The sequence below is a fragment of the Burkholderia seminalis DSM 23518 genome, from assembly GCF_902832885.1.
In the GTDB taxonomy this organism is placed as follows: domain Bacteria; phylum Pseudomonadota; class Gammaproteobacteria; order Burkholderiales; family Burkholderiaceae; genus Burkholderia; species Burkholderia seminalis.
On the sequence record NZ_CADFDK010000006.1, the window covers coordinates 398,829 to 456,499 of the forward strand.

Consider the following 57,671-nt stretch of genomic DNA (forward strand, 5'->3'; position numbering starts at 1 on the left):
GCGCGCGCTGCGGGCGAAGGCGCGTTGCGCGCGCCGCACCGGCCGATTCTTCGGAACCCGATCACCGGGTCGCCGTGCAGTATCGCTCCAGGCGCTTCGCGACTTCGTCGATCACCTTGACGGGGGCGACTTCCAGCTGCAAATCATGCGTTGTCAGCACCCTCGCGAACAGATGGAATGCGTCGCCGTCGAAATGGAAATGCCCTTGGCAACCCGAGGAAAACGCGTGGTTCGCGATCTTTTCCAGGTCCTTGTACGAAGCGTCCTCGACATCCCCGTAGCCGTATTCGCACAGGATGCCCGTGGCGATCACGGTCCTCATCAGGACCTGAAGCGCGACAAGCGACCCCACCCCGGCATGCAGCGCTTCGAGCTGAAGGTGATACTCCAGCGACAAGGCATCGCGTATCGGCCTCGGCAAGGGCAGCAGTTCCGTTTTCGCCTCGCGTTGCGTGCGGCTGGACTGACTGAGACGATGAGCCCATTTATTCACGTTCCATTCCACCGGCAATGCGCCGCCTCGACGGCCATGACTATGCGGTGCCTCCGACGGTCATTTCATCCACCCTCACGGTCGGTTGGCCCACGCCCACCGGGATCGACTGCCCCGCCTTGCTGCACGTCGCCCTGCCGGGATCGCAGGCGAGATCGTTGCCGACCAGGCTGATGTTCCGGATGGTATCGGGGCCGTGGCCCGCGATCGTCGCGCCCTTGACCGGCGCGGTGATCCTGCCGTTTTCGATCAGGTAGGCCTCGGATGCCTCGAAGACGAACTGACCGCTCGTGATGTCGACCTGCCCGCCCTCGAGACCCGACACGTAGATACCGTTGCGTACCGACTCGATGATTTCCTGCGGCTCGTGGTCCCCGTTCAGCATGAACGTGTTCGTCATGCGCGGCATGGGCGGCGACGCGTAACCCTCGCGGCGGCCGTTTCCGGTCGGCTCCATTCCCATCAACCTCGCGCTCAGCGCATCCTGCATGTACGCGCGCAGCACGCCGTTCTCGATCAAGGTCGTGCGCCGCGTCGCGCACCCTTCGTCGTCGATATTCAAGGAACCGCGGCCCCCCTGGAGCGTTCCGTCGTCGACGATGGTCACGTTCCCGGACGCCACCTTTTCGCCGAGGCGTCCCGCGAAGGCGGACGTCCCGCGGCGCACGCCGTCGGCTTCCAGTCCATGGCCGACCGCTTCGTGCAGCAAGACGCCATTCCAGCCCGGGCCGACCACCACCGTCATTTTTCCGGCCGGCGCCGGCCGCGCCTGCAGCTTCGTGAGGGCGGCCGTCACACGCTCCCGCACGAAGGTACGAAGTTCGTCGTCATCCCACGTCCGGATGCCATAGCGCCCGCCGATCCCTCCGCTCGCGCTCTCCACGCGCGCGCCGGACCTGACGCGCACGTTGATCCACAAGGCCAGTTGCGGACGCACGTCGCCGCCACTCAGGCCGTCGCATCGCGCGATCCAGATCGTTTCATGCACGGCGCTCAGCACGGCATGCACTTCGATCACGCGCGGGTCGGCGGCCCGGGCGATCTCGTCGAGCGTCTTCAGCAGCGCGATCTTGTCCGCTCCCTCCGTCGTCCGCAACGGATGAGCCGGGTCGTAGAACGATCGTGCCGTTGCAACCGGCCTGCGCTGCATCGCTGCCGAGCCGTCACGCGACATGCCGCTTCCGGTTTCGCTAAGTCGCGACGCAACATGCCGGAGCGCCATCGCGTCGATGCGTTGCGAACTCGCCAGCGTCGCCTGCTCTCCCTTCAACACGCGCAGTCCGAAGCCGCTATCGCAACGATACGAACTCGCGCGCACGGCCCCGCCTTCCAGCGACCAGGATTCCGCGGTCGTTTCCTTGAGGAAGACATCCGCAAAGTCCCATCGCTGGCCGAGGGCGATGCCCATCGCGGAAAAAAGCGCCGTTTCGTCGATGCCATGCCGGTCCAGCAGCGCGTGCCGCGCCAGCGTGCGGATCTCCTCGCGGGCAGGCCGCAATACCTGCCGCTGCTTCATGTCACTCATGTTTCAAGCTCCCCCGATCTTCATTGCATCGATCAGCCACGATCCGGAGGTCGCCCATCCCCTCGTCAACGCGTCGCTGCCGATCGCCTGTAGTCCGCCGAACATCCGGCGGAGATTCGACGCTATCGTGATACCGCTCACCGGGAAGCGGATCTCGCCGTCTTCCACCCAGAACCCCTTGGCGCCGCGGGAGAAATCGCCGGTCAGGCGGTTCACGCCGCCGCCGACCATCTCCGTGACCAGAAGTCCGCGATGCAGCTTCCTCAGCATCGCGGCGAAGTCGTCGCCGGGCTGGGTCCGTGTACTGCGCATGTCGAGGTTGTGAGGCCCGTAGCCGTTGCCGGTGGGCGTCAGGTTCAAGCGGCGCGCCGCATAAAGTCCGAGAAACAGCCCGCGCAGGCGGCCGTCCTCCACCACCTTGCGGCGCCCGCCCGGAATGCCGTCGCTGTCGAAGCAGCGGCTGGCCATCCCGCGCCTGACGAATGGATCCTCGTCAAGCTGGACATGCGGCGGAAACAACGGCGCGTCGATGTCATCCTTCAGGAACGATCCGCTCCGGTACAGCGCATCCCCCGATGCCGAGGACACCAGTTCGGCCAGCAGCCCCAGCGACGCCGACGGCTCGAACAAAACCGGGCATTGCTGCGTGGGGACTTGCGTCGCGCCGAGCGCGTCGATGGCTCGCCTGGCGGCCAGCGCCCCGACCTCCTCCGGTTTCGCGAGATCGTCGAATGCGCGACTTGCATGGCCCCAGAAACCGATCTGCTTCTCGCCGGTGCCGAACGCGACGGGCGCACATGCGATCGAATGGACGGACCACGGCGCCGTCGCATGGAACCCCGCCGACGTGGCCAGCAACGACGTGCCCGACATCGTTCTCACCGTCACGCCCTTCGACGCCTTGATCGACGGGTCATGTGCGAACGCCGCATCCTCGGCGCGTTGCGCATGGGCACCGATATCGTCGAGCGACCAATCCAGCGGGTGATGGAGATCGAGATCGGGAAAGTCCCTGGCCAACTGGCTCGAATCGGCGAATCCGGCCGCGGGATCGGGCTCGGTTGCGGCGGTACTCTCGATCGCCGCGCGAACGATCTTTTTCAGCCCGTCGTCCGACAGGTCCGACGATTTCGCGAAAGCGCGTTTTCCGTCGCGCAATACCGTCACCGTCATCTCCAGGGTGCCGCAAAAACTGCGTTCCGTCTGTACCCGGTTCGTCACGGTCACGGCGCTCGATTCGGCGGCCTCGATCTCCACGCGCGTCCCCTCGGCACCCGCCTGCCGCGCGAACGCGATCACACGCTCCGCCGAACTCGCCAGTTCAGCGGCAACGGTTTGCAACTGCGTACTGCTCGATTGCATCAGCCTGCTCCTCCGCCATGCGGCATCGTGTCGTCGAATGCGTCAGGCGGTCTGCCCGGTGAGCGCGATCAGCATGTCGCCGATCGCGCTGCCCCGCTCGGCCGCGGCAAGATGGCCGTCCTCGTAATAGGACAGGAAACGCCCCACGAGTTGAGGATCGACCTCCGCCGCCCGCTCCATCAGCGCGCTGCCCCGCGGCGGCTCGACACCGGCGTCGATTGCCTGCTTGAAGACACCTTCCGCCAATTGATTCAAGCGCGCATCGTCCTGCGCGCCCCAGTTGCATTTGACCTGAAGCCATTTCCGCACGGAGCTGCAAAGTGAAAAGACGAATTCCTTCAAGACGTCCGGATTCCGGGCCAACGACGACGAAGCGGCCTCCAGCACCTCGGCGGCCACGGCAGCACTCCCGTCGCCGAGTTCGGCCGCCGCCGCCCTGGATGCCTGTCGGACGTCCGCCCAGTTCGCGTCCGCCACAGGAGCGCCGTCCGTTTCCGCCGCGTGCAGCGAAACCAGCTCGTCACGAATCGCCAGCAACCTCGATTCTCCCTCCAGCGTGTCCGAGACGATCCGGCTCGACAGGATCGACACCAGCAGCCGGCCGGGCAGCGTCGAGAGATTCGCGCCGACCGGCACCCTTTCCAGCCAGTCCGCCACGAACAGCGCCGCCTTGAAATGGGTGCCTCGATAGCTCGACAGGACCGTCACTGCCTCGACCACATCGGTCGGCATGCCCAACACGGATGCGCACTCGTCCGGATCATGCGAGTCGGCGACGAATTCCAGTGCGCCGCTGATCTTGTCCGGCCACATGGGGGTGTCCAGAGCGGCTTGCTTGTGATCCAGATAATCGCGCAACCGTGCGATGCGCGCCGCTTTCACCTGCGGATCACCGCCGAACGCGCGAAGCGTCACTTCGGGCCTGGCCAGCTGCGTGACGGTTCCCAGGTGCGCATCGAGATAACTCGCCAGTTGCGTGGCCGACCGGGGGCCCACGATGCGGCCCGCCTCGTGGCCGCCGTTCATGAGCACCAGGGCGGGAATGCCACGCACACCGAAACGCTCGCGCAAGGACGGATGCTCGTCGACGTTGACCTTGACGATGTCGACCTTGCCGTCGAAGTTCCGCGCCACCTTCTCGAGCGTCGGCGCCAGCGCCTTGCACGGCCCGCACCATTCGGCCCAGAAGTCGACCAGCACCGGACGGCTGTTCATCATCACGTCGGCCTCGAAGCTCGCGGCGGTCACACTTTTCAAATCGCTCATTTCACGTTCCTGTCCATCAGTTCGGTTTTGTCGGAGCTTGCCCCCGGTGAGGTGCAAGCGTCCTGACGGGATCACGGTGTCATGCCGGGCAGGCAGACGAAGCCGGGCCGGTCAGGCCGGCCGCGACCGCGGATGCCCGTTCCGGCGAAAAGTCGAGGGTCTGCTGATGAAAGGCCAGCAACGCCTGTCGATGCGCGACGCTGAGGATCGTGGCCTGAGGTAGCCGGTCGATCAGCAGTTGGTAGAGCGTTCGCTCGCTCTCGGTGTCGAGCGCCGACGTGCATTCATCGAGAAATATCGTGGTCGGGCGGGCCAGCAACACGCGTGCGAACGCCACCCGCTGCTGCTCTCCGCCGGAAAGCCGGTCGCTCCAGCGATCGGCGTCCAGCATCGATGCAACGTGCGCATCGAGGCCGCATGCGCGCAGGACGTCCGCGCATTGGCCGTCGGTGTACGTCGATTCCTCGTGCGGATACGCGATCGCCGCCTTCAACGTGCCGACGGGAATGTAGCTGCGCTGCGGAACGAACATCGTTCCTTCGGCACCGCAGGTGACGATTCCCTCGCCGTAGGGCCAGAGGCCCGCGAGCGCTCTGAGCAGCGTGCTTTTCCCGCTTCCGGAGCGCCCGCGGATCAGACAGCGCGAACCGGGTGCGAGCGAGAAGTCGGGCACGCGGGCAATCTCCGCGCCGGCTGCGTCGCGCAGAACCAACCCGTGGGCGCCTACGGCTCCGCGCTCGCCGGCGGTCAACACGACGTTTCCCCGCGAATCCAGCGCGTTCACGTAGAGAAATTCCCGAAGCCGGTTCGCTTCGGCGCGCCACGCGGTGAATCCCAGATAGGCCTGCGGAAAGAACGCCAGGGAACTGGACACGGAACTGAATGCTGCGTTCGATTGCATCAGCCCACCCAGCGTCAGCCCCCCCGTTATCAGTTGCGGCAATACCAGCAACGTGGGCACCACGGGCACCACCGAGCTGAATTGCCCGACGATGTTGGTAAACAGCGAGACCCGCGTGTTGACCCAAAGCAGCGCATAAAGATTCGAAACGACCTGGCGAAAAGCCCCGTTCAATCGCTTGCCTTCCGCGCCGCTTCCATCGAAGAAGGCGATCTGCTCGGCGAATTCGCGCACCCGCACCGTCAGCACGCGGAAGTCGCCCTCCACGCGGTTCTGCTTGGCATTGAGGGTGATCAAGCGTCGGCCGAGCAGGTGCGTGGCCCAGAAAAACAGGCCTTGATAGAGAAAGACGGCATAGACCAGGTATCCGTGGATGCTGTACGTGTGTCCACCGATATCGAGATCCAGGGAATGGCCGATCGACCACAGGATCACGCTGAAGCTCACGATGCTCACCGGCACCTGAAGCACGCCCATCGACAGCTGCAAGGTGTCCTTGACGAACTGCTTCGCATCCTCCGCGATACGCTGATCGATGTTCTCGAGCGCGCGGTCGCGCTCGATGCGGTAGTAGGTATGGCGGGCCAGCCACTGATCGGCCAGCCAGGTCGTCAGCCATCGCCGCCAGCGAATCTCGACGATCGATTGCATCACCACCGTGGACACCGTCAGCGCGGCGGCGGCCATGGACACCAGCAGGAACTGCAACAGCAGGTTCGGCAGCGCCTGAAACCTCCCGGATCCCACGGCGTCGTAGAACGTGCCGGTCCATCGGTTGAGCCACACGGCGATATAGGTGTGGCTCCAGCCCGCCCCAAGCACGTAGGCGAGCATCAATGCCGACAGCATGCCCTCCCTGGTGGTCCAGTACGGCGTGATCAACTTCCAGACGGAAGGAAAGTGACGTCTGGCATCCCGATCCTCTGCGCGATCCGTCGGGAATGCCCGATTCCTGATCATTGCTGTCCCTTGTCCGGTTGCATGACGAAATTGATCTTGTTCAGCCCGCCGCCCTGCAACGCCGCGAGTATCGTGGCGACCTTCCCGTATTCGACGTGCTCGTCGGCATTGATGTTGACGGCCGGTGGATCGCCCTGCTTCGACGCCGCCTCGACACGCAGCTTCAGCGCCGCATCGTCGACTACATCCTTGTTCCACAGCACGGTCTTGTCAGCCGTGATCGACAGGTCGATGTCCTGCGTTTTCGACTGGGCGGGTTGGGCCGCGGCCTTGGGCAGATCGACCTTCACCGCCTTGTTGATGACCGGCAGCGTCACGATGAAAATGATCAGCAGAACCAACATGACGTCGATCAATGGCGTCATGTTGATGTCGTTCATCACGCCTTCGTCGTTGTTGCCATCCATGAGAATCGACACGATAGGCTCCCGGTCAGGCGGCGGCGTTGACGCGCTTGCTCGTCGCCGGCGCCGCGGGCACCGGGCGAACGTCGCAGCGGGCCTTGGCGCCCGTCACGAAGTACACGTGCAACTCGTGCACGAACCGGTTCAGCCGATGGCTCACCCGCTTGTTGCCTCGATTGACGTAGTTGAATCCGAGCACGGCGGGGATCGCCACGAACAGGCCGATCGCCGTCATGATCAGCGACTCGCCGACCGGGCCCGCGACATGATCGAGGCTGGCCTGTCCCGACACGCCGATGGCCATCAGTGCGTGATAGATGCCCCACACGGTCCCGAACAGGCCGACGAACGGCGCGGTACTGCCGATCGACCCGAGAATGGCCAGGCCGTTCTGCAGGCGGGCAACCTCGTCGTCGAACGCGTTGCGCAGGCCGCGCGCCACCCATTCGCTGCTGCTGAGGCTGCCTTGCAGCGACGCGTCGCCGCCGGCCTGCTGGTCGTTCGCCTCGCGGCCGGCAAGGGCCACGGCACGATACGGATTGTCGGTGCCGTCGCCCAGCGCCTCGATGCCGTCATCGAGCGACGGCGTGGACCAGAAGCGCGTCTGCGCACGCTTGCCCATGACCTCGAGACGTCGATTCGCCAGGCCCTTGGTCACGATGACGAACCACGACACGATCGACATGCCGAGAAGAAAGACGAAGATGAACCGGGTGATGAAGTCGCCCTGCTGCCAGACGTTGGCGATGCCGTACTGTTCCATTTTTTGCTCCGTAGATTCCAGGTCAATCATTCAGGTTGAAGGCGATCGGCTGCTCGGCCTCTACGGCACGGGCAATACCGGCGGTCGTGTAGGGCTGGCAATGGCCGGCTTCGATCGCCGCCAGCGCGGCCGCATCCAGCAGCGGGTAGCCGCTGCTTTGCGCAACCCGCGCCGTCTTCACCACACCGTCCACGCCGATGTTCAGCCTCACCACCACCGTGCCTTGCTGCTCCAGCCGCCGGGCCTTCGGCGGATAGTCCGGCCGCGGGATACGGCAACCGAGCTGCTTGAGCTCCGCGCTGCTGATCTGCTTCGGGCTATCGAGCAGTTGGGGGCCCGGCGCGGGTGCGGGCGGTGTCGCTGCGGAGGGCGCGACCGCGCTGGGCACCGGTACCGGCGGCGCCGGCGGCGCCGGCTCGACCGGTTTGACGGGCTCGGTCTTGGCTGGCGCGACGGTCCGGGCAGCAGGAGCCTCCGAGGAAAGCAAGGGTGCCGTCTTCCGCACCACGGTCTTTTCGACGGGCTTGGGTTCCGGCTTCCGCTGAGGCTCCTGCTTGGGCTTCGGTTCCGGCCGCGCGACGGGCTCGGGTGTCGGCGCGGCAACGAGCCTGACCTGAACCGACGCACCGGAGGCCCGGTCGGCCTCCAGCCTGATCAGGTCCACGCTGCGATGAACGATCAGATACAGCCCCAGTGCGTGCGCCAGCACGACCGCGCCCCCGATCGCCGCGCGCCGCCATCGCGCCCGCGAATGAGTGATGCGCTCAGGATTCGACATGCCGCCGCTCCACGGCCGAGTCTCGAGGGTGTCAGAAATCATAGGTACCGGTGAGCATGACGGTCCGCTCCGGTCCCATCGGGATCAAGGAGGGCGTCGTGCTGCTGTAGTAGAGCTTGCGATTGAATACGTTCTTGACCGAAAGATTCAGGCCGTAACCCTTCTTCCGATAGAACACGCCGAGATCCGTCTCCACCTGGCTGGGGATGCGATACGCCGAGCCCGTGCCGATGTACTGCCCACTCGCGAAGAACAACCCCGCGCCGACACCGAAACCCTGGAGCTTCTCGGAGCGGAAGTTGTAGGTCGCCCACAGGCTGGCGCTGTTCTTGGGCAGGTTCACCGCCAGCTTGCTGTTCGGCGGCTGCACGAAGTCGTTGTACGTGTAGCTACCGATCAGGTTGACGCCGGGAAGCGGCTGGCCGCTGATCTCCGCTTCGAATCCGCGACTCACTGCGCCGCCGGCGGGAAGATAGAAGCCGCGATGGGCCGGGTCGGCAACGTTGTAATTGCTGAACGAGGTGCGGTAAGCCGAGGTCGTGATGGCCAGCTTGTCGTCCAGCAGGTTGAACTTCATGCCCACTTCGACCTGCTGGCTGGTTTGCGGGGGGAGCACGCCGCCGCCGAATTCAAGCGCCGTGCCCGGCTGAAAGCCACGGTTGTAGCTGGCGTAGGCGGCAACCTCGGACGTCAGTTCGTAGAGCAGGCCGAGGCTCGGGCTATACGCATTCTGATGGTTTCCCGGGGGTGGGTTACCGGCGTAGGTCGCATGTGTCAGATAGGTATCCCGGCGCACGGACGCGAGTGCATGGAAATTCTTGTAGGAGAACTGATCTTGTAGATACAAGCCGGTTTGGGTGAAGTAGGTAGTCCCATTCGGCATCAGGTTTCCCGTGTCGGAAGACGGAAGCGTAAATGAGCCGAAGACATTCGGAATGGAAATGAATTTCGATGTCGTGGTGTCAAACTGATGCTGGCTGTAGCGAAGAACGTCCCAGCCAGCAATCACCGTATTTTTCGCAGCGCCGACATTGAACTTGGCGCGCAGGTAGTTCTGGAAGCTCCAACTGTAGAAATCCGAGAGCGAATCGAAATTGTGGAACAACACGCCGTTGGTCGCCGAGAGCGGCGTGGCCGTAGTCCAGGCTTGCTGCGTTTGTTGGGTCCGCGTATAGGAACCCTTGCTCACGAAGGTCAGCGCCGAGCCGAGCTTTTGTTCGAGATGAATGAAAATATTGTCCGTTTGCGCGCCGAAATGGTCGGACGGCGTGCCAAGCGGCTTGTCGATATAGTTTCGATAGATATCGCCGGCAGCATGGCCGAGCGTGAACTGGGGAACCGGCTCGCGGTAGACCGTGCGCTCATAGCCGACCGTCACATCCGTGGTCGAGTCCTTCCATTGCACAGTCGGCGCAAAGTAGAAATTTCTCTTGCCGTCATATCCCATCGAATTCTGGCCGACCCGTTCACCCGAGATGATGAAGCGATACCGGAGTTTCTTGTCGGCGGTGATCGCGCCCGTGCTGTCCAGCGCGATCTGGGTGTCGCCGTACGATCCGTAGCCCACCTGGATTTCATGAAACGGATCGGCCTGCGGCGTCTTCTTGACGAGATTGATGACGCCTCCCGGCGGACTGTTGCCATTCACGATGGCCGAGGGTCCCTTGACCACTTCCACGCTCGAGATGGCGATCGTCGGCGTAACGTTAGGGGCCGTCCCGACAGTCGACAATCCATCCGACGTGAGGTTTTGCGCTACAAACCCGCGAATCGTGTAACTCGGCACGCCCAGCGGCCCCGGCCGCGTGACGACACCGGAAGCATTCCTCAGCACATCGGAGAGCGACTGAGCACCCTGGCTCTGGATCACCGCGGCATTGATGACGCTGACCGATTTCGGCGTCTCGCTCAGCGGCACATCCGAGCGCGCATAGGTGGAGGACGATTCCGCGACGAAGCCGGTACCGCCTGAATCCCGGCTGGCCGCCACGCTGATGAGGGGCAAGGTGGTGTCCACCTGCGCCGTGGTCGCCGCGGCTGCGGCTGCGGCAGCGGCCGGCGCCGACGAAACCCCCTTGGCATCCGCCTTGACGTGAGCCAGCGTGTAACCGCCGTTCGCCGTCGGAACCAGGTCGAGGCCCGTGCCCTGCAACGCCTTGCGGATCGCGGCCTCGGCCGAATACGTGCCGTCCACCGGCGCCGATTTGAGCGACTGCACCAATGACGCGTCATAGCTCAACGGAAGCTGCGCGACCCGGGCGATCTCCACCAACGTGCGATCCAGCGGACCGCTCGGCAGATGATAGGTGTGTTGTTCCGCCTGCTGCGCATACGCCGCGGACACCATGAAAGTCTGGGCAACCGCCATTGCGATCGCCATTGCCGCAACGTTGCGGGCCATACCCTTGCCGTCGAACTTGATCCCCACGATGCACCCATCCCTAGTCGGTTGTATTTCGGCAAAACGCCTGTCTTGTCCCACACGATCGAGAAGTCGGGAAGCAGCGGCCAACCGCAACGGCATGCCTTCCCCCTTCACTCCCGGCTTCGCTCGAGGCCGCCGGCCCCGGCAGGCTTGCCGGCTCCTCATCCACATGAAAAAGTCTAGCGATCCTGCCCGGAATACTTTTTTGAAAGAATTCGTCGTTCGCGCCATTTCCGGTTTTTTATTCCCACCGACCGCGCCGTCCTTGAAAATTCAATCCAGCAGGCGGAATCCGCAGACAAGAAAATCAGCAAACGTAATCGAGGGGCAACCTCGTCGTATGCTTGATGGTCTCCATCGAGAAACTCGAACTCACATCGAAAATTTCCAGCTCGCTGATCAAGCGCTTGTACACGCCGTCATACCCGGCAATGTGCGGAACGACCACCTTCAGCAGGTAGTCGATATGACCGCTCATGCGGTACACCTCGATCACCTCGGGGATGTCGGCGACCACGTCGCAGAAGCGTTTGAGCCAGGCCGCGGTATGCTGCGCAGTCCTGATTTCGACGAGCACGGTCACGCCGACATTGAGCTTGTCGGCGTCGAGCAGAGCAACCCGGCGGGCGATGACGCCGTCCTGCTCGAGCTTCTGTATGCGGCGCCAGCAAGGCGTCGTCGACAAATGCACGCGATCGGCGATTTCCGCCACTGAAAGCGTGCTGTCCTCTTGCAGGACTGTCAGGATGGCCTTGTCGATATGGTCGATCACAGTTCCCCCCTTCGGGACAAGGTAAGCGTCGCAGGCATTCGGACGCCTTCATTCACCTTGTGCAACGAAGCGGGAAAAGTGACACCGGGAAAGAAAAATTTTTTTCGCGCCCCGGCTGAACGGGGCGCGGCGTCAAGCCTCGGAGGCGACGGCCAGAACCTTGCCATACACGGCCAGGGAGAGTCCCAGGCCGTTGGCGAGCTGGTGCAGCGCCGCCTCGGCGTCGTTGAGCGGGAACACGCCGCTGACCCGGCGAGCGAGCGCGGTCTGCGGAAACCGGATATAGCCGCCGTAGTAGCGGCCCAGCGTCTCGAGGATGTCAGGCAGCGGCCGATCCAGGACGACGAGCGTGCCGCGGCTCCAGGCGAAGATGTCGGCGGCCGTCTCCGGCATGCGGGCAATGCGCCCCGGCGATAGCGACCAGACCGAACCATCGGCGATGCGGACGCTACCGCCGCGCGGCGTCGCAAGGGTTGCATCGCCGCCCTGCACCGCGACCACGGTGTGATAACGCAATGCATCGACGCTCAGGCGGGCGCGGCTCGTGATTGCCGTCCCGTCCCGCGTCCTCACGGCGAACGGCGAGCGGTTCGTCGTGGCGGGACTCGACAGGATCTGGCCGGACGCAAGATAGACGTCGCCGCGCGCGCCGTCCCGCGTCCAATAAACACGCGCCGATGCCCCGAGGACGATCGGCGTTCCGTCTTTCAGCGCCACGGCCTGCGGCGTCAGATCGCCATTGTGATAATCGGCGTCGAGCGAATAGGCCCGGACCAGTTCTCGCGTCCCGATCGCGGCCAGCGCCAGCGCGCCCACCCCGGCGCCCGCCTTCAACATGCGGCGCCGCGCACGGGACGGCTCGTTCAGCGCGCTTCGCACCGCCGTGCCGGGTGCGTTCCGCAGCGACGCAAACCGTGCCAGCCCTTCCTGGAGCCGTATCCACGCCGCTTCGTGCGCGGGATCGGCGCGGCGCCATGCCTCGAAGCCATCGCGATCCTGCTGCGTGGCGTCCTCGGCACGCAACCGGACCTCCCACTGAATGGCTTCCTCCGCGCACGAATCGACCGTGCCGGCGCCGCGCGCGGCATTCAACTGATCAGAAAGCATCGGGTAAGCGCCTGGGCGATGTATTTGCGAACCATGCTTGTCGAGACGCCGAGTCGAGCGGCAATCTCGGAATAAGTGAGGCCGTCGATCTGGCTGTAGATAAAGGCACTTCTCGCTTTCGGAGGCAATCCATCGAGCGCCTGATCGATCAGGAACAATGCCTGGGAAATCTCGACGATCGATTCGGCGGACGGCGCGAGGGGTTCCTCGGCATTGAGGAGCGCCTCATGATACGCGCGCTCGAGATCCCGGCGGCGCCACATCTCGAAGGCGAGACGCTGGGCGATGACGGTCAGCCACGCTCGAGGCTCGCGAATACCCGGCGGGTCATCGACGCCGGCAAGCGCCTCGAACGACGACGACGCCAGATCCTCGGCATCGGCCGGCGATCCGACACGCCGCAGCAGCTTCGCCTTCAGCCATCCGTAGCTGGCCCGAAACTCGTTGGCAAGCCAAACCGAGCGGGAACGAGCCGACTCGTCGTCGCTCCTTTCCAGTTTGTCGAGAGGCTGTGCTGCCGGGCCAGTGCTCATGTACCAATTTCCAAAGCGATGGCGCGATGGGCGTGCACTGCAGGATGCCAATCATCTGCCGAAATGCAACGTCATGCCCCGCTAGATCGGTGTCGTAGTATGCCATTTCAAAATCGCCGCGTGCCGGCGCGATATCAATCCAGAACCCTGATGTCCGGGGCAGTCGTCCTCGACGCCGGGACGGCAAGGGCGCCCCGATCACGTCGCCGAGCCGCAGGCCGCCCCGAATCATGCGCGCTCAACCGGCTGCGAGATATCGCTGCGGCGATTCGCCCGTGGATCCGTCGGAACATGACGACGCGCGCGCTGGCGCCGCGATACCCGAGATCCATCGTCACCGGCTCGCCTGTGTCAAATGCCGCCCACTGCCCGGTCCATGTCGAGTCGGCAGCGAAATCGAAGCGGCCGGGCGCAATAACGCCCGGCCGCTGCCGTCACCGACGAACTCAGTTCGCGCGGGCCGTCAGTTTCGCCACGAGGACGTCGCCGAATTCCGGCGCCGACATCGGCTGCTGCCCCGTGATCAGCTCGCGATCGACGACGACATTGCCGTGCCAGTTCGCCACCGTGTCGACGTGGGCGCCGGCTTCTGCCAACGCGTTCACCGGATAGAACGGCACGTTGCCGCCAAGCCCGTTCGGCCCCTCGAGCTGCTGCTCCTCGCCCGTCGAGAAGACCGTCATCCGGTAACCGGCATACGGCCAGCCGGCCGCGAAGGCATTCGCCTTGCCGTCGTTGGCGGTCATCGATGCAACGAAGGCATCCGGATCGTGCAGCGTCGACAACAACACAATCGGCCCGTGACAGATGATCCCGGTGGGACGGCCGCTGTCATGGAAGCTGACCAGGATCTTGCCGAGATTCCGGTCCTTGAGCAGGTCGACCATCGGCGCATGGCCGCCGGGGATAAACAGGCCGACATAACCGTCGGTCCCCTCGGAGACGACGGACGCGAGCGTCTTCGGATGCTTCAGTTGCGCGATACCTTGCGCATATTTCAGTGCATCCGCGCGCGCGGCATCGTCTCCGCCGAAAAACAGCTTGTTGTTCGAGTTCGCGTCCATCACCGGCATGTCGCCATTCGGATTGGCGATCACCGGCTCGTAGCCCGCCTCGACGAGCTTGCGGTACGGCACGACGAATTCGTTGAGGTAATAACCGGTCGAATATGTCTTGCCGTCGCGCAGATCGAGCGCGTGAGCGCTCGACATGACAACCAGCACCTTGCCGCGCGACTGCGCCGACGCGCCCACCGGCAATGCAAACGCGGCCGACGTGGCGAGTACGGCAGCACCGATCTTGAGGATGTTCATCATCAAACCCTTCCGAAAAAATGAGTGAGCCGGTTCAAGCGCCGGCCTTGGCATCCGCCGCGTAGCGCGGAGCGGCCTTGGCGTTCGCGAATTTCGGCGTAAGCGCGCGGCGGGCCGCTTCCCATTGCGTCCAGCCGTCGCCGTCGTGCAGCGTCGGGATCGTCACGAGCTCGCCCTGATCGAGGCCCGCGAGCGCGGCATCCACCAGGTCGTCGGCCGTCATCGTGCTGGCGGCTTCCTTCTGTTTCGCATAGCCCGCCACCTCCCAGAACTCGGTCGCCGTCGCTGCGGGCAGCACGGTCTGCACGCGCACGCCCTTGTCCGCCAGGTCGCGCTGAAGGGCGTGGCCGAAGCTCAGCACGTACGACTTCGACGCGCTGTACACGCCGTTGAGCAGTTCGACCGCAATGCCAACGACGGAGCCGATGTTGACGATGGTGCCCGTGCCCTTGCCGGCGAACACCGGGGCGACGGCGTAAGTCAGGCGGGTGAGCGCGGTGATGTTCAGATTGATCATCGACTCCATCGTGTCGACGTCGCCGTTGAGAATCGACGCGACCGAGCCAATTCCCGCGTTGTTCACCAGCATCGTGATGCTGCTGTCCTCGCGCAGAATGCCTTCGATCTTCGCGAGCGCGGCCTTGTCGTTCAGATCGGCGGCAACGGTCTCGACCGAGCGGCCGGTTTCGGCCGTAAGGCGACCCGCCAGCGTATTCAGACGATCCTGATTACGCGCCACCAGAATGAGGTCGTAGCCGCGTTTGGCGAGGCGGTCCGCGTAAATGGCGCCGATGCCGGCCGATGCGCCGGTGATCAGCGCGGTGCCTTTCGTAGAAGTGCTCATGTCTTTTCCTTTCCGTGGATTGAGCCGACCGGGTGTCGGTTCGTGGAATGAATTCTGGTTTCGACCACGCTCTTCCTCAATGTCATAGATGCAATGATTTCTGCCATCCGTGTATTGACCGGAAACCTTGCGGATTCGTCCTTTGCAAGTGACGCCCGGTTACTCAAAATCGGCCCTGCAGGGGGTGCCGCGCGGCGCCTTGCCTCCTCCGAAGACGGCCGACAGGACGACCCTGGAAAAAGACAGCGGAAAAACCGGTGAAGATAGGCATCCTGATTGAATCAAGGCCACACGAAACGCGCGTCGCGCGATGCCCGAAACGGTCGCGCAATCCGTTGCGCCACGCCATCGGGCGGCGCCTCGACGACATCGACGGGCATGCCGGCGAAAGCGCGGCAGCCCCGGATCCGGCCGCGCACAAGGGCATGAGTGAAGCGCCACCGCAGCCCGCGGCGATGTCCGTTTTATGCTAGATTCAATTAATCAGGCCATCCACCTGGCGGACATCATGCACACCGTAGGACTCGTTGTTTACCCAAATTTCCAGTCGCTCGCGCTCGCGGTGGCGAGCGTGTTCGAGTACGCGAATCTGCTCCGCGGCGAGGCGGTGTACCAGTTCCGGATCGTGTCCGAGCACGGCGGAGCGGTCGTGTCGTCGCAGGGGTTTTCGGTCAACACCGAGCCACTGGCCAACGACGGCTATGACACGCTGATCGTCGCCGGCGACAACGAATGCCGGCTTCCGTCGGCGAGGCTGGTGGACTTCCTGCGTCGCGCGCCCTTCCACTCGCGGCGCATTGCGTCGATATGCACGGGCGCCTTCGTCCTCGCGGCCGCCGGCCTCCTCGACGGGAAACGGGCCACGACGCACTGGTATCACGCGCGGGATTTCAGGAAACAATATCCGGACGTGCAGCTCGACGAAGACCGCATCTTCGTCGTGGACGGCCAGGTCTGGACTTCGGCCGGAATGAGCGCCGGGGTGGATCTCGCGCTCGCGATCGTCGAAAGCGACTTCGGGCTGGAAACGGCGCGCATGGTCGCGCGCAAGCTCGTGCTGTACCAACGGCGCGGCGGCGGGCAGTCGCAATTCTCGACGTTGCTGGAACTGGACGCGCGATCGGACCGCGTGCGAATGGCGCTGACCTATGCGAGCGAAAACCTGGCGAGCGATCTGTCGGTGGAACGACTGGCGGAGGCGGCACGTTTGAGCCCGCGCCAATTCAGCCGCGTGTTCCGGGAGGAGACGGGGCAATCCCCCGCCAAGGCGGTCGAGCGGCTGCGCGTCGAAGCCGCGCGCCTGATGATGGAAACGACGCGCCACCCGATCGAAATCATTGCGAGAGAAACCGGCTTCGGCGACCGCGAGCGCATGCGCCAGGCGTTTCTGCGCGCGTTCGGGCAACCCCCGCAGACCATCCAGCGAGCCTCGGGAGTCGCGCCGCTCGTGAACTAGGACTTGTTGAACCAAAAGGCGAGGTTTGCGCGGTCTTGCCTGCCCAAACCCCGAGCGCCCGACCACCGGCAGGTCTGCAGGCAGCGAGCCGTGCAAGCGGACGATCTATTGCTCGCCGGGGCCCCACTCCGGGCTGTAACCGCCCAGCGCCGGGTGGTACATCTCGTCGCCGGAATGCTGCGTGAATTCGACATTGAGCCGGCCCTCACGCAGGCCGAGAATCTCCACGCAGTGCGCGCAAAGCGCCTGCGCCACTTCCATGCGCTGCTCGGGCGGGCGCCCCCGCCGGATATCCAGCATCATCACGGCGACCGGGACCGGCGCTTTGCCCGCCTCGGCAATGCGCCAGACACCGCCTTGCCCCAGTTCCCGGATCGCGACGCTGATACGCCGAATATCGACCGACATCATCCGCGCATAGGTCTCGCTCATTCTGGCGGCGAGCAATTGCTTGGCTTCCACCGAATAGTGGTCGTTCACGTCCAGTTGCAGATAGGGCATGGTGGTCAGGATTCCAGGTGATTGATCGAACTCGTGCGGCATCGGCCTGTGCGTAGGCTGCCAGCCGATTCTGGCACCCGGCTCGCCGCCCTCGCCATGTCGGATAAGCAATGATTCCGGACACAGCGCGTCGCTACTGCCCAATGGCCTGTTGCTCGAAGGAGGCCGCCACCGACTCCGCGAGCACGTCGACCGCGCGCCGCAGATTGCCTAGCGCGCGCGGAAACACGAGCCACACGTCCAGCGCCAGCGCAAAGCCGCCGACCTCGACGACGCTGAGCTGCGAACGCCACGGGCTCGCGCGCAACACGTCCGTCGGCACGAGGCCAAGCCCGAGCCCGCTGGCCACGAGCCTGAGTTGCATGTCGGTTCCATAGGTGTCGATGCTCAATCGAAAGCGCTGCCCCCGATTGGCCATCGCACGCTCGAGCGCGGCGCGATAGCCGCAGCCGTCAGGGTTGAGTATCCACCCGTGGGCGGACAGCGCTTCCACCGTCGCGCGAGCATCCACGACCGGCTTCGACGCGCTCTGCACCACCTTCACATCGAATCTCGTGACGAGGCTGCAGCCGAAGTCCTCCGGCAGCGAAGCCCCCGCCGGCAACATCAGCAACGCGACGTCGAGCGATCCGTTTTCGACCATGCGCTGCAAACCGACGCTCCAGTCGGTAAGCAACCTCACGTCCAGCGCAGGAAACCGCGCCTTCATGGTCATGACGGCGTCGAACAGCACGATATCCGCGACGGCCTGCGGCAAGCCGAAGCGCAGCGTCCCCGACGGCGGAGAATCTTCCCGGGCAATGTCGTGAAGCTGGTTCAACGCGCGCAGAACCGGCACGGCCTGTTCGTAGACCCGGCTGGCAAGCGCCGTCGGCCGCGGCGGCTTGGCGTTTCTGTCGAACAACGTGGCGCCCAGCCCCTCCTCGAGCCGCTGTATGCGCTTCGATATCGTCGATTGCGACACGCACAGCTGATCGGCCGCGCGGGTCAGCGAAGCCGCGTCGACTACCGCGATGAACGATTTCAGTTCTTCAATCATCATTCCGATTCGTCAACATTTCAATGAAAAACATTCGTTTGTGGAAACTTTTGCACTAGCCTACTCTCAACCGCAATCGCACACCAGTCCACGGAGAATGAAATGCCCCTCGTCCGAATCAATCTGTCGAAAGACGCATCGCCCGAAGTCGTCAAGGCTGTCAGCGACACGGTCTACGAAGCGATGACCACGATCGCCAACGTCCCGGAGAACGACAAGTTCCAGATCATTTCGCGCCATGCGCCGGACGAGCTCGTCTATCCGGCCGACGGTTATCTGGGCGTGACTTACACGTCCGGCATCGTGTTTATCCAGGTCACCTGGAACGCGGGGCGCACGATCGACGTGAAGAAGGCCTTCTACCGCGCCGTTGCGGACGGCATCCACGCGAAGGCCGGCGTGCGCAAGGAAGATGTGTGGATCAGCCTCGTTGACGTCGCGCGCGAAGACTGGTCGTTCGGCAACGGCGAGATGCAATACGCGCCGAAGGCGTAACTCCGCCGCCCCAACTCCTGCGTCACTCGCGCCATCGGACGGTCGGTCACGATGCGCTTTGCCGACATCACGCCGAGCGGCCAGCCGACCGTGTCGCCGGTATCGGCGGCGAGACGGCCTACTGGCCGGAGCACGACCGGGTGTGCCGGGGATAGGGTCGAACCGGGCGTGATCACCGGCAACGCCAGCGCGATGGTTTCGCCGTTCCCTCCTCGATCGAGACGAACCCAATTCCCGGCCATCGAATCGAAACGTCATCCCCGAAAGCGAATCCAACCCGTTTCAGGGTCAGTCAAGCAACTTGGCGGCACAAATTTGACTCAACGTTCTGTTGGCTGCGCCGCAAAGTACTGCGATTGAACTTACAAGAACAGGAGGCCAGAACAGTTTTTGAAACGTAAGGATCGCCATTTCCCCGTCTATTCTCAAGAATTGTTAGTATCTGCCGTTATTGCAGGTTTGTCGGCAACCTCTTCCTCGTCGTGGCGGCGACGTGCTTTATAACGACGATGAAAGTCGATCTTGCTACCCTCTACCTTTTAGCGATCGGAACCTTGTTGGCCAGTTCCGCCATGACATATTGGGAGCACGTATCGCATCCCAAGCGCAGCAACGAACTGCGAATGCTGGCGGCCGGCTATGCGACGCTAGGGGTCGGTTGCGCGGTGGCTGCGTTTCGGCTTGAACTGCTGGGCTCCGCTGGCGCTGCTATAAGCAATCTCGTGATTCTGGGCGGCTATCTCCCGGTTTTGCACGCTGTGGCAATGTTCAACGGCCGGCGGCATCTCGCAAGCTCGATCGGTCTGCTTCTCCTGATGGGGCTTACATGGGCGGCGGCCGGTGCGCGCTGGCAGGCCGCAGTATGGCTCTATGCCAGCGCGATACCCATCGCGCTCGTTTCCGCAATGACAACCCTCGAACTGACACGACGTGACGCGATGCCGGCCGTTCAATCTCGACGCGTCGCTGTGGCGGTGACGGGAATCCATGCATTGTTCTACGCTGCCAGAGCCATTGTCCTGCCATGGCTGGTCTCGATTTTTGGGACGCAAGCATTGTCAATTTCGAGCAAAATCACGATGTACGAGGGTGTCCTCTATTCCGTCATTTTGCCGATGACGCTACTCCGGCTCACCCGGGAGGAAGTTCATGGCGAACTCCTGCAAGAGTCCCGTACGGATTACTTGACCCGCCTGGGAAATCGCAGGCTGTTTTTTGAAGAGGGAGAGCGAGTGATCGACGATTGCGCAATACGTCGACGCCCCGTCACGCTCCTTGCGTTTGATCTCGACCACTTCAAGAGAATTAACGATCGCTATGGTCACAAGGCCGGCGACGAGGTATTGAGGTCGTTCGCGAGCGTGGTTCGCGCCAGTACCGACGCGAATACGATTCTGGCGCGCATCGGCGGTGAAGAATTTGCTGCCCTGCTGCCTGACCACGATAGCCATCGCGCGAAAACAGTCGGAGAAATCATTGCGAGCCAGTTTGCCAGGATGGTTCACAGCGCCGACGGTCATCGAATTCAAGCAACCGTCAGCATTGGCCTGGCGACATCGAATTCGGAGATGATTGCACTCACCGATCTGCTCGCAGCTGCAGATCAAGCACTATATCTGGCCAAGTCCCAAGGTGGCAGTCAGCTGGTTCATCACGCCCGAGAACAAGAGCGCGACGAGACCGCACGTGCGTAGCATCGCGAATAAGTCAACTGTGAGCGATCGATAAACGACGCCCCTCGGTCATCAAACGCGCAAGAACGCTCTAATAGCTTTCGCCTCTCATTCTGGCTGACCAGGAGCAGTGACATGCGTTGGATAGTGCCTCTCGTACTGGCGATCGTATGTACGCGTTCCGCGCTGGCTGATTCGGCCGCTTTTAACGCAGGGGTAATCCGGCTCTGCCGCTTTCAATCCGGTGATCTTTTACCCTTACGCGTGAGCGTGAGGTTCCGTGGCAAGCGGGCCCGGTCACCGTTGAGGCGACGCGCGATGCTTCGCCGGTACCGGATGGCCGCTTCCCCGTTGTATTGATTTCACATGGGCGAGGCGGCGGTCCCCTCAGCCTCCGTGAATGAGCCAAGGCAACGGAATCGGCCGTGGCGACTAGTCGACTTTGAAGATAGACACTGCCGCTTTCAGGCTTTCCGCTTGGTCGGCCATCGACCACGCCGCGTTGCTTCCCTGGAGCAGGTCAGCTCAGTCTGGATGACTTATAGATTTGCGCGTAGGAACTCCACGACCTCATGGTCGATCTGGCGATGAATCTCCACACGATCGATCCCGGGCGCATCCTGACAGATCAGTGCCGCACTGGCGGCGACCGAGGCCGGACAAGGATCAATGAAAACGAAGTGGTTGCCTGGCACGATGTGGACTGCGGGCGGTGTGGGCAAGCCTGACACAACTCCAAGAGCGTTTCTCGCAGAACCAAGATAGCTGTCGTCCCGCGGTCGATAGAGCATCGTCGGTACGCGCACGGCGGACAAGCCAGATGCCTCAAACATCATCGCCAGCGGATCCATCAGCACCAAGGCCTTCAGGCGGCGATCAACGGGCGGTTGCCAAGCTACCAGGTCAGCGGGTACGGCCGCTTTGCCTTGGGTGCCGTGCGCACCATTGCTGGTTGCTGGACGCGGACACGATCCCGGATCATCGTGATCTGCGCAGTACGCACCGGCATACGCAAAATCGGGTTTCGCTCCGGCCAGAATCAGCGCAGTGTAGCCACCGGCTGAGTATCCGATCATGCCAATTCGGCCGACATCGGCGCTCGCGGAAAACCGTGGATCCGCGAGGACTGCATTGAGCGCGGCCTCTGCCTGCCGGGGGCGATCAATCAGAATCTGGGCTTGGGACTGCGCTCGGGGATAGCCTGAAGCGTCCCCAACGTGCGTCGGCAAGACGACGATAAATCCGGCGCGAGCCAGAGTTGTGGCCAATTCACGGTGGCTGAAGGGACCGCCGCCTCGTCCATGTGAAATCAATACAACGGGGAAACGGCCATCCGGTACAGGCAAAGCATCGCGCGTCGCCTCAACAGTGAACGGGCCCGCTTGCCACGGAACCTCGCGCTCACGCGTAGGGTAAAAGATCACCGTGTTGAAAGGGGCAGCTTCGTTCACCCCCGTGAGCCGGATTATCCCTGCGTTAAAAGCGGCCGGATCAGCCAGCGCGGAACACGGACATACGATCGCCAGTACGAGAGGCACTATCCAACGCATGTCACTACTCCCCTGGTCAGCCAGAATGAGAGGCGAAGGATATCAGAGCGTTCTTACACGTTTGATGACCGAGGGGCGTCGTTTATCGATCGCTTGCGATCGGACGATCTCCTCCATTGTCGCTCCAGCGTTCGAAACCGGATTTGAACCCGCAGCGACGTGAGATACCGATGTTCCGATGAGCTCGTTGATTTCCTTCGCCGCTACCGCACTTCGTTGTGCCAAGGTTCGGACTTCACCTGCGACAACCGCGACGCCTCGTCCCTGCTCATCCGCACGCGCCGCGTCGACCGCTGCGTTGAGCGCAAGGAATGCGGTCGGCTTCCTGTGCCATATCTTGCTGGGCAGTGAGCAACGCCAGATTCCGGATGGCGATTGCGCGATCCTGTATTGATGAGCATAGTGGGTTCGCCAACCGTGCTTCCGTATTGCTTACTCGCGTAATAGCGTCAAGTTGATGGTTCAATTGCCACAGTCCGTAAAACGCGGTCACGGCTATTGCCACCGGTAGGACCGTCAATAACCCGAATCCGATAGTCAGGCGGCTAGATCCTTACCTATTTCTCATAGAGGTTCCCGAGGCGATGATGAATGGTCCATACAAGTTGTTTACGACAAAATGCAAACTTGCGGAAGGGAACTCGTGATCGACGGCATTGGGAACCCCGTGCTCCATCGCGTGGGACCGTCATCGTCGATCTGCGTGCGGCTCCGGACGCGCGATTCCGATGCCGCGGGGCGCACAGCAGAAAATGCCGGAGCCCCCTCTACAAACGCCGCGCGCGTACTTTTAGGAGGGGAACTTGAAGGCGCATGCAGGATTCTCGCCCTGTAACATCCTCAGTTGCCTGACGATCGTCGGTTGCAGCGCGGCGCGCGACGACAATCGGTGTATCGAGCGTATCAGCCGCTTGCGCGTCAGACTAGGTCTTGCGCAATTGACGCATTGCGGCGAGTGCGACGAGCGCACCCGCCGTGGAGGTGACAATGTCGAGAAACACGCTGTTGGCTACCGATAAATCTAGGACATGAGCAATACCTGAGACCACGCATGCGCCCATGACGCCCAGAACGATATCGCGAATGATCTGGTACGGGCGTCCACGCCAGACCACCCCGGCAAAGCAGCCTGACGCACCGCCGATGAGAATCCACGTTAGCAGGCTATGGGAGGTATCGCTCACGATGGTTTATCCGCGGGTGGCCGGCACGGCATTAATATCGAGTTGATCGAAGCGCTGGCTGTCCTGCACGTGGTGCAGGACGACACCTGCTTCGTAATACTTGCCCGCGTTCAGCAGTGCCGACGCCTGATCGATACGCTCGGCGGTTTGGTCGAGTGGAACGACGTCGACGGTATAGGCGACATTGACGTCAGCAAGTTTCAGCGCCTTGATCGCCCCTTCGCGGTCCCCCTTCTTCAAGGCCGCGTTGGCGTTGGCGACTGCCTTGGCCTTGACCGGCTGGGCGGTAAAGTCATCCAGTACGGTCATGTCACCGCCGACCGGCAGCCATGCCGTAGCCTGATTGCTCGTAGCCGTGTTGGCGTGTGCACCGGCGGCGTCGCTCAGCGTCGATTCGGCCTTCATGAAGGCCGAGTTGTCGGACTTCGCCGCCTGCATGGCCGTCTTGGCGTCGGCCAGCAGATGGGTGGCCGCCTCAGGATGGCCGTCGAAGAGCGCAGATCGGGCAATCATGACGTCAATCATGGCCCGATTCCCGGCATGCGACAGTTTCGTGAAATCCTGGTTGACGGCCTTTGCCTGGGTGACGGCCGCGACCGCATAGCCGGCAGGCACAGTGCCGCAGACCAGCAATGCGACCGACATCACGCAGAAGGCTACTTTCTTTCTGTTCAGGGTGGACATGTCGAATTCTCCTTCTCTGATCGTTGTTGTTCCCGTAGGGCGGACTGGACCTCACGCAGTTGCATCATTCACGCGCCCTGAACACAAGATACGAAGGCGGACTTAAAAGAAACTTAACCCTGGCGGTCAACACGAGATTTCACCACCCCATCTGGCGCGCAGTGGGAAGCCTCTCGATGGAAATCAACACATGAGTTGATTCGGATTCCGCAGAATGGAGGGCGTCATGTCCCGGTGGATGCGCGGAGCATGTTCCATCCTGACGAGATCTTTACCGAGGCCGGCCTGAAAAAATGGAACCGACAGACTCCCTCGTCCCATTAACGTTGCGCTCCACGGCCTTCAGCCGTTCGCGTTCGTCAGTGGTCACGCCATCACGCTCGCCATGATCAACCTGGTTTGCCCAATGCGAGCGGCGTCTGCGCCGTACAGCCCATCATCGGCGCCATTGACTCGACCGCCGCTCGCGTCGACGAATGTTCGCTACGCTGCTCGCGCAAACTTGCCGAGGTGGAACTTCCACACGCGCGGCGTGCCGGTGCGGACGCGGGACCGCATTGCTTTTTATTGATCGCGCACATACGCAAACGATTGCGCACAGGACGAAAATAAAACGTTTCTGTACCATTCAGATAATAAGGATCACTTCCGGATACGACCGCGAACCGGCCTGACACATTGATTTCACAGCCGGAACGTGTCGCATTTCAGAAGCTGTTGTCTGACAAAACCTGCCAATCGAGCGATGCGAGTGCGTGCGTACCGCATACATCGCATGCTTCAAACAAGAATGGCCCGCCACATCGTCCCCACGGCCACCCCATTATTCTCGACCGAACGTCGACGCAGACGCGAACGCGATTGCCCTGCATTGTGCAGACCATTTCCATGAGCACCGACGTAGCACCGTTCCACGCAAGACCATGCCGCTAGTCAGACCGAGGTTTTCAACGCAATTGTCGCTACTCAGGGCACTTGCCGCGGCGTTGTGCGCATCGCTGGTCGCAATCGTCTGGTTAATGGCCAGTTGCACCGAAGGCCACCGGATCGCATCCGCCAGGCAGCGCGCGAGCGACGCGTGCGACGCGATTGCTTCCCACTACACGCTGTCGTTACCTCACGCGACGGAGCCGAGCGTTCAACTGTTGCGCGACGTACTCAACGCGGCCCTTGCCGCATCCGCGGGTATCGAAGGGGGCTTCTGGCACGCTGGCGCGTTGCATTCCGCGCCGTCGGCGAATGCGCCCGAGCGTGCCGGTGGATTTCTGGCTTACGCGTTTCCGTCGTACCCCGGCAGCGGCATCAAGCGCGACATTCCGGAAGCGGAAACCCCGCTGATCCTGAGCGCGCTCTCGGCAGCGTCCACCGGCGTGCGCTCCGCCGCCGAAATAGCGGGAAGGCACCACGACGCAGTCGTCGCGATCGCGTGCCCCGTGAACGGACATGCCGGGCTCTATGCATGGACCCTTGTGCGCGCGCAATCGATGTTGGTCCGTCAGGGCGACGCCATCGTAGCAACGTTTGCCGTCGTTCTGGCGCTTCTGTTCGCCGTTTCCCTGTATCTCGCCTTCGCACTGCGCGCATGGCGCGACAAACTCGTGCGGCTCGACACGGCGCTCTCGAACGACGACGCCGATTCCGCCGGCAGCATCCCCTGCCCGGGCGAGCCGGAACTGGATCGGATCGCGCATGCATTCAACCGCTGTACTGCGCGTACCCGCAATGCTCGCGAACAAGCGAGCGAACTGGAAATACGCCTCGCGCAAGCACATCGTGTCGCGCTGCTCGGCACACTGGCCGCCGAGGTTGCGCATGAAATTCGCAATCCGGCTGGCGCGATGCGATTGAAAGCCGAGAACGCGCTGGCCGGCGATGCCTGCCGGCAGCAATCGGCGCTGCGCTCGATACTCGGCCAGATCGAGCGCATCGAAATCCAGGTGTCCAGGCTCCTGGCGCTCACCCAGCCCGTTACGCCGCGCCTGGAGCCGGTCGATCCGGCCACGTGGCTTTCGGAAAGCGTGCAGACACACGACGAGCTCGCGCGCGGCAAGAATGTCGCGCTGACGGTGGCCTGCAATATGCCGACGGCCTCCGCCAGCGACACGACCGATCGCCCCGTATTCGACCCTGCCCAGATGCGTCGTGCGCTCGACAATCTGATCGTCAATTCGCTGGCGCACGTTCGCCCGGGCGGCAAGGTTCACGTCGAGGCCAGCCGCCGCGCTTCACCATGCGGCGCACGCTTCGTGCTCGAAGTCGCCGACGACGGCCCCGGCGTTGCCGAAGCCGAGCGCGCGCGCATCTTCGAGCCCTTCGTCAGCGCGCGGCCCGGCGGCTGCGGGCTCGGTCTCACCCTGGTTCGAGAGATCGCAGCGTCGCACGGCGGCAACGCCTGTCACGCCGCCACCCCTACTACTTGCTTTGTCATCGATATCCCATGGCGACCATCCTGCTGATCGACGACGACGATGCCTTCTGCGAAGGATTGTCTGAAACGCTGACCGATCTGGGTCACGAAACCCTATGCGCCGGCACGGGCGAGCACGCGCTCGCCCGCGTCGACCGAGGTCTGCAACCCGCCTGCATATTCCTCGACATCCGGTTGCCCGACATGGACGGCATTGCCGTGCTCGCGAAACTGCGGCGCGTCCCTCGACTCGCGACGGTCCCCGTCGTGGTACTGACCGCCTATGCCCGTAGCGGCAACACGATCGCCGCCATGCGCCTCGGCGCATTCGACCACCTGACGAAGCCGGTCGGCCGCGACGATATCGCGAGCCTGCTCGAGCGGATCTTCGCGGCCCATCCTCTGTCCGATGCCGCTCCCCATGCGCAGGCGAACGTCGACGCGTTCGACGAACCTGTCGGTGCGGAGCCGCGCTTGCTCGGCATCAGCGCGGCGATGCGCGAAGTACAGAAATGTATCGGCCGCGCGGCAGCGTCGGACGCGACCGTTCTCATCACCGGGGAAACGGGAACCGGCAAGGAAGTCGCGGCCAGGGTGCTCCACGTCGAGTCGTCGCGTAGCGCCGGCCCGTTCGTTGCCGTGAATTGCGCGGCGATTCCTCATGAGCTGCTCGAAAGCGAGCTTTTCGGCCATTGCAAAGGTGCCTTCACGGGCGCCACGGCCGCCCGGACCGGCCGAATCGTCGAAGCCGATGGCGGCACGCTTTTTCTGGATGAGGTCGGCGACATGGCGACCTCCATGCAAGCCAAGCTGCTGCGGGTGCTGCAGGAACAGCAAGTCACCCCACTCGGCGTCAACCGGTCCATTTCGGTGAACGTCCGCGTGATTGCGGCAACCCATCGGGACCTGCGGACCATGGTCGCGAACGGAACGTTTCGCGAAGACCTGCTTTACCGACTCAACGTCATCCCCATTCATCTGCCGCCGCTGCGCGAGCGGCTGGCCGACATCCTGCCGCTCGCCGTCCATTTTCTCGACACGACGTCGGCCTCGACTACGACGAAGCGGCTGTCCGTGCAGGCGGAGCGCCGCCTGATCGCGTATGCGTGGCCGGGCAACGTACGCGAACTGCGCAACGCGATCGCGCGCGTGAATGCGCTCGCGCCCGGCGCCGTCGTCACCGGATGCGATCTCGCGTTCCTCGACGAACCGGGTGTTCCTTCGCGCGACGCGCTGCTGCCTGCCGCGATGCTCAATCGTCCGCTGTCGGAAGCACTCGCCGCCGTCGAGCGCGAGATGATCCTGCGCACGCTCGGACTCACCGGCGACAATCGCGCGGAAGCAGCGAAGCGGCTCGGCATCAGCCGCCAGTCGCTGTACACGCGCATGGCAAACCTCGACATCGGCTAGCGTCGGATTGCCGGACACGCGTGTCCGGATGCGTTGACAGTCTCGCTGCCGCGCTGCCCGCAAAGCCTTGTCCGACAGTCCCCTTTATGTGGCACACCGCTTGCATGTATTGCCCGGAGCGATCTCGCGGATCGCACCGGGCAGGCGGCGCTCATCCTTCGCGAAACAGCACGCGAAGACATCGAAGCCGGTACCGGTCCCTGCGTGATCGTGATTTCAACGACGGGACGCGGATGAGCGTCGACGCATGTCGATGCCTTCCCGACCCGACGTTCATAACAAGCACAACGACAACCGCTCGACCAGGGCAAACGACAGGGGAAGACTAAACATGAGCTTCGGACAATTGACCGTGCGAGCGAAACTCGCGCTGACCTTCGGCATGATGGCCGCGCTGGTGGTTCTGGTTTCGGTGATCGCACTCGGTGCGCTCGGGGATGCGAACGACAGTTTCGCCAACTACGTCGACGGTGCGCGTGCGCGCGCGGAGTTGACCGAAAAAGTTCGTGCGGCGGTACTTCGTCGCGCGGTCGCCGTCCGTAATCTGGTGCTCGTGACGAAGCCCGACGATATCGAAGCCGAACGCGTTGCGATGACGCAGGCGCACGACGAAGTGCAGGCACGGCTTCGCCAGCTGAACGAAGCCATCGCCACCAACCCCGACGTGACGGCGAAAGGCCGCGCGCTGGTGGCCGAGATCAACCGCATCGAGTCGCGATACGGCCCGGTGGCCGTCGCGATCGGCGACGCCGCGTTGCACGGCCAGCGAGACCAGGCGATCGCGATGATCGACGATCAATGCCGGCCGCTACTGAAGGAACTCGTCGCAGCAGCCGACACCTACGCCGGCTTCGCAAGCAATCGGGCGGCCGAAAGCAAGCAGGCGTCCGCGCAACAGTACGACAGACACCGCGCGCTGCTGATCGGCATCTGTCTCGCCGCCGTCGCCGCCGCCGTCGTTGCTGCGCTCCTGATCACGCGCAGCATCACGCGCGCACTCGGCGCGGAACCCGGCGCCCTGAGCGACATCACACGCCGCGTCGCGGCGGGCGACCTCGGCACCGTGGACGGCGCCGCGGTCGCGCCGCAGGGAAGCGTGCTGGCATCGATGGGCGAGATGCAGGCGAGCCTCGTCCGGCTGATCGGGCAAGTCCGTACCGCCGCGGACAGCATCGCGACGGGATCCAGCCAGATCGCGTCCGGCAACCAGGACCTGTCGTCCCGCACGGAGCAACAGGCGGCGTCGCTGCAGGAGACGGCATCGAGCATGGAACAGCTCACCGCTACCGTGCGTCAGAACGCGGAGAGCGCGCAACAGGCGAGCGCCCTGGCCAACGGTGCGTCGGACGTCGCGCACAAAGGCAGCGCGGTGGTGAGCCAGGTCGTGGAAACCATGACCGACATCAGCGACAGCTCGTCGAAGATAGCCGAGATCACCGGGATCATCGAGGGCATCGCGTTCCAGACCAACATTCTCGCGCTGAACGCCGCCGTGGAAGCTGCCCGCGCGGGCGAACAGGGTCGCGGCTTCGCCGTCGTGGCGAGCGAAGTGAGAAGCCTCGCGCAGCGTTCATCGAGTGCAGCCAAGGAAATCAAGGCGTTGATCGGCGCATCCGTCCAGAAGATTCGGGACGGCTCGCGTTTTGCCGACGATGCGGGCCATACGATGGCCGACGTGACGAAGGCCGTGGCACGCGTGACAGACATCATGGGTGAAATCGCCGCGGCGTCCTCCGAACAAAGTCGCGGGATCGAACAGGTCAACATCGCGATCACACAGATGGACGAAGTTACGCAACAGAACGCGGCACTGGTGGAAGAAGCGGCGGCCGCGTCGAAGTCGCTCGAAGATCAGGGCCATCGATTGACCGAGGCCGTCTCGTTCTTCCGTGTCGGGTCCGTGGATAGCCATGCCTACGATCAGCCGGCGACGCGCCGGGGTGCGGCCACCACGGCGGCCGTGTCACGGCCGGTGCGACCGGGCCGCACGCCCGTGACGGAGGCAAGCGCGCCGTCACCCCGTGCCGCGATGGACGCGGCAGCAGACTGGACCGCCTTTTGATACGGCACGAACCATCCATTTTCTGGAGCATGACATGACGGAAGCAGTTGAAATCGCGGAGAGCATACCCGTACGCGAAAGCGCCGGCGACGCGACCAAGCAGGTATTTGTCGCTTTCGTGCTCGGCGACGACGAATACGGTATCGATATCATGAGTGTCCGCGAAATTCGCCCCTATGTAGAACCGACGCCCGCCGCCGATGCGCCGCCGTTCGTCAAAGGCACGATCAACCTGCGCGGCCTCGTCATGCCGATCGTCGACCTGCACATGACGTTCTCGCTGGACCCGATCAGCGACACCGTACCGACCGCCATCATCGTACTCGACGGTGCGGAACAGGCGATCGGTTTGATCGTCGACTCGGTGAGCGGCGTGGTCGATATCGATCTCTCCGCTCGCCGCCCCGCGCCGGAGGTCGGGACCGCGATGCAAACGGAATGCGTCACGGGCCTCGCCATCCATGAAGGGGACGACGGCGAACAAATGCTGACCCTGCTCGACATCGATCGACTGATGGAAACGATCGATGTCGGCGCGCGCTGGAACCGGCCGAGCGAAGCTTGATCGACATTCAACCGATGACGAAAGACACGCAACGGCCGCCGGTATGGCGGCCCATCGAGTTTTTGCCGATCCTGTTTTATCTGGTCGACATTCAAGTGGACGAAGCGAGGGCGACCTTCGACAAATTGACCCGGCACACGACGGAAGGACGCATGGCCGATCCTGCGATGCGCGAGCGAGTCACGCATTACTACATCGGGCAACGGAAGCTGTTGCCGATTCAATACGAGCAATTCATGCGCTGGCAATGGGAAGCCACGACTACGGAGCAACGGGAAATGCTCAGGCGGATCGGCGAGCGCGCCGACCACCTCGCCGCGCTGTACGATTCGATCATCGCGTGGCTCGACGAATCGTCCCGGGCAACATCCGGCGTCAAGCAGCCGAACGATTCGTCGACGTTCGCCCGACCTCGATTCGAGCCGGCGCCATGAGCCTATGCGCACTGGCTTTGCGAAAACCCGCCGTGCGAATGAACGGTATCGGCGATGTAACCGGCATCGCCTCCCTTTCCAAACTATTTCGGTTGATTGACGACAATAAAACAATACCCACATCAACCTCGATCGGCGTCTAATTCGTTGACGCCGGTGTATCGATTGCTTGACACATCTGATTGTTCGCTGTTGGCAGTGCCTTTGTCCGGCATAGGCCTTGACGTGGCACGTCGCTTGCATATTTCGCGCGAACAGGAAGCGGCCCGTGCAACGGTGGACGTAGTCGAAAGCGGACCGGATAGCGCGGCATGCTAGCCTGGCCGTCACGCTGCTCCTATGCGCGGCGACATACCGTATGGTCTCCAAACAGGTGCCAAGGATGAACATGCTACCGATCGAGAGCACGCTGCCCGTTTTGACGGATGCGGGCACGCTGCAATTTTCCGCTTATGGATTCGGTTGGGGATATCGCTCGTTTTCGTTATTGCGCGAGACGGTCCGCACCTGCCTCGGCGCCCGGGATACGAGCGAACAGCAGATTCGGTTGGCCTTCGAACTGAATCGGCATCGGATCCTTCGCGCGGTCGGACCGTTCTCGGCGATACCGTATCAAGGCGAGACGATTCCCGTTCCGGTCGAGAACCTGTAGAAAGCTTGCGCAGACATTCATCCACGCTTGAAGAGGGGCGAAACGACATGCGGGCATGACGCGGTCGCCACACGGAAGCGCGATACGGCCGGCGCTCGGTTCACCGGACATCCTGCGACAAACTGCCTCGATCCATGAAAGCATCGCCATGCGAGCGACTCGGCGCCTCGCGCATCGACTTCGAGTGGAGCACCGGGATTCGGGGGGCGTCAGTGCGCGAGCGCGCGACCGATCCTGAATACCCCGACCACCTCGCGCAGCGTGGTCGCCTGCTGCGCCATCGCCTGCGCGGCCGCCGATGCCTGCTCCACGAGCGCCGCGTTCTGCTGCGTGACCGAGTCCATCTGGCCCACGGCGACGTTGACCTGCTCGATACCCGTTCCCTGTTCGTCCGACGCCGATGCAATTTCATTCATGATGTCGGTCACTCGCCGCACGGACTGCACGATCTCCGACATGGTGGCGCCCGCGCGTTCGACCTGCTGCGACCCTTGGGCCACGCTTTCCACCGAACCCGTGATGAGATCCTTGACTTCCTTGGCCGCGTTCGCGCTGCGTTGCGCCAACGTGCGCACTTCGCCGGCCACCACCGCAAATCCGCGCCCCTGCTCGCCCGCACGCGCGGCCTCGACTGCCGCATTCAGCGCGAGGATGTTCGTCTGGAACGCAATCCCCTCGATCACGGTGATGATTTCGGCAACCTTGCCCGAACTGCTCGAAATGGCGCGCATGGAGTCGACCACCTGGTTCACCACTTCGCCGCCGCGCATCGCGACCTCGCACGCGCTGCCCGCGAGCGCATTCGCCTGCCGGGCGTTTTCCGTATTCTGACGAACCGTCGCGGTCAACTGCTCCATGCTGGCCGCCGTTTCCTCAAGCGAAGCCGCCTGCTCCTCCGTTCGCTGCGAGAGATCCAGGTTACCTTGCGCGATTTCGCCAGCCGAAGTCGTGATCGATTCCGCGGTCGACTGGATTTCCGACACGATGCCGCTCAGTTGCCGCCGCATCGATTCGAGCGACGCCATCAGGCTGCCGCGATCGTTCGGCGCGACCGGCACAGGTGCTTCGAGATTGCCTTCGGCAATACGCCCGGCCACGACCGCGGCGTCGGCGGGCTCGCCCCCCCAGCGACCGCATGATTCCGCGCGTGATGACGGTTCCCAGCACGATCGAGAGGACGACGGTGATGACGCCTGCTGCCGCCAGCGTCAACTTGGTCAACGCAGTCAAGCTAGCCACTTCCCCTGAGCGCTGATCGAGCAGCGACTGCTCGGCCTCGTTCAGCTCGGCGGCCACGGCTCGATAGCGATCCATGAACTGCTTGTCGTTGCCCTGCTTGAAGTAGTCGATCAGCACGTTGGCCGGCTGCGTACCGGCATTGACGTCACGCCGCATCGCGATCAGCTTGTCATCGATCTCCGCCACCTTCCGATGCATGTCGCGCAGTGTCTCGAGACGACGCTGCTGCGCCGCGTTGTCCGCGGTGAGGCCGCGAACGACATCGAGCGACGCGGCGAACTGCTTGACGCCTGCCTTGTAGGGCTCCAGAAACCGGTCATCCCCCGAGGCCACGTAGCCGCGCACGCCCGTCTCCATGTTGACCATGCTGGTCAGCATGTCGTCGTTCGCTCGCAAGACCTGGTAACTATGAACGTTCCAGCCGTTCGCCTGATTCAGCTTCAGAAAATTGACGATCGAGATCGCGCTGCCGATCAACGATATAAGTACGACGATACCGAATGCAACGCCCAGCTTCCTGCCGACTGTCATGGAGCCCATGCTTGCTTCCCCCCGTGTGTTGTTGTTCGTTATGTCGGCACGCAAGCAAACTTCCTGTAACTCATGCATTCCTCGCCTGAGGAAACCTTTCGCGAGATGGTCGGATATATCGGTCGGCTTGCCCTGACACGCTTGCGCCTCAGGTGACTATCCGTCCTCGCAAACGATCACGGGCGTATTATCTTTTTATCGATTGCCGCGAAAAACGTCGCGTCGGCCGTGATGAAAATGCAGGACGCCCTCGTCACTGGGGAAACGGGAAACGGGAAACGGCAGCGCGGTCGCATCGTCGCGTACCGCGACGAGTACGGATTTCCATACATCGGTGTCACGAACCGTTGACACATGGGTTTCAGCCCTGCCGGCCAACCCTTGCCTGATCGAGCGGACCCGATGGCATACCGATTGCATGTATTGCGCGGTCGATGTCCAGCCAGTGGCTCAATACCGGCGCGCGCAGCGTGGGGGACTCTCGACACAGATCGACAAAACAGTCATCCCGGCGGATTTCCAACGATGAACGACACCACGCGACAAGCGCCGGCATGGCGACCGATCCGGTTTTTGCCGACCTTCCTTTATTTGTTCGACGCTCAACTGGACGAAGCGCGTGGGATACAGGTCAAACTGACCACGCACAAAATGGAGCCGCACGTGCTGGACGGCGCGATGCTTGGACGAATCCGGCATTACTACGCCCGGCAACGAAAAACGTTACCGATTCAAGACGAGCAGTTCATGCGCTGGCAAGCAGAGGCCGCGACCGCCGAGCAGCGAGAAATGCTTGCTCGCGTCAGTGTGCACGCAGACGAACTCTCCGGGCTGTTCAATTCGATCATTGCGGCAATCGACGCGCTGTCTCGAGATACGCTCGACAGCAGTAGGCAGAATGCGTCAATCTCCGCCGAACCTCGCGTCGCGGCATCGCCATGATGCCGTCGCATCGGGGCCCGTGCCGACGGTGCGCAACGCTCCGTCCGTCACATACGGAATGAGACCCGTCGCGCGAATCTTCGCGGCGATCGTGTCGCGGCACGCCGCGTCTTCCGGCGGGCAATAGTCGATCGAGACCACCGGTAGCGCGTAGCGCGCTTCAATCGCCTTTGCTTGCGCGAGCAACCAGTCGCGATCCGCCGCGGGGACGGCGCCGTAACGCCGGTTGCGCTGATCCCAGTTGCCGAACAGCGATTCGAATGCAACCGCGGCGATCGCGTCATGCACCTTCGGCAAGATCTCGAAGCCGCGGTTCAGGATCAGTTGCGCGGCCGGATAGCGCGATTTCACGGCGTGGATCACGGCGACCAGGCCAGCCTCCTGCTTCGCGCGCGCCGCTTCCGTCTTCGCGACGAGCTGGTACGAATCCAGCGTGTCGAAAAAGAAGCCTCGGTACCCACGCGCCCACAGCGGCGCGATCACCTGTTCGACGAAAAACGACGGCCACCCCTGCGCCGACTGATCGACGACCGCCGACGCCCATGTCGTATTACGCCCGAACAACCACCGTTTCGGCATCCTGCGCGCATAGTCGCGCTCCTGCGTGACTTCGCCGACGCTCACATAGGCGAACCACGCGGGGCGTTGCATGTCTTGCGCACGTGGATCGAAGCCGCTGTCAGGTTCGACGACAACGACATCGAACTTCTCCAGCTGGCGAACCGGCACGTCGTTGCCGTAGAAGAACGCGACGGAATGCGCACGCATCGCATCGGCCGGATCGCACGCGTCAGGCGACGATACGGACGGCGCGGGTTGCGCATAGCCTGCCCGCCCGCACAGCGCACCCAAGATGACGACTGCGACGGCGGCCGCGGCCGGCGCCAGCGCCATCATCGGCCGCCCGTGCGGCCGACGGATTCGGAATGAAAACATATCTCCTCAATGACGCAACATATAGGTTTCGTATTCGAGGCGGCCGAACTTGCGGTCGAGCAGCAGGACCGCCGCGACATCGAGAACGAGCAGCGCAAGCGCGAAGCCATAGCCGTATGCATCCGGCGTCATCCATAGCGTGATGCCGGTCAGCACGCCGTTGAGCGCGACGAACGCCGTCGACAGCGCCACGACCAGCCGGCGCGCGTCGAGATAGAAGAATACGTTCAGCAAACCCAGCAGCAGCACCTGCAGACTCGCGGCGATCACGTCGACGAGCAGAAGCGGAAGGTACAGCGTCGAGATATGCAGGGCCGCCAGCAACCAGTGACCGAATGCGACGATCAGCACCAACACGGCGGCCTGCACCTTGATGATTTCATACAGCCCGGCGCGCACGCTGCCGACCATCATGTCGCGCATGTCGTTGATGTGCCGCAGCGTCGCACCGCTGCGCACGGCTTCGTAGAACGCATCGTAATACTCGACGAAGTCCGCCTCGATGCGTACCAGGAACGTCGCCATCCCGGGCATCACGCAGACGTACGCAATGAACACGGGTATGTCGTAGATCACCGATGCACGCAACGGCCCGATCACCTGCGCACCCGTGCCCGGTGCATACCAGAACATGAACTTGTCGAGCCATACGCCGAGATTGAACAGCAGTCCGACAAGCGCGAGCGTCGGATACGCGAAGCGCCGGTCGAGCATCTCGAACGAGACGAAGCGATCGCTGCGGTAGTTTCGGTAGATCAACCCCGAAAGCCCGGTAAGCAAGACGAGATGCCCGGCGACGAAACCGCCGAGCAGGCCGCAAATGCCCTGCCGGTTCAGCATCAGCGCGAACGCGACCGTGCAGCCGTATCCGACCAGGAATACCGCAAGAATCTGCCGGTACTGTTTCACGCTGGACAAAAAGATCACCGCGATCCAGATATTGCTGACGATGACGAATCCCGCGACCATCAGCAGCCGATACAGCAGCGGCTCGCCGCGAAATCCCGACGCCACCGCGATGAAGCCGGCACATCCCGATGCCGCCGTGGCAATCAGCGCCACACCGTTATAGTTCGACAGCACGAGATCGTCGCGCTTCTCGAACAGCCGGTCGGAGATGAAGCGCGTGAACGACAATTGCAGCGGCCCGGTCAGAATCAGACTGCACGCGATCAGGTAAGTCACCGACACCTGAAACTGGACGATCGCATATTTGGGTATCACGAACGCGACGCTCATCACGCCGATGATCAGAATTCCGAATATCGACAGAATCAGCGGCCCGGAGCTGATCAGCCCCGCATACGCGTATGCGCGTGCGACGCCGAAGAGCGTCTGTTGCCGCAGGATCTTGCGCAACTCGAAGCCGATGCCGGCCATCAGCGGCCCTCCTTGCTCGAGCCGGATGCAACCACGCCCGCACCTGCATGGTGCACCGGGCAGCCGGCTTCGAACGGCCGCCCGCGGCGCATCCGGTCGGGGGCGATCGCGAGCGCATCGTACAACGCCCGATACCGGTCGATCATCTGTGCACGCGTGTAGAAGCGTCGGACGCGGGAGAGGCCGGCTTGCTGCGCGGCCTGCCAGCGCTGCGCGTCGCCGAGCAGGTCGAGCGCCGCCTGCGCGAACGCGGCCGGATTCGCGATCGGCACGACCGCGCCGGCGGGCCCGAACGCGCGGTCATCCTCTCCGAGCCCTTCGATCAGTTGCCGGCACGACCCGACGTCCGTGGTAATCGACGGCACGCCGGCCGCGAAGCCTTCGAGCACGACGAGCGGGAGCGCCTCGCTGATCGAGGTCAGCGCGATCACGTCGACTTTCGGCAAAATGTCGTGCATCCGCTGGAAGCCGAGAAAGCGCACCGTCGTCGCGAGCCCGAGGCTCTGCGCGAGCGCCCGGCATTCCAGCGCGTACGCGGGATCCTCTTCTTCCGGCCCGACGATCCAGCCTTCGATTTCCGGCATCGTCCGCGATGCGATGAACATCGCGCGGACGAACGTCTTGATGTCCTTGATCGGCACCACGCGGCCGATCAGCGCGACGACGTGGCGCGGGCCGCCGTCCCGCTTGTCCAGCAGCGGCGCGAAGCCGTCCACGTCGACGCCGTTCGGAATGTTGCGCGTCCGGGCGGCATCGGCGCCGTCGGCGATCTGACGGTGCCGATTGGCCTCGTAGAGCGAGACGATCTCGTCGGCCGCGTCGTAGGCGAGCTTGCCGAGTGCTTCGAAGAAACGCACCCACAGCGCGCGAAAATAGCTGATCGCCGATACGTCCCGCTCGAACGCGCCCCGGTTGTCGCGGATCCACTCGCTTTGCAGCAGATCGATCTTGCGTTCCTTGGTATAGATACCGTGCTCGGAAACGAGTAGCGGCCGGCCCGTGCGGTAATGCAACAGCGCACCGAGAAAGCCCGCATAACCCGTCGATACGGTGTGATAGACGCGCGCCGGCGGCAGTCCGCGTGCGATCCGCGCAAGCTGCCACAGCGGCTTGTGCATGATCCGTACCGTCCAGAAGTAGTCGGTGAAGGACGGGTCCGTGCAGTAGCGGCGATAACGCTCGACGATGAAGTCCCACGCCGCGCGGCTGGTGGAAAACTGCCGCTCGTTCAGCGGTCCGTCGTCGTCGATCAGTTGGACCAGGTCAGCCATCAGCGCAGCCGGATTCGCCACGACGCCGTCCGCATCCCGCCCGCGCCACGCATCGTGCAGCGCAGCCGAACGCCTGAACGCTTCGGCGTCGCCGGGAATCTCCCGTGCGCTGCCCGTATCGGCGGGCACGTCGCCATACAGATAATGGGACTCGAAGTGGACGACGTTGTCGGGCAATGCGTACGCGGCGCCATGATAGTCGTCTTCCCGGCTGCCGATGAACACGATCGCGAAGTGCTTGTGCGGGTAGGCACGAATCATCTCGTTGACCCAGCTCGATACGCCGCCTCGCACATACGGGAACGTGCCCTCGAGCAGCAGGCAAACGTCGATCGCGGTCGACGGACCGGCACGGCGGTGAATGGACGGTTTCATGACGACCAGTAACGAACGACGGGATTGAGAACGGGCAGCGCGGCCGCGTTGCCGAGCGACGCGAGCAGTTCGGCCGTGCGCGGATACTCGCCACGCAGGAATGCAGCCTCGGCAAGCCACGGCACGAGACGCTCGCGCGGAAAGCCCCATTCGAGCGCACGGCTCATGTATTGCACGGCCGCGTCCGCGTCGCCGGTCGCGAGTGCGAGGCGGCCGCGAATGAGCCACATCGCCGCGTCGCCTGCGTCGATCGCGAGCGCGGCCTGCGCGTGGCGGTCGGCCTGTTCGCGCGTGTGCCCGTGCACCGCACCGAGCACGAGATTCTGATAGACCAGCTCGAAGTACAGCTCGGCAAGCCGGCGATGATTCGCCTGGCGCGTTGCATCGTCGTCGGCGGCATCGAGCGTCTACTGCGCACGGAAGATGTTCTGCGCGATCTCGTTCTCGGCGCGGTCGAGCGTGCCGTATGCGATGAGCCGCACGTCTTCGAGAGGATCGGCGAGCAGATCGCGCAGCAGCGTGCCGGTCGTGCGCGTCGGCATGCTCTGGATCGCAACCAGCGCGGAGAGCCGATCCGACGCGGCCACCCGCGTATTCACGAGACGCGCCTGCAGACGCGCACCGCCGCCGTGCGAGACGCGCGACACGAGATAGGTGACGAACTCGGGCAAAGGCACGTCGGCGTATGCGTCGTCGCCCTGCTTCGCGGGCCAGCAAGCCGCCCACGCACAGCTGGCCAGCACGACGAGGCCGCCGCCGACAGGCACGAACGTACAGGCGAGCCAGAGCGCCGCGAGCGTCCCGTTGCGTTGGGTTCGGTAACGTTGCGGCAGCAACTGCCGGTACAGCACCGCCTGCGCCGCGCCGCCTGCCACCATCGCCCCGAACACGGGCCACAGGGGGTCAACCGACGGTGCCAGGACGGTCATCGCCGCCCCCACCTGGGCGGACCCGCCGAACTGCACGAGCACGGCATACTGCAGCGCCGCGACGATCGCAATGCCGACGCACGACGCGAGTGCGGCCAGCATCGACGCCGGCGGCACGCGCAACGCGTGCCGCTCGAGACCGGGCGCCCGCGAACCGGATCGCGGCCTAGACATGAACGCCGCATCCCTTCAGCAGGCGCTGCAACGCCGCCCCCGGTTCGAGGCTGCCCAGATGCAGCGTATGCACGCCGATCCGCGCGCCTTCGAGATCGAGACCGAACTGCGCCGCGAAGCTCGCCTCGATGCGCGCGAGATAACCGTCGACGCCGGCCGTATCGGTCGCCGGCATCAGGTTCACGAGCACCGATTGCGTCGGCGTCTTCAGCGGCCATATGAGATCGAGCGAACGGCGCCCGCGCATCACGTGCTCGAACAGCGAATCGTCCGCCTCGTCGTGCTGGAACACGAGCGCGACCAGCGACGACGCGATCCCCGACTCGCGCTGCAGGCGCGTCAGACGCGCGATGTCGAGCGCGAATTCGTACGGGCATGCCGGTACTGCCGCCACCACGTCGCGCACGCACGCCGCATGCTCGACGCCGTCCGCGTAAAAGCCGAGCAGCACCAGCAGCAGTTGCAGATTATCGAAGTTCAGCGACAGAAACGGCATGCGCTTGATCGCGAGCAACGCGATCAGGCGACCGTCGGCGCACACGACCGGCGCGGCGACCAGCAGCGCCGTATTCGGCGCCACGTCGCCGCCGCTCTTCGGATGGGCGATGCATTTCGTCTCGAGCATGCGGGCCACGAGGCCGTCGCGCGGATCGAAATCGAATGCATCGCCGAGCCGCGCAACCGGTTCGCACACGATTCTGGGCGACTGCGTCGCGCCTTCGACCGGATACAGCGCCGCCACCTCGATCTGACATGCCTGCGCGACGAATTCGAGCAGCGCGTGCGCACCGGGTAGCCGCACCGTGCTCGCCACACCCTGCGGAGGCGCATCGAATCCGTGCGCGAGCGACAGACGGCGCAGTTCGGTGATCGAATCCCGCAGCGTGGTCGGCTTCGACAGCAAATCCTTTTCCAGCCGCTCGTGCGACAGACGCATCAGGTAGTGGCTCTTCGTGATCGCGACGAGCCGGTCGTTCAGATAGTCGTTGAGCGCGTTCGCCCGAGTTGCGCGAGCGCCCCACGTGTCGCCGAAATGGCCGACGACGATCGTCTGCAGCAAGCCGCCGGCGAAGCGCTGCAGCGGCCACACTTCGCCGGCCGCGGCAGGATGCAGGTGGGCGACGCATTGCCATGCGCCGATCATCAACGCGTTCGCGAGCAACCCGAGCAGCGTCCCGTAACGCAGCGCGACGATGAGCGGGCCGAACCACAGCCATGGAAAATCCGCATGCAGCAGCAGCGGATCGCTTCGGTCGAAGTGCCACGCAAGCGCGAGCACGATCAGCATGAACACGATCGTTTCCACGACCGAAATCGGCCGCGCAACGGCCGGCGCGACGAGACGGCGTATCCGACTCAGGTGCCCGAACGGATTCGTCTGGCGCGATCGAGGCGACGCCGATGCAGGGCCGCTCCCGCCGTGAGGGTTATCGGTAGCGTTCGCGGAGCTCATGGTCGTCTTCCGGTGCAGTCGTGTCGAGCACGCATCACGAGCGCGGACGCAACGGCGCGAGCAGGCGGCCGACCAGCGCATTCGCGACGCTCGACAGGCTCGAACGGCTCCAGCCGCTGCGCGTACCCGCGGCGCTCCAGACGACCCGGCCCGACTCGACGTCGACGAGTTCGAAGGTCAGGCCGGCGACCGGCTCGCCGTCGACGCCCACCTTGTAGCGCCACTCCTCGACGGCGCCGGCCAGCACGTACTTCACGTGATGCTCGCGCGCCCACGCGAGCCGACGCTCGCCCGTGTCGCGCTGCGCGGTGTCGAACATCGCGTTGCCGTCTCCGTCGGCCGGCGCGAGACGCACGTCGGCCAGCCCGTTCGCGCGCAACACGGTCGCCGCGAGCGCCGCGGCGCTCCCGCCCGCCGCGGGCGTTTCGGTGAAGTTCGCAATCGGCGCGATCGCCACCGCATCGCTGGCCGCGAGCGTCGGCGCCGCAGTCTGGCGCATCGAGCCGCAGCCCGCGAGCACCGCCGCCGACATCGCGATCGCCGCGCCCCAACGGACGAGCCGGGCTGCCTCCGCGCAGCGCAACCATCCGGACCGTACAGCCGCTTCGTTCATCTCGTTCATCGAACCACTCCCTACTCACTTCGTTGTATGCATCATCGTGTGCGTCGTTCCGTTCGCGCCGCGCAACGACGGAAACCGGAATCAATAAAACCAGCGGTATTGCGCGCCGACCACCGTCACAGGGGTACCGAGGCGTGACACACGCTGGTGCTGGATGAACAATGCCGCGTGGTCCCCGCCGAACACCGAGCCCGCCATGCCGGCATCGATGGCCGCTCCGCCGCCCTGAATCGAATCGTGCACGACGCCGACCTCGAGAAACGGCCGCCACCGATGCGTGTACCGTTCGCGCAGATCGGTCCCGAACCCCGCGAACAATCCGTATTGCGTGTACGTGGCCGGCATGAAGTTTCCGGCGGAGGCCGACCGGCTCGCGGCAGGCAGAAGCGACGAAATCAGCGTGTCCGCCCGCCCCCCGCACCGTAAGCACCGTGCGTGCCGACGACGCGGATCGTATAGTCCGGGTACGCCGTACGAATTCGGTAGCTCACCTGCGCGGTCGACAGCACGCCGCTACCGAGATAGGTACGCGCCTGGCTGTAGAAGCGGTCCATCTCGACACTGCCGGACACCGTCACGCATTCGTTCGCCTGCCAGTTTCCATCGGCGATCGGGTTGTCCTTCATCCCGCCGATGCGCAACGCCGGCAGCTCGTCGGCGACCTGATCGCGACCCGCACGTATGCCGAACCGCAGCGGTCCGTCGCGTCCGAATTCCGCTCCGAGTCCGATCGTATAGAAGGTGTCGAGTCCTTCGCGGCGGCCCGCACTCACCGTGAACGCATCGTCGCGCGTCTGCCGACGGGCATGGACCACCAGCGAGCGGTCCGCCGACGGCACGTTGACCAGTTGCGACGCGTCCGTCGATCGCTGGAGGTCCAGCGTGGCGGTCATGCCGATCAGGTAATGCCCGGCGATCTTGCGGCTTGCCGCGATCGTCTGCTCGCTGTAATCGAGCGGACGTTCGGCGTAGGTCGTCATGCTCGCGTCGAGCGACTGCGGCCACGCGAGCGCGGTTTCGACGAAACGCCGATGCATTTCGCTGTCGTCGGGCGCGCCATCGAGGCCATCGAACGTGAGCGTTTGTGCTTGCGCCGGCCGGTCGACGGCTTCGGCCGCATCGATACGGTCGTAGCGCGGCAGGTGTACGCCCTGATCGAGCAGACGCTCCATCGTCCCGATGTCGCCGTCGGCTAGCGCGACGGTCAATTGCGCGGACGCCGGCCGCGCGAACAGGTTCGCCGCCTGCAACGCGAGCCACCGCTTCGCAAGCGGATTCGCCTCGTGCGACAGCGCCCAGCTAATCGCCACCTCCTGCGCGACCGCGGCGTACGCACGGCGGTCTTTTTCCAGCATGTCCCGTGTCGATTTCGTGCTGCCCCGCGCCGACGATTCGAGCGGCGAAAGACCGCGTGCATCGCCGAGCAAGGTACGGCGTTTGCTGATGAAATCGGCAGCCGCCGAGCCGTCCTTCAGCAGTTCGTCGAGCAGCGCGACCGCGTGGTCGGCATTCGAATATTGCGCAGCCAGATCGACGCCGCGGCTGCGCAGCTCCAGGTGCGTCTCGATGTCCTGCGACGTACGTGCCGGAACACCGCGTTGGATGGGTTGCGACGCTTGCCGCTCCTGCGTCGTCCGCCGCGGCGGCGAGGACCGTGCGTCCCGTTCCCGCGGCGTCTGCCAGGCCTCTTTCCGGCCGAATGCGCCGATCTGCAGCCACACCTTGCGACGAATCGACCACGCGAGATCCGGACGTCCTGCCATTTCCTGCGCATCGGCGTACGTGATCAGCCACAGCGGATCGTGCGACATCATCACGGCCTGACGGCGCAGATATTCGAGCGCATCGACGGGCCGGTTCAGACGGAGTTCGGCCGCGGCGTACGGTCCCCACAGCGGCGCGTCAGCCGAAGCCTTGTCGCGCCAGCGCACGAGCGCCGCATGCAACTCGGCATCCGTGCCGTAATCGACCAGCGTCCACAATAGCGCCGCATTCAGATCCACCGATGCGCCCGGCAGATCGACCGCACGCTGCAGATCGTGCAACGCGTCGAGCGGACGGCCCGCTTGCCGCTCGTACTCGGCACGTACGCCGAGAAAACCCGGCGACGCCTCGGCTGCCTCGCGCTCCCGCGGCGTGAGGCTCGCGAGCAGCGCGTCGATGCGTTCCATCGCGCCGGCTGCGGTGTAGTAGTAAACCGCCTGCTGCAGCGCGCGCACGGTATGGTCGCGCCGGTAGTGCAGCACCGAGATGCGGCCGGCGTCGATCGGGTACGCATCGTAGAAGTACGACATGTCGGCCAGATCGTCGGGCGTTGCCGCATCGCTCGCCAGCAGATGACGATACGCGTCGTGCGCCGCGTCGTCACGTTGCAGCAGGCGCGCGAGTTCGCCGTAGTTGCGCCAGAACGCCACTTCGCCGTCCTGCGCGTAACGGCTCGCATTCGTCATTGCATCGAGTGCGCCCGCGTAGTCACCGTCGCGATACAGCACATTGGCGGTGTGCAGCGCGTAGCGCGGATTGCGCGGCTCGCGCCGTTGCAACCGACGGTAGATCGCGAGTGCCTCGTCATCGTGGCCGGCACGTTCCGCGAGCGCACCGGCGCGTTCGTCGAGCGCGTTCGCTTCACGGCCGTGCGGCAGACCGTCGAGGAACGCGATCGCGTCGTCCGGCCGCCCGAGACGCTCATACGTTGCGGTGACGGAATCGACGAGCTTGAGATCGTCGGGCGTCGCCCGTGCCGCGTACAGCAAAGCGGCCAGGTAGGCGTCGTCGTCGTCCAGCATCGGGGCGATGCGCCGAACGTTCCGCCAGCCGACGGGGTCGCCCGTTTGTCGCGCATAGTCGAGCCACGACTTCAGCGCGAGCTGCGACGCCCCATTCCATTCGGCCACCTGTGCAAGGCGCTTGCGCCACAGCGCCGAATGCGGTTCCTTGGCGAGCTGCGCGAGCGCGACCTTCTCCGCATCGGCGGGATCGGCGGACTCCAGGAACGACTGATAGAGAAGATCGGCAATGTCCGCCCCGTCGGCAGCCGGCGGCGACGGAAGTTGCACGGCTCTCGCATGATTCGATACCTGCGTCGCGTCGACGAAGCGCATCATTGCGTCGCGCCGTTGCAGCGCGACCTTCACGATGTGCGCCCGCGGTTGCGTCGGTGCGGTGACTTGTGCTTGCGCCGCATCGATGAACGGGCCATGGCCGTCATGGCCTGCCCGGAGCTGCCGCGCGACGCGACCGCGACGTGCGCCACCCCAGACCATCGGACCGTCCAGATAGGCGTACGCCTGCTGCGTCGAACCCGACCGGTGAACCGCCGGCATGGCGAGCACGCGCTCCGCGCGCCTGCTCCGATAGGCAATCCCGCCGATCCCCGCGCGCCGCGCCAACGCCTTCGCATACCGCTCGATCAGGTCCGGCCGCTGCGCCGCCCGTGCGAGATCGAGCAACGCGACAAGCGTCGGCTGATCGTCGATGAACGCGTCGTTCTGGCGCTGCGCAACCGCGATTGCATCGGCGGTCAGATTGCCGGCCTGCAGCACACGAATGCCGGCGATGAAGCAGCGACGCTGCGCGCCGAGCGTCGTCGCGTTCTGCTGACGCCGGAACCAGCTGTCGGCCGCCTCCCGGTAGTCGCCGATCTGCAACGCGTAGCGCGACACGTATCCGTCCCACTTGTCGCGATGTGCGGTGTCGCGCCGTGCGAGGCGCACATAGAACCGCAGCGCGAGCGCGGGGGCACCGACCGATGCGGCGGATTGCGCGAACCATTCGAGATCGCGATCGGACCAGTCGAGCGCGGCAGCATCGGAAATCTGCCGGCGCAGTGCGGCAAGCGCAACGGAACGGCGCGGATCGTCGGCCTGCATCTCGTTCGTGCGTTGCTGCGCGATCGCGAGCTGCAGCTTCATCGCGGCCTGCCGCAGGGGCGGGGAAGCCGCCTCGTCCATCCGTTGAACGACCCGCCCCGCATCCGCGAGCCGGCCCAGCGACACATATTGCTCACCGAGCATCGCCAGTAGCGCTTCGTCGCGCGGCCGCACTTTCAACCATGCTTCGAGATACGCCGCGCTCAGATCGCTCGGGCCGCCCACCGCGGCCATCCGCTCACGCAGCCCGTCATGAGGTGCAACCGCATAGCCAGCCAGCAGCACGACGCCTGCCAGCACCAGCACGAGCCATGGCGGCGCGATACGCGGGCGATTACCGGTCACACGCAATCTCGACCGGCTGGTAGCGCATCGGCAGACGGACGTCGGCCGCCGTTTCGAAACGGAGAACCGTTCCGTCGTGCCGTGCATCGATCGGTCGGCCCGCGATGCGCACACGGCAGCGCTGCGCGTCGGCAAGCTCGACGAACGGCTGGTAGTAGCCGCCGAACTCGAACGACATCCCGTCGGCGGTACGGTGGAAGTGCCGGACGAATCCGTTCGCTTGCGCGATGTACGGTGTCCCGCCCGGGCCATGCGATTGCGCTCCGCCGCGCAGTCCGCTCTCCGTGGCGCGCTCGAACACGACACGTGCGGCGCCGTCGGCAATATGGATATAGAGGCCGTCCGGGCCGGGCGCATAACCTGTCACGCCCTGCGATGCACGCAGGTCCGGCACGTCGTTGCGCGGCCAGTGCAACTCGCGCACGTCGCCGTTGCCGCGCACGACCCATGCGCCGCCGGCCATTTCACGCGCGACCGCGAAATCGCGCCAGTCCAGCACCTTGTGCGTGTAATCGGTGATGTAGACGGGCAGCACCGGCTGCGTCAGCACGGTCGAGTAGATCTGATCCAGCGCGCGCAGCGACGCGATCTTCGTGCCGCTGTACATGTGGTAGTACACGTCGATCGGTTTGAAGCGATACGGATGCTCCGTCATGTCGTAGGTTTCGAGTACCTGCGTGAAACCATAAAACGGGCCCTGCCAGTCGTTCGTGTAAACGTTCTCGTCCTGGTCCGGCGCGTATACCTGGTACGCGCCCGGCCCTTTGTCGATGCCGAGCGGCGCGATATGGGTCCAGCTGTTCACCGACTTGCGGATGATCGTGTCGCCGCCGTTGATGTTCTGCACGCCGGCCGCATAGGCCTTGCGCACGGCGATCGCGGGCGGCTCGCAGTCGCCCGGCCATTGCAGCACTTCGGTACGCTTGCCCGGCGGCGCGAGACGCGAGTCGATGTAGGCGATCGAGCCGGCGATCTCGCGGTCGAGATCGAACGTGTAGCCCGGGATATCCAGCGAGAACGCCGTATCGCCGCCGTTGCCGCGCTCGACGTTGTTCCGGTGGTCGACGCGTGCGCCCGTCGTCGCATCGAGGTCGGCCATCTGGAACGGATGCGAGTAGGTGTGCGAACCGATCTGCACCCACGGCAGCGCGAACATCTGCCGCGCGAGCGCCTCGAGGCGCGGCGACAGTTTCGGATACAGGCCTGTCGGCCCCACTTCGCCTTCGATGACCGACAACGTCATCGGCACTTTGTAGCGCGTGAAGATACGTCGATAGAGTGCGTCTCCCGAATAATCGGCACCGGGGAATTCCGCGCGCGACGCATAGCCGTCGCCGTCGACGTGCGTCATGAACAGGCGGCGGCCGTTCTCCGTCGTGACGCTCGGCGACGGCATCCGCACGAGACGCAGCGCGTCGGTCACGAACGAGATCGGCTGGATCGCCCAACGCGTCTGCCCGATGCCGTTCAGCGAAACGACCGTGTACGGACTCAGCGTATAGCCGCCCCACGGCGTGATCGCGGCCGCGTCGATGTTCGTGCCGGCCGCCGCGAGCCGCAACAGCACGCGGCTGCGCGAGCCGACCCGCATCCCGACGAGATCGCGCGCATCCGGCCTCGGATCGATCTCGAAGTGCATCATCGGATCGCGCGTCACGACGCTGAGCGGCGCCGTGAACGGGCCGGGCACCGGCTGCAGGTCGAGTGCCGCGCCCTCTTCCTGCGCGGCGTCGAAACCGAACTGTCCCATGAAGGCGACCGGCACGTGATCCGCGATGCGCGCATCGATCCAGCGCCGCCATCTCGCCGGGTCGGCGGGCTCCGCGCCTTCGATCCAGGCGACGACGCCCGCGTAACGGTCCGGTGTGATATCGGCCGGCAGCGGCGCGTCGAGATCCGCGTATTCGACGTCGTAGCCGAGATAGTTGAGCGGCATCGCGAGGTCGCGCACGCCGCGCGTTTCGTCCACCGGCGTATCCGCGTCGCGGTTCTGCACGATCAGCACCTTGCGAGGCAGCACTTCGATCGCACCGATGCCGACGACGTCACGGCCGGCGTCCGTCACGTACGGCGTCACGCCGGTCGCGACGACCTGCGCGGCCGTCGCGCGTGCACATGCACGGTCGGTGCGCTCGCAGATCTCGATCGACAACACCGGCACGTGCGTCTCACGCATGAAAATCCGTGCCGCGTCGACGCGTGCGGCACGGTCTGCAGCGGCGACGTCGCGTACCGTACCCATATCGTCGCCGTCCACGAAACCGCGTACCAGCGGCGGACCGAGTACCGCGTAAAGCACATTCGCATGCGATTGCGCCGCACGCAGCGCATCGTGGCCGCCGACGATCAGCCGCGCGTCGGGATAGGCCGCATGAATTGCCTCACTCGATGCGATCGCCTCCGGCGTGTCGAGCAGGAAGCCGCGATAACCGCGCGCCCACAGCGGCTCGATGCGCTGCGAGACAAACGCAGCCGGCCCAAGGGCCGAGCCCGACGCGTCATGCGGTACGTGCGCGATCCAAACGGTGTGCGCGAGCGGGTGCGTTGCCGGATCGAAGCCTCGGGCCGGATCGAGCACCACCGCGTCGAACGCTTGCAGCAACGCCTCGGGCGGCTGCGCGCCGTCGAAAAACGCGACGTTCGCATGCAGCGCGCCTGACGAGGATGGAACTGCCGGGGTATCGGCCGCCATGACGTGCAGCGAAACGAACGCAAGCGCCGCGCTGCACAAGATCGCGGCCACGCTGCCGCGGACAGCGAGCACGGAGGCCGCGCTTGCTCTGGGTGGGTGATTCAATTCGTGTCGTTCCGGACGTAAAGCAATGCCGGCACACGCCGCCCCGGCACAGCACAGGTAAGACCTAGCGGATGGTGTCGAAAGTCGACAGACGTCCGTCCATCTGCACGCGGCCGTCGCGCTCCATCGGAGCACGTGCATGCAGCAACCACGATGAAGTGGAGGTCGTTTGCGTACTCATCGTTTGCCGACGCCCATGCCTGCGAGGGCCCGCGTCCGCGATACGCGGCATCTGCAAGCGCGTGGAGATTCTGAAACCGGCGGCCTTGTCGGCAGCCAGTACGAGGGCGGCTTGAAGTGCGCCCATGCCGTGTATGTCCGAGCAATATTCGAAGCAATCCGTGCTCTCGGCCTTCGCCCCGGACGGCACCACCTCGCCTCGATAGGCGACGAAAAAACAGCACGTGATTGCCAGCACACACAAGACCCGCACCGCAAATGGCTGCAAGCGCAGCGCATTGCAGCCATTGATCGCGGAAGAGCCGATGAAACTAGCGACAAGCATCAACCCGGATGCTTTTTCCGACTTGGCCATACTTATTATTTCCCCGTTTGTTCTTCTTTTTTAAATTACCATGCCCATTGATAAATTTTATGTTCTTACATAAATTTATGTTTTGATGCGACATCGTAAAGACGACGAAGGCATTTCGACGGACATTCGCGACGAGATCGGATGACGCCGTTGCCCAATCGAACCGGAGCCACATACCGAGATCGAAATCACCGGCGGAGTTCCTGGATTATCCCGGCCCAAGATGACCTGCGTATGGCATTCGACTCCCTCGATACGTCGCAACAGGCGTGACGCGCACCATGGCCGCACACGTTTGCAGCGCCGCGCTGCCATGGGTACCGATTGCTTTGAATACCGAATTCGATTGCCTTACAGCCTGCCTTTTTAACCGCGATTTATCCACGCCGCGGCACATGCGGCGGGCGTGCCTACGCGCGAGCACGCCAGCATTCGCTTCGATCGATAAAATCGCCGATCGGGCGCGACCTGGCCATCTCGTCATCGCGTATCGGGCATATCGATGCCGCTGGCGGCCCTCGGCATCACCGCGGCAACGCTACCGGCCGACGCGGTCGGCCCAGCCCCGGTAGAGCGCGCGGTACTTGAGCACGAGCTTGTCGTATTTGCCGTACGCGCCGCAGCCGTCCGGCTTCATCCCGTTCCAGATCTTGACGTCGTACCCCGAGGCCTGCCGGGTCTGGAGCCCGAACAGCAGGTAGTCGGTCGCGCGGCGCAGGACGCCGCCCACCCTCTTGATGGAGATCAGCATGTGCATGACGTTCTTGCCGTCGCTCACCGGCGTCACGCACCGGAGCAGCTTGTACTTGACGTCTCCGTCCAGCGCGACGGTCATCACGCACCCGCCGGGGTAGCCGTCGAAGTGCAGGTTCATCCGTGACATGTTCAGGCCCAGCGCGCGCGTGACCTGCGGCGGCGACAAAAGATCTCGCATCTTGTGCCGCTCTAACCACATCAACAGCTCTTTGCCAGCGACAGAAGCATTGCCAACGTCGATTGGGAGTCGATTTGCATCGTGCAACGGCTGTACCAACGTCTCCTACATGGGAGGTGGGGCTATACAGTTGGCAATCGCTTTAACCACATCAGATATCGAGACGTAACCCGGATGTAAATGGATTGGTCAAGTTATCAAGATTGTTGAAAAACATGCTGCTTCGGACTGACAGCCGTCGAACCCGATTCGGAGGCATCGATTCCACGAGGATCTACGTAGACCGATGTCACTCCCGAATGCCTACACGACGCCTACACAATGACAAAAACGACACGCCATCTTGAAAAACAACCACAACCCATTGAGTTAATTGAATTTACAGTAACAATCAATCATCAAACATCCGGATCCGGAATCCGCGCCGACTGAATCACCACCAGCGTATCGCCCGCCTCGATCCGGCACGGCGGATCCTCGTAGAACGACTGGATCTTCCCGCAGCGATCGAGCCCGACCACGATCGCGCCCGGCACGACGTTCGTCATGCAGCCGATCTCGTGCGGCAGCGCCTCGCGCTCGATCAGCGTCGCCCGCCCGCGCGTCGACAGCATGTCGTTGACGAACGGCACGATGTAGCGGCTGTGCACCGCGTCCGCGAGCAGCAGCGCGCCGATCTTCGTCGACGACACGATCACGTCCGCGCCGGCCTGCCGCAGTTGCCGCTGATACAGGTTCTCCTGGATCCGCACGACGATCTTCGTATCGGGCGCGATGCTGCGCACCGACAGCGTCAGCAGGATCGCGGTCGGATCGTCGGTCACCGAAATGATCACGGCCTTCGCCGCGCGCACCTGCGCCTGCTGCAGCAGATCCTCATGGGCGGGATCGCCGAGCAATCCCGTCACGCCGAGCGACGTCGCGGCCTCGAGCGCCTGCTGCTGCGAGTCGATCACGATGATCGTCGCCGGATCGACGCCGCTTTCCAGCAGCTCGCGCACCGCGATCGACCCCGACAGGCCGTAACCGCACACGACGATGTGATCGGACAGTTGCTTTTGCAGGCGTTTCATGCGGAATTCCTCGATGACGCGCTGGATCACGAACTGATAGGCCGTGCCCAGGAAAATGAACCAGATGACGATGCGGATCGGCACGATGAAGAACGCATCGAGCAGGCGCGCCCGCTCGGTGACGGGCACGATGTCGCCGTAGCCGACCGTCGCCACCGTCACCATCGTGAAGTACACGAGATCGGCGACGGTCATCGGCGTGCTCTTGGTCGAATCGCGCAAGCCGTCGCGATCGAGGTACAGCACGACGAACGCGAGCGTGCACAGCAGCGCGACCGCGCCGATGCGGAACAGCAGCGTGCGCCGCGGCGACGTCGCGGGACGCGTGAACAGCGTGCGCGCACGCGGCGCCTGCCACGGGTTGCGGGCGCGACGCAGGCGCATGCGCAACGAGCGGCGCTGGTCGGAGGGCGTTGCCAACGGGGATTCTCCTGAAGGATGCGGGCTCGATTCTACGACGGGAACGCGCGCACCCGGCCGTCACAGCATGCTGCGCGGCCGCACCATCGTGCCGTCGACGAAGCGCTGCGCGCGAAACGCCGACAGGTCGAGCGACGGCGCGCCCGTGTCGATCCATTCGGCGAGCAGCCGGCCGACGATCGGCCCCATCGCGAAACCGTGCCCGCAGAACCCCGTTGCGATCGCGAGCCCCGCGGGCGTGCCCGGCGCGTCGATCACCGGGATGCCGTCGGGCAGCACGTCGATCAGGCCGGCCCACGCCTCGACGATCTGCGCATCCTTCAACGCGGGGAAGATCGCCTTGAGCTTCGCGAGCGCGCGCGGCGCATGCGCGCGGTTCGGCTGCGGCTGCGGATCGCGCGGCTCGATCGGCCCGGCCGCGCCGTTGATGCGTGCAAGCCCATCGCGCCACGCCGCCGCATTCACGTGCAACCGGAATTTGTCGCGCTGCGACCAGAACTCCGGCCAGAACAGGCTCAACCCGCGCAAATGGCCGAGCGTCAGGTCCACGTCGACCTGCATGTCGTCGGCGAGGTTGATCGCGCCGTTCTTGCGCTGCCGGATGCCGAGGCCATGCCCCCACACCGTCGCCGCCGACACCGGCGGCACCACGTTGGTGCGCATGCAGGTGCCGCGCACGGCCTGCTGCGGCAGCCGGATGCCGACGCCGTCGAGCAGCCGGAAGCTGGTCGCGCCAGCCGCGCAGATCACGCGCCGCGTGCGGATCGTGCCGCGCTCGGTCGCGACGCCGACGACCGCGCCGCCGGCCGTCTCGATCGCCGTCACGCCGCAGCCTTCGAAGAAACGCGCCCCGCCCTCGGTGGCGCGCGCGGCGAACGCGGCGGCCACGCGACGCGGCTCGGCCTGCCCGTCGGTCGCGGTATACAACCCGCCGAGCGTACGCGCCTGCGGCGAAAGGCCGCTGACGCGTTCGTCGATCTGCGCGCGGGTGAGCGTGCGCGTGTCGAGCCCGTGCTCACGCGCAATGGCGAGCCACGCGTTGAACGACGACCAGTCCGCTTCGTTGTCCGCAATATAAAGACAGCCGCCCTGCCGCCATTCGAGATCGAAACCGAGGGTTTCCTCTAACCCTTCCCAGATTCGCATGCCGGCCATCATCAGCGGCACCTCGGCCGACTCGCGGCCCTGCTGCCGCACGAAGCCCCAGGCGCGTGTCGACTGCTGCCCGGCGATGCGCGACTTGTCGAGCACGACGGCCTTCAACCCGCGCAGGCTCAGGTAATACGCGGCGGCGCAGCCCATGATGCCGGCGCCGGCGATCACGACGTCGGCTTCGGCCGGAAACGCCGTTTCGGCGCGGGTCAGGGCATCGTGCAGCGGATAGGTTGTCGTCATTGCTTCCTGTCAAGCGTTAATCCATACGAGATGAGGGGGCGCGGCGGTAACGTCGTGACACACCTTTCACACAAACGCACCTTACGCGACACTGAATGACGACCATTTTGCGGTAAAGTTATCTTTTCCGCGCGTGGCCGGTCGGCTCGCCATTGGACGTCATGAAGACTGTCCGTCGAGACTGCCGCAAGGCGTCGTTCTGAACGTCACGATCCGTTCCCGTAGCATGACCACTGAAGCAATCACCACGGATTCCCTCGCGGTTGCCGAGCGCGTGCGCGAGCTGATGACCCGCAACGGCATCGGCAAGCGCCAGCAGACCACCGAGCTGTGCCGCATCCTCGACCTGAGTTTCTCGCAAGGCCATCGCAAACTGCGCGGCAGCAGCCCCTGGACGCTCGCACAGATCAAGAAAGTCGCCGAAGCGTACGGCGAACCCGCCGCGCAGCTGTTCGGCGCGCAAACGCTCGACCCCGGCATGGTCGGCGCCTATTCGCAGGAGGCCGTCCTGTATGCGGGCGTCGCCGAGATTCCGTGCACCGCATGGATCGGCGCGCCGCTCGAGGCCGGTGCGCGCCCCGAGTTCGTCGCGTACGAGCAGAACGGCCGCTGGCGCGTGCTGCGCCACACCGGCGTGCTGTATCAAAACGCGTACGACGTGCACAAGATCGAAATCTATCCGCGCCGCGCGGAGAGCGACAAGCTCGTCGTCGCGGTGATCGACCCCGACCGCGTGAGCGCGACCGAGCTATGCCGCTACCTCGAACGGCAGGGTTTCTCGACGGCCTCGTTCGACGGCCTCGCGCCGTTCGTCGACGCGCTGCAGGGCCAGGCGTTCGACGCCGTGCTGACCGAATGGCTGTTCGACGACAGCACGGCCGCCACCGCGATCAAGGCCGTGCGCACGTCCGACAACCCGGGCGCGCCGATTTTCGTGCTGACGGGCGACCTGCTCACCGGCCGCGCGAGCGAGGCCGACATCAGCGAAGTGATCCGCGCGTTCGACGTCGTCTGCTACGAAAAACCCGCGCGCATGGCGATTCTCAGCGCCGATCTCGCGAAACGGCTCGCGCGCGGATAACCTCCGCCCGGCCGCCCTTCGAGCGGCCAACGCACGCGCGGCGCCGCGGGCATGAACAGGTTCATCAGTACAATAGCCGCACCTGTTCACGCCCACGCCGGCATCCGCCGCCCACGCCATGGCCCGCCTCATCCCCGACGACTGGAAAAGCCTCGCCGCGACCGGCGCGGCCGAACGCGAGCGCGAAACGCTCGCCGCGCTCGAACACGCGCTGCCCGACAGCTACACCGTGTATCACGGCGTCCACTGGACGCGCGCCGACCAGGCGTTCTCGGTATTCGGCGAAGCGGCGTTCGTCGTCGTGAGCCCGGCCGGCCGCGTGCTGCTGATCGAGCAGAAGGCCGGCTTCCTGCGCGAAACGCCCAAGGGGCTCGTGAAGGTCTACCTGCAGAAAGAGCGCAATGTCCCGATCCAGCTTGCGCGCACGCAGGAGACGCTGCACCGGCGCCTGACGGCCGCGCTCGGCGCGGGCGTCTACGGCGTCGAGGCGCTGCTGTACTGCCCCGACTACTCGATTCGCGACGCGTCGATCGCGGGCGTCCCGGCCGACCGTATCGTCGACGCATCGCGCAAGGCCCAGCTCGCGCACGTGATCCTGCAGATCCTGCCCGAGGACGACGAGCCCTTTCCGAACGCGCCGAAACTCCACCATTTCCTCGCGGACGAGCTCGCGCTCACGCCCGACACGAGCGCGCTCGTCGGGCAGGCCGGCACGCTCGTCACGCGGCTGTCGGGCGGGCTCGCCGCGTGGGCGCGCCAGCTCGAATTCGCGCCGTTCCGGCTGCGCGTCACCGGTACGGCCGGCTCGGGCAAGACGCAGCTCGCAGTGCAGGCGATGCGCGACGCCGTCGCGGCCGGCAAGCGCGTGCTGTACGTGTGCTTCAACCGGCCGCTCGCCGACTACATCGCGCGCATCGCGCCGCCCGGCGCGAAGATCGCGAACTACCACCAGCTGTGCGACTGGGTCGCGCGCGACGGCGGTTATACGCCCGACTTCCAGGCGCCCGGCGAATTCGAGCGGCTCGAAGCGCGTTTCGCGGAAGCGCCGATTCCCGAGCGTTGGCGCTTCGACGTGCTGGTCGTCGACGAAGGACAGGATTTCCACGCGCCGTGGGCGGCCGCACTGGAGCGCTTGCTGGCGCCGGACGGCGCATGGTGGTGGCTGGAGGATCCGCTGCAGAATCTGTACATGCGCGAGCCCGTCGCACTGCCCGGCTGGGTCACGCTGAAGGCGCTGACGAACTACCGCAGCCCGCGCGACCTGCTCGAATTCGTGCGCGACGTCGTCGGCCGCGTCGAGCCGCTCGCGGCCGAGCTGCGCTCGGGCAGCCCGTTCGACGGTTCGGATCCGTCGGTATCGGCATACGGGGAACCAGGCGCGTCGGCCGACGCATTGGCGGAAGCCTGTATCGACGCGACCAAGCGTGCGGTCACGCAGGCGCTGTCACTCGGCTTCCGCAAGCAGGACATCGCGGTACTGTCGTATCGCGGCCGCGAAGGCTCGGTGCTCGCGCCGCTCGACCAGCTCGGCCCGCACCGGATCAAGAGCTTCACCGGCAAGTACGACCTGTTCGGCAACCCCGAATATCGCGAAGGCGACGTGCTGCTCGATTCGATCTATCGCTTCAAGGGCCAGTCGGCGCCGTGCGTGATCCTCACCGAGGTCGACTTCGACACGCTCGACGCGCGTGCCGCGCGCAAGCTGTTCGTCGGCGCGACGCGGGCGACGATGAAGCTGCTGATCGTCGCGTCGTCGCGCGCGGCCGCGCAACTCGCGGCGGGATAACGCGGCGGGACGGCGCGCCCGGTAGAAAAGTCGACCACCCGCCCCTGGATTACGAGGGCAACCTGGTTCGCTACATCGATTTGACCGGCAAATCGCGTTACGAAAAACATCTGACGATTCCGCCATCCAGGTGGGATTGGCTTCGCGCCAGATTGCCCCTGTTTTAAAGGCACGCCAGAAAATCGCGGTTTATAAAAGAATAAAGCCCCGTTACCGGGGCTTCACTTCTCGACGGGCCCTCAAGCCACCCGGAACGCGCCCACCGCGCGACGCAACCCGTCGGCCTGCTCCTCGAGCGACGCCGCGGCGGCCGCAGCCTGCTCGACGAGCGCGGCGTTCTGCTGCGACACCTGATCCATCTGCGACACCGCGCGGTTCACCTGCTCGATCCCGTCGCGCTGCTCGCCCGATGCGGCCGCGATCTCCGTCATGATGCCCGTCACGCGCCCGATCGCCTGCTGGATGTCCTGCATCGTCGTGCCGGCCATGCCGACGAGCCGCGAGCCGGTCGCGACGCGTTCGACCGATTCGCCGATCAGCGTGCGGATTTCCTTCGCCGCGGACGCCGAGCGCTGCGCGAGCGTGCGCACCTCGCCCGCGACCACCGCAAAACCGCGGCCCTGCTCGCCGGCGCGCGCGGCTTCGACCGCCGCATTCAGCGCAAGAATGTTGGTCTGGAACGCGATGCCCTCGATCGTGCCGATGATGTCGGCAACCTTCTGCGAGCTCTGGTCGATCTCGTTCATCGTGCCGATCACCTCGCCCACCACGGTCGCGCCGCGCGTCGCGATCTCGCTCGCACTGTCCGCGCAGGCCTGCGCCTCGAGCGCGTGGTCGGCGTTCTGCTTCACGGTCGCCGTCAGCTGCTCCATGCTCGCGGCCGTCTCCTGCAGCGCCGATGCCTGCTCCTCGGTGCGCTGCGACAGGTCGGTGTTGCCGGCCGCGATCTGGTGCGTCGCCGTCGAGATCGCTTCGGAACCCTGGCTGACCTGGCGCACCGTATCCGCGAGGCTGCGCTGCATGCCCGTCACGCCCTTCACCAGCTCGGCCATTTCGTCGTGCGACGACCAGCGCACTTCCGACGTCAGGTCGCCCTCCGACAGGCGGCGGAAATGCGACAGCAGCCGGTTCACCGGCTGCGTGATCGCGAAATGCAGGCCGATCGCGCAGCCGAGACACGCGGCCAGGCCGAACGCGATGCCCGCGATCGCGCCCATGCGCATCCAGCCGTAATAGGTCTGCGCGGTGTCGTACACGTCCTTGCCGCGCGCGACCTGGTATGCGTCGAGCGCATCGGTCGCCTGCGTGAGCGCGACCGACAGCGGCGGCGCAACCGACATCAGCAGCCGGTCGGCCTCGTCGCGCCGGCCTTCGCGGATCGCATCGATCAGCGGCTTCAGTGCCTGCCCGATCAGCGCCTGGCGCGCGGCGTCGAGGCGGCTCGCAAGCGGGCCTTCGTCGCCGTCGTGCGGCATCGCCGCGTAGTTGCGCCAGGCCGCGTCGGCCTTCGCGAGATAGTTCTCGGCCTTCTTGACGAGATCCGGCACGTCCGGCGCTTCCGGATGCAGCAGCGCGCGATCGAGCGTCGTGCGCACGATCGTCAGGTTCAGGCTCGCCGCGGACAGCGCGGTCTTCGCAGCCAGTTGCTGCGTGTAGGCCTCGTCGAGCGCGCGGTTCGAGCTCTGCATGCCGGCGAGGCCGATCAGCCCCGAGACGACGAGCAGCAGGGCAACGAGGCCGAGCGTGGAGAAGATCCGCGTACGGATCGAGAAACGGGAAAACAGGGCGTTCAGGTTCATGACGGCACGTGAGCGGTGAAAAGTGCCGCGGCAATCGGTCCGCGGCACTCTGTATTACGGTTTGCCTGCAAGAAACTTGAGTCCGCCCCCGTTTCTCGTCTGATCCCGGTCAATTTTTCGTGCCGGCAATCTCCTGTTACGCCTGCAACATATCAAGGCTGGGCAGAAATTGACCAGGCAATCATCCATGGCTATATTTCGATTCAATTCCCTGCCATGGCAGACAT

Annotated in this window: 47 protein-coding genes and 4 pseudogenes (1 of these 51 only partly in view); 14 read left to right on the forward strand and 37 right to left on the reverse strand. The window is 64.4% G+C overall.

The genetic code is table 11. The features are described 5' to 3' along the window. Nucleotide 1, forward strand: a 1-nt sliver of a protein-coding gene (locus HWX00_RS21150) for an SDR family oxidoreductase (protein WP_175027750.1). 758 nt of this gene lie to the left of the window's left edge; only 1 of the gene's 759 nt is visible here; the start codon falls outside the window, past its left edge; the stop codon is cut by the window's left edge — 1 of its three bases falls inside, at nt 1. A 60-nt stretch (nt 2–61) separates the two neighbouring features. On the opposite strand, the gene HWX00_RS21155 is transcribed toward HWX00_RS21150, so the two are convergent. From HWX00_RS21155 to HWX00_RS21220, 14 genes are all read right to left on the reverse strand, one after another. After that, nucleotides 62–493, reverse strand: coding sequence for a Fis family transcriptional regulator (locus tag HWX00_RS21155; protein WP_226104001.1), 432 nt, complete (start codon nt 491–493; stop codon nt 62–64). A gap of 40 nt (nt 494–533) precedes the next feature. Next, a complete protein-coding gene (locus tag HWX00_RS21160; RefSeq protein ID WP_175027768.1) occupies nt 534–2,009 on the reverse strand; it encodes a metallopeptidase TldD-related protein in 1,476 nt (491 codons plus the stop codon). 12 nt (nt 2,010–2,021) lie between these two features. Beyond that, nucleotides 2,022–3,380, reverse strand: a complete 1,359-nt coding sequence (locus HWX00_RS21165; RefSeq protein WP_175027751.1) for a TldD/PmbA family protein — start codon at nt 3,378–3,380, stop codon at nt 2,022–2,024. A 42-nt stretch (nt 3,381–3,422) separates the two neighbouring features. Next, nucleotides 3,423–4,646, reverse strand: coding sequence for a thioredoxin (trxA, locus tag HWX00_RS21170; RefSeq protein ID WP_175027752.1), 1,224 nt, complete (start codon nt 4,644–4,646; stop codon nt 3,423–3,425). Nucleotides 4,647–4,725: 79 nt separating this feature from the next. Continuing rightward, entirely contained in the window at nt 4,726–6,396 is a 1,671-nt protein-coding gene (locus HWX00_RS21175; protein ID WP_226193972.1) for an ABC transporter ATP-binding protein/permease, read from the reverse strand. 107 nt (nt 6,397–6,503) lie between these two features. Continuing rightward, nucleotides 6,504–6,926, reverse strand: coding sequence for an ExbD/TolR family protein (locus HWX00_RS21180; RefSeq protein ID WP_175027754.1), 423 nt, complete (start codon nt 6,924–6,926; stop codon nt 6,504–6,506). Between the two features lie 13 nt (nt 6,927–6,939). Continuing rightward, nucleotides 6,940–7,674: a MotA/TolQ/ExbB proton channel family protein gene (locus HWX00_RS21185; protein ID WP_034187958.1), complete on the reverse strand. Its 735-nt coding sequence runs from the start codon at nt 7,672–7,674 to the stop codon at nt 6,940–6,942. A 22-nt stretch (nt 7,675–7,696) separates the two neighbouring features. Then, nucleotides 7,697–8,452 (reverse strand): energy transducer TonB, encoded by a 756-nt coding sequence (locus HWX00_RS21190; RefSeq protein WP_226193979.1) that lies wholly within the window; start codon nt 8,450–8,452, stop codon nt 7,697–7,699. A 31-nt stretch (nt 8,453–8,483) separates the two neighbouring features. Then, complete coding sequence (locus HWX00_RS21195; RefSeq protein ID WP_034188003.1) at nt 8,484–10,853, reverse strand: TonB-dependent siderophore receptor; 2,370 nt, start codon at nt 10,851–10,853, stop codon at nt 8,484–8,486. A 331-nt stretch (nt 10,854–11,184) separates the two neighbouring features. After that, the gene (locus HWX00_RS21200; protein ID WP_105392488.1) at nt 11,185–11,649 is read right to left on the reverse strand and encodes an Lrp/AsnC family transcriptional regulator; all 465 of its coding nucleotides are present in this window, start codon (nt 11,647–11,649) and stop codon (nt 11,185–11,187) included. Between the two features lie 132 nt (nt 11,650–11,781). Next, the gene (locus HWX00_RS21205) at nt 11,782–12,756 is read right to left on the reverse strand and encodes a DUF4880 domain-containing protein (protein WP_124671172.1); all 975 of its coding nucleotides are present in this window, start codon (nt 12,754–12,756) and stop codon (nt 11,782–11,784) included. Then, nucleotides 12,738–13,289, reverse strand: coding sequence for a sigma-70 family RNA polymerase sigma factor (locus HWX00_RS21210; RefSeq protein WP_175027755.1), 552 nt, complete (start codon nt 13,287–13,289; stop codon nt 12,738–12,740). The genes HWX00_RS21205 and HWX00_RS21210 overlap by 19 nt, the downstream gene beginning before the upstream one ends. 446 nt (nt 13,290–13,735) lie before the next feature. Continuing rightward, nucleotides 13,736–14,605, reverse strand: coding sequence for a type 1 glutamine amidotransferase domain-containing protein (locus HWX00_RS21215; RefSeq protein ID WP_226193981.1), 870 nt, complete (start codon nt 14,603–14,605; stop codon nt 13,736–13,738). Between the two features lie 31 nt (nt 14,606–14,636). After that, nucleotides 14,637–15,446 (reverse strand): SDR family NAD(P)-dependent oxidoreductase, encoded by an 810-nt coding sequence (locus tag HWX00_RS21220; RefSeq protein ID WP_124608780.1) that lies wholly within the window; start codon nt 15,444–15,446, stop codon nt 14,637–14,639. A 257-nt stretch (nt 15,447–15,703) separates the two neighbouring features. Here HWX00_RS21220 and HWX00_RS21225 point away from each other — a divergent pair, with 257 nt between their 5' ends. Together HWX00_RS21225 and HWX00_RS21230 are read left to right on the forward strand one after the other, a co-directional pair. Beyond that, a complete protein-coding gene (locus HWX00_RS21225) occupies nt 15,704–15,919 on the forward strand; it encodes a hypothetical protein (RefSeq protein WP_175027756.1) in 216 nt (71 codons plus the stop codon). A 35-nt stretch (nt 15,920–15,954) separates the two neighbouring features. Next, entirely contained in the window at nt 15,955–16,902 is a 948-nt protein-coding gene (locus HWX00_RS21230) for a GlxA family transcriptional regulator (RefSeq protein WP_059556677.1), read from the forward strand. Nucleotides 16,903–17,007: 105 nt separating this feature from the next. On the opposite strand, the gene HWX00_RS21235 is transcribed toward HWX00_RS21230, so the two are convergent. Together HWX00_RS21235 and HWX00_RS21240 are read right to left on the reverse strand one after the other, a co-directional pair. Beyond that, nucleotides 17,008–17,403 (reverse strand): tautomerase family protein, encoded by a 396-nt coding sequence (locus HWX00_RS21235; RefSeq protein WP_175027757.1) that lies wholly within the window; start codon nt 17,401–17,403, stop codon nt 17,008–17,010. A gap of 133 nt (nt 17,404–17,536) precedes the next feature. Continuing rightward, the gene (locus HWX00_RS21240) at nt 17,537–18,445 is read right to left on the reverse strand and encodes a LysR family transcriptional regulator (RefSeq protein ID WP_034187963.1); all 909 of its coding nucleotides are present in this window, start codon (nt 18,443–18,445) and stop codon (nt 17,537–17,539) included. A 99-nt stretch (nt 18,446–18,544) separates the two neighbouring features. On the opposite strand from HWX00_RS21240, the gene HWX00_RS21245 reads away from it, so the two are divergent. Both HWX00_RS21245 and HWX00_RS21250 read left to right on the forward strand, forming a co-directional pair. Then, the gene (locus HWX00_RS21245; RefSeq protein WP_124671174.1) at nt 18,545–18,937 is read left to right on the forward strand and encodes a tautomerase family protein; all 393 of its coding nucleotides are present in this window, start codon (nt 18,545–18,547) and stop codon (nt 18,935–18,937) included. 509 nt (nt 18,938–19,446) lie between these two features. Next, a complete protein-coding gene (locus HWX00_RS21250; RefSeq protein ID WP_175027758.1) occupies nt 19,447–20,631 on the forward strand; it encodes a GGDEF domain-containing protein in 1,185 nt (394 codons plus the stop codon). A 518-nt stretch (nt 20,632–21,149) separates the two neighbouring features. Here HWX00_RS21250 and HWX00_RS21255 read toward each other — a convergent pair. The 5 genes and pseudogenes from HWX00_RS21255 to HWX00_RS36900 all read right to left on the reverse strand — a co-directional run. Further along, nucleotides 21,150–22,061 (reverse strand): alpha/beta hydrolase family protein, encoded by a 912-nt coding sequence (locus HWX00_RS21255; RefSeq protein WP_226193985.1) that lies wholly within the window; start codon nt 22,059–22,061, stop codon nt 21,150–21,152. A gap of 195 nt (nt 22,062–22,256) precedes the next feature. Further along, a pseudogene (locus HWX00_RS36895) lies at nt 22,257–22,478 on the reverse strand (methyl-accepting chemotaxis protein); the annotation flags it as partial. Between the two features lie 605 nt (nt 22,479–23,083). Beyond that, nucleotides 23,084–23,344 (reverse strand): GlsB/YeaQ/YmgE family stress response membrane protein, encoded by a 261-nt coding sequence (locus HWX00_RS21265; protein ID WP_034187966.1) that lies wholly within the window; start codon nt 23,342–23,344, stop codon nt 23,084–23,086. A 6-nt stretch (nt 23,345–23,350) separates the two neighbouring features. Beyond that, nucleotides 23,351–24,028: a YfdX family protein gene (locus HWX00_RS21270; RefSeq protein ID WP_034187967.1), complete on the reverse strand. Its 678-nt coding sequence runs from the start codon at nt 24,026–24,028 to the stop codon at nt 23,351–23,353. A 304-nt stretch (nt 24,029–24,332) separates the two neighbouring features. Next, nucleotides 24,333–24,528, reverse strand: a pseudogene (locus tag HWX00_RS36900) (IS3 family transposase); the annotation flags it as partial. 456 nt (nt 24,529–24,984) lie between these two features. Between HWX00_RS36900 and HWX00_RS21275 the strand changes: the two are divergent. The 6 genes from HWX00_RS21275 to HWX00_RS21300 all read left to right on the forward strand — a co-directional run bounded on the left by HWX00_RS21275 (nt 24,985) and on the right by HWX00_RS21300 (nt 31,558). Beyond that, complete coding sequence (locus HWX00_RS21275; RefSeq protein ID WP_319001325.1) at nt 24,985–26,484, forward strand: sensor histidine kinase; 1,500 nt, start codon at nt 24,985–24,987, stop codon at nt 26,482–26,484. Next, the gene (locus tag HWX00_RS21280; protein WP_175027761.1) at nt 26,466–27,845 is read left to right on the forward strand and encodes a sigma-54-dependent transcriptional regulator; all 1,380 of its coding nucleotides are present in this window, start codon (nt 26,466–26,468) and stop codon (nt 27,843–27,845) included. The genes HWX00_RS21275 and HWX00_RS21280 overlap by 19 nt, the downstream gene beginning before the upstream one ends. Nucleotides 27,846–28,176: 331 nt before the next feature. Then, on the forward strand, nt 28,177–29,907 hold the full coding sequence (locus HWX00_RS21285) for a methyl-accepting chemotaxis protein (RefSeq protein WP_175027762.1): 1,731 nt from the start codon (nt 28,177–28,179) through the stop codon (nt 29,905–29,907). A gap of 34 nt (nt 29,908–29,941) precedes the next feature. Next, nucleotides 29,942–30,472 (forward strand): chemotaxis protein CheW, encoded by a 531-nt coding sequence (locus tag HWX00_RS21290; protein WP_175027763.1) that lies wholly within the window; start codon nt 29,942–29,944, stop codon nt 30,470–30,472. Beyond that, complete coding sequence (locus HWX00_RS21295; RefSeq protein WP_124608772.1) at nt 30,469–30,906, forward strand: hypothetical protein; 438 nt, start codon at nt 30,469–30,471, stop codon at nt 30,904–30,906. Before HWX00_RS21290 ends, HWX00_RS21295 begins: the two co-directional genes overlap by 4 nt. A gap of 382 nt (nt 30,907–31,288) precedes the next feature. Then, nucleotides 31,289–31,558, forward strand: coding sequence for a hypothetical protein (locus tag HWX00_RS21300; protein ID WP_034187971.1), 270 nt, complete (start codon nt 31,289–31,291; stop codon nt 31,556–31,558). Between the two features lie 209 nt (nt 31,559–31,767). On the opposite strand, the pseudogene HWX00_RS21305 reads toward HWX00_RS21300, so the two are convergent. After that, a pseudogene (locus HWX00_RS21305) lies at nt 31,768–33,337 on the reverse strand (methyl-accepting chemotaxis protein). A gap of 516 nt (nt 33,338–33,853) precedes the next feature. Here HWX00_RS21305 and HWX00_RS21310 point away from each other — a divergent pair. Continuing rightward, complete coding sequence (locus HWX00_RS21310) at nt 33,854–34,270, forward strand: hypothetical protein (protein ID WP_034187973.1); 417 nt, start codon at nt 33,854–33,856, stop codon at nt 34,268–34,270. Here HWX00_RS21310 and HWX00_RS21315 read toward each other — a convergent pair. The 14 genes and pseudogenes from HWX00_RS21315 to HWX00_RS21365 all read right to left on the reverse strand — a co-directional run bounded on the left by HWX00_RS21315 (nt 34,232) and on the right by HWX00_RS21365 (nt 52,778). Beyond that, the gene (locus HWX00_RS21315; protein ID WP_233623364.1) at nt 34,232–35,206 is read right to left on the reverse strand and encodes an endo alpha-1,4 polygalactosaminidase; all 975 of its coding nucleotides are present in this window, start codon (nt 35,204–35,206) and stop codon (nt 34,232–34,234) included. The genes HWX00_RS21310 and HWX00_RS21315 overlap by 39 nt on opposite strands. Before the next feature lie 6 nt (nt 35,207–35,212). After that, on the reverse strand, nt 35,213–36,586 hold the full coding sequence (gene pelG, locus HWX00_RS21320; protein WP_069704616.1) for an exopolysaccharide Pel transporter PelG: 1,374 nt from the start codon (nt 36,584–36,586) through the stop codon (nt 35,213–35,215). Next, the gene (gene pelF, locus HWX00_RS21325) at nt 36,586–38,232 is read right to left on the reverse strand and encodes a GT4 family glycosyltransferase PelF (protein WP_175027764.1); all 1,647 of its coding nucleotides are present in this window, start codon (nt 38,230–38,232) and stop codon (nt 36,586–36,588) included. Before pelF ends, pelG begins: the two co-directional genes overlap by 1 nt. Beyond that, nucleotides 38,229–38,549 carry a hypothetical protein gene (locus HWX00_RS37395; RefSeq protein ID WP_404823831.1) on the reverse strand — a complete coding sequence of 107 codons (321 nt, stop codon included), beginning with the start codon at nt 38,547–38,549 and terminating at the stop codon, nt 38,229–38,231. The genes pelF and HWX00_RS37395 overlap by 4 nt, the downstream gene beginning before the upstream one ends. 90 nt (nt 38,550–38,639) lie before the next feature. Beyond that, nucleotides 38,640–39,335, reverse strand: coding sequence for a hypothetical protein (locus HWX00_RS37400; protein ID WP_404823832.1), 696 nt, complete (start codon nt 39,333–39,335; stop codon nt 38,640–38,642). Then, entirely contained in the window at nt 39,328–40,788 is a 1,461-nt protein-coding gene (locus HWX00_RS21335; RefSeq protein WP_059556686.1) for a PelD GGDEF domain-containing protein, read from the reverse strand. The genes HWX00_RS37400 and HWX00_RS21335 overlap by 8 nt, the downstream gene beginning before the upstream one ends. A gap of 34 nt (nt 40,789–40,822) precedes the next feature. Further along, nucleotides 40,823–41,320 carry a penicillin-binding protein activator LpoB gene (locus HWX00_RS21340; protein ID WP_080287820.1) on the reverse strand — a complete coding sequence of 166 codons (498 nt, stop codon included), beginning with the start codon at nt 41,318–41,320 and terminating at the stop codon, nt 40,823–40,825. A gap of 171 nt (nt 41,321–41,491) precedes the next feature. Continuing rightward, nucleotides 41,492–41,755 (reverse strand): hypothetical protein, encoded by a 264-nt coding sequence (locus HWX00_RS37305; RefSeq protein ID WP_341773183.1) that lies wholly within the window; start codon nt 41,753–41,755, stop codon nt 41,492–41,494. A 50-nt stretch (nt 41,756–41,805) separates the two neighbouring features. Continuing rightward, on the reverse strand, nt 41,806–45,711 hold the full coding sequence (locus tag HWX00_RS21345; RefSeq protein ID WP_341773184.1) for a tetratricopeptide repeat protein: 3,906 nt from the start codon (nt 45,709–45,711) through the stop codon (nt 41,806–41,808). Further along, entirely contained in the window at nt 45,614–48,562 is a 2,949-nt protein-coding gene (locus HWX00_RS36905; RefSeq protein ID WP_404823833.1) for a bifunctional glycoside hydrolase/polysaccharide deacetylase family protein, read from the reverse strand. The genes HWX00_RS21345 and HWX00_RS36905 overlap by 98 nt, the downstream gene beginning before the upstream one ends. Next, nucleotides 48,486–48,956 (reverse strand): hypothetical protein, encoded by a 471-nt coding sequence (locus HWX00_RS21350; RefSeq protein ID WP_175027765.1) that lies wholly within the window; start codon nt 48,954–48,956, stop codon nt 48,486–48,488. Before HWX00_RS21350 ends, HWX00_RS36905 begins: the two co-directional genes overlap by 77 nt. Nucleotides 48,957–49,494: 538 nt before the next feature. Further along, nucleotides 49,495–49,863: pseudogene (locus tag HWX00_RS21355) on the reverse strand (Rieske 2Fe-2S domain-containing protein); the annotation flags it as partial. A 425-nt stretch (nt 49,864–50,288) separates the two neighbouring features. Beyond that, nucleotides 50,289–51,383, reverse strand: a complete 1,095-nt coding sequence (locus tag HWX00_RS21360; protein WP_034187980.1) for a potassium channel family protein — start codon at nt 51,381–51,383, stop codon at nt 50,289–50,291. Nucleotides 51,384–51,443: 60 nt separating this feature from the next. Then, nucleotides 51,444–52,778, reverse strand: coding sequence for an NAD(P)/FAD-dependent oxidoreductase (locus HWX00_RS21365; protein WP_059556691.1), 1,335 nt, complete (start codon nt 52,776–52,778; stop codon nt 51,444–51,446). 226 nt (nt 52,779–53,004) lie between these two features. Here HWX00_RS21365 and HWX00_RS21370 point away from each other — a divergent pair, with 226 nt between their 5' ends. Together HWX00_RS21370 and HWX00_RS21375 are read left to right on the forward strand one after the other, a co-directional pair. Beyond that, on the forward strand, nt 53,005–53,859 hold the full coding sequence (locus tag HWX00_RS21370) for a helix-turn-helix domain-containing protein (RefSeq protein ID WP_034187982.1): 855 nt from the start codon (nt 53,005–53,007) through the stop codon (nt 53,857–53,859). Nucleotides 53,860–53,977: 118 nt separating this feature from the next. Further along, on the forward strand, nt 53,978–55,645 hold the full coding sequence (locus HWX00_RS21375; protein WP_175027766.1) for an ATP-binding domain-containing protein: 1,668 nt from the start codon (nt 53,978–53,980) through the stop codon (nt 55,643–55,645). A gap of 239 nt (nt 55,646–55,884) precedes the next feature. Here the strand turns inward: HWX00_RS21375 and HWX00_RS21380 are convergent, their stop codons facing one another. Continuing rightward, nucleotides 55,885–57,444, reverse strand: coding sequence for a methyl-accepting chemotaxis protein (locus tag HWX00_RS21380; protein ID WP_034187984.1), 1,560 nt, complete (start codon nt 57,442–57,444; stop codon nt 55,885–55,887). Nucleotides 57,445–57,671 lie beyond the last annotated feature (227 nt).

What these genes read in the sequence shown, in the direction of transcription:
- HWX00_RS21205 (WP_124671172.1), bottom strand. Translation starts at nt 12,756, where the DNA reads ATGCTTTCTGATCAGTTGAATGCCGCGCGCGGCGCCGGCACGGTCGAT.
- HWX00_RS21370 (WP_034187982.1), top strand. Translation starts at nt 53,005, where the DNA reads ATGACCACTGAAGCAATCACCACGGATTCCCTCGCGGTTGCCGAGCGC.
- HWX00_RS21315 (WP_233623364.1), bottom strand. Translation starts at nt 35,206, where the DNA reads ATGTTTTCATTCCGAATCCGTCGGCCGCACGGGCGGCCGATGATGGCG.
- HWX00_RS21380 (WP_034187984.1), bottom strand. Translation starts at nt 57,444, where the DNA reads ATGAACCTGAACGCCCTGTTTTCCCGTTTCTCGATCCGTACGCGGATC.
- HWX00_RS21195 (WP_034188003.1), bottom strand. Translation starts at nt 10,853, where the DNA reads ATGGCCCGCAACGTTGCGGCAATGGCGATCGCAATGGCGGTTGCCCAG.
- HWX00_RS21165 (WP_175027751.1), bottom strand. Translation starts at nt 3,380, where the DNA reads ATGCAATCGAGCAGTACGCAGTTGCAAACCGTTGCCGCTGAACTGGCG.
- HWX00_RS36905 (WP_404823833.1), bottom strand. Translation starts at nt 48,562, where the DNA reads ATGCACGTGCTCCGATGGAGCGCGACGGCCGCGTGCAGATGGACGGAC.
- HWX00_RS21340 (WP_080287820.1), bottom strand. Translation starts at nt 41,320, where the DNA reads ATGTCGGCGGCGGTGCTCGCGGGCTGCGGCTCGATGCGCCAGACTGCG.
- HWX00_RS21235 (WP_175027757.1), bottom strand. Translation starts at nt 17,403, where the DNA reads ATGCCCTATCTGCAACTGGACGTGAACGACCACTATTCGGTGGAAGCC.
- HWX00_RS37400 (WP_404823832.1), bottom strand. Translation starts at nt 39,335, where the DNA reads ATGTCTAGGCCGCGATCCGGTTCGCGGGCGCCCGGTCTCGAGCGGCAC.
- HWX00_RS21185 (WP_034187958.1), bottom strand. Translation starts at nt 7,674, where the DNA reads ATGGAACAGTACGGCATCGCCAACGTCTGGCAGCAGGGCGACTTCATC.
- HWX00_RS21210 (WP_175027755.1), bottom strand. Translation starts at nt 13,289, where the DNA reads ATGAGCACTGGCCCGGCAGCACAGCCTCTCGACAAACTGGAAAGGAGC.
- HWX00_RS21250 (WP_175027758.1), top strand. Translation starts at nt 19,447, where the DNA reads ATGAAAGTCGATCTTGCTACCCTCTACCTTTTAGCGATCGGAACCTTG.
- HWX00_RS21175 (WP_226193972.1), bottom strand. Translation starts at nt 6,396, where the DNA reads ATGCTGTCGGCATTGATGCTCGCCTACGTGCTTGGGGCGGGCTGGAGC.
- HWX00_RS21240 (WP_034187963.1), bottom strand. Translation starts at nt 18,445, where the DNA reads ATGATGATTGAAGAACTGAAATCGTTCATCGCGGTAGTCGACGCGGCT.
- HWX00_RS21350 (WP_175027765.1), bottom strand. Translation starts at nt 48,956, where the DNA reads ATGGCCAAGTCGGAAAAAGCATCCGGGTTGATGCTTGTCGCTAGTTTC.
- HWX00_RS21345 (WP_341773184.1), bottom strand. Translation starts at nt 45,711, where the DNA reads ATGCACGGCACGACGGAACGGTTCTCCGTTTCGAAACGGCGGCCGACG.
- HWX00_RS21220 (WP_124608780.1), bottom strand. Translation starts at nt 15,446, where the DNA reads ATGAGCACTTCTACGAAAGGCACCGCGCTGATCACCGGCGCATCGGCC.
- HWX00_RS21285 (WP_175027762.1), top strand. Translation starts at nt 28,177, where the DNA reads ATGAGCTTCGGACAATTGACCGTGCGAGCGAAACTCGCGCTGACCTTC.
- HWX00_RS21280 (WP_175027761.1), top strand. Translation starts at nt 26,466, where the DNA reads ATGGCGACCATCCTGCTGATCGACGACGACGATGCCTTCTGCGAAGGA.
- HWX00_RS21310 (WP_034187973.1), top strand. Translation starts at nt 33,854, where the DNA reads ATGAACGACACCACGCGACAAGCGCCGGCATGGCGACCGATCCGGTTT.
- HWX00_RS21190 (WP_226193979.1), bottom strand. Translation starts at nt 8,452, where the DNA reads ATGTCGAATCCTGAGCGCATCACTCATTCGCGGGCGCGATGGCGGCGC.
- HWX00_RS21245 (WP_124671174.1), top strand. Translation starts at nt 18,545, where the DNA reads ATGCCCCTCGTCCGAATCAATCTGTCGAAAGACGCATCGCCCGAAGTC.
- trxA (WP_175027752.1), bottom strand. Translation starts at nt 4,646, where the DNA reads ATGAGCGATTTGAAAAGTGTGACCGCCGCGAGCTTCGAGGCCGACGTG.
- pelF (WP_175027764.1), bottom strand. Translation starts at nt 38,232, where the DNA reads ATGAAACCGTCCATTCACCGCCGTGCCGGTCCGTCGACCGCGATCGAC.
- HWX00_RS21335 (WP_059556686.1), bottom strand. Translation starts at nt 40,788, where the DNA reads ATGAGCTCCGCGAACGCTACCGATAACCCTCACGGCGGGAGCGGCCCT.
- HWX00_RS21215 (WP_226193981.1), bottom strand. Translation starts at nt 14,605, where the DNA reads ATGATGAACATCCTCAAGATCGGTGCTGCCGTACTCGCCACGTCGGCC.
- HWX00_RS21160 (WP_175027768.1), bottom strand. Translation starts at nt 2,009, where the DNA reads ATGAAGCAGCGGCAGGTATTGCGGCCTGCCCGCGAGGAGATCCGCACG.
- HWX00_RS21230 (WP_059556677.1), top strand. Translation starts at nt 15,955, where the DNA reads ATGCACACCGTAGGACTCGTTGTTTACCCAAATTTCCAGTCGCTCGCG.
- HWX00_RS21270 (WP_034187967.1), bottom strand. Translation starts at nt 24,028, where the DNA reads ATGTCCACCCTGAACAGAAAGAAAGTAGCCTTCTGCGTGATGTCGGTC.
- HWX00_RS21365 (WP_059556691.1), bottom strand. Translation starts at nt 52,778, where the DNA reads ATGACGACAACCTATCCGCTGCACGATGCCCTGACCCGCGCCGAAACG.
- HWX00_RS21290 (WP_175027763.1), top strand. Translation starts at nt 29,942, where the DNA reads ATGACGGAAGCAGTTGAAATCGCGGAGAGCATACCCGTACGCGAAAGC.
- HWX00_RS37305 (WP_341773183.1), bottom strand. Translation starts at nt 41,755, where the DNA reads ATGCCGGCCACGTACACGCAATACGGATTGTTCGCGGGGTTCGGGACC.
- pelG (WP_069704616.1), bottom strand. Translation starts at nt 36,586, where the DNA reads ATGGCCGGCATCGGCTTCGAGTTGCGCAAGATCCTGCGGCAACAGACG.
- HWX00_RS21375 (WP_175027766.1), top strand. Translation starts at nt 53,978, where the DNA reads ATGGCCCGCCTCATCCCCGACGACTGGAAAAGCCTCGCCGCGACCGGC.
- HWX00_RS21300 (WP_034187971.1), top strand. Translation starts at nt 31,289, where the DNA reads ATGAACATGCTACCGATCGAGAGCACGCTGCCCGTTTTGACGGATGCG.